This is a genomic window from Aeromonas sp. 600527 (genome assembly GCF_049175415.1).
Classification (GTDB): domain Bacteria; phylum Pseudomonadota; class Gammaproteobacteria; order Enterobacterales; family Aeromonadaceae; genus Aeromonas; species Aeromonas veronii_A.
In genome coordinates, this window is the sequence record NZ_JAAKVA010000014.1 from 1 (window position 1) to 57,671 (window position 57,671).

Annotated in this window: 51 protein-coding genes and 1 tRNA gene (1 of these 52 running past the window's edge); 23 read left to right on the forward strand and 29 right to left on the reverse strand. The window is 58.6% G+C overall.

The genetic code is table 11. The features are described 5' to 3' along the window. Positions 1–82: 82 nt before the first annotated feature. Positions 83–166 (forward strand) — tRNA-Leu (locus G5154_RS15845). A 207-nt stretch (positions 167–373) separates the two neighbouring features. On the opposite strand, the gene G5154_RS15850 is transcribed toward G5154_RS15845, so the two are convergent. Beyond that, positions 374–2,206 (reverse strand): SLC13 family permease, encoded by a 1,833-nt coding sequence (locus tag G5154_RS15850; protein WP_421251293.1) that lies wholly within the window; start codon positions 2,204–2,206, stop codon positions 374–376. Positions 2,207–2,469: 263 nt separating this feature from the next. Between G5154_RS15850 and pnuC the strand changes: the two genes are divergently transcribed. From pnuC to G5154_RS15880, 6 genes are all read left to right on the forward strand, one after another. Further along, a complete protein-coding gene (gene pnuC / locus G5154_RS15855) occupies positions 2,470–3,186 on the forward strand; it encodes a nicotinamide riboside transporter PnuC (RefSeq protein WP_421251294.1) in 717 nt (238 codons plus the stop codon). Between the two features lie 3 nt (positions 3,187–3,189). Beyond that, positions 3,190–3,915: a nucleoside phosphorylase gene (locus tag G5154_RS15860; RefSeq protein ID WP_421251295.1), complete on the forward strand. Its 726-nt coding sequence runs from the start codon at positions 3,190–3,192 to the stop codon at positions 3,913–3,915. A gap of 104 nt (positions 3,916–4,019) precedes the next feature. Then, the gene (locus tag G5154_RS15865) at positions 4,020–4,691 is read left to right on the forward strand and encodes a Crp/Fnr family transcriptional regulator (protein WP_421251296.1); all 672 of its coding nucleotides are present in this window, start codon (positions 4,020–4,022) and stop codon (positions 4,689–4,691) included. A 27-nt stretch (positions 4,692–4,718) separates the two neighbouring features. Beyond that, positions 4,719–5,042: a N(4)-acetylcytidine aminohydrolase gene (yqfB, locus tag G5154_RS15870; protein ID WP_421251297.1), complete on the forward strand. Its 324-nt coding sequence runs from the start codon at positions 4,719–4,721 to the stop codon at positions 5,040–5,042. Positions 5,043–5,109: 67 nt separating this feature from the next. Next, positions 5,110–5,511 carry a DUF1622 domain-containing protein gene (locus tag G5154_RS15875; protein WP_029299378.1) on the forward strand — a complete coding sequence of 134 codons (402 nt, stop codon included), beginning with the start codon at positions 5,110–5,112 and terminating at the stop codon, positions 5,509–5,511. 200 nt (positions 5,512–5,711) lie between these two features. Then, entirely contained in the window at positions 5,712–7,343 is a 1,632-nt protein-coding gene (locus tag G5154_RS15880; RefSeq protein ID WP_421251298.1) for an alpha-glucosidase, read from the forward strand. Here the strand turns inward: G5154_RS15880 and G5154_RS15885 are convergent, their stop codons facing one another. Further along, the gene (locus tag G5154_RS15885; RefSeq protein ID WP_421251299.1) at positions 7,344–8,720 is read right to left on the reverse strand and encodes an MDR family MFS transporter; all 1,377 of its coding nucleotides are present in this window, start codon (positions 8,718–8,720) and stop codon (positions 7,344–7,346) included. A 172-nt stretch (positions 8,721–8,892) separates the two neighbouring features. Between G5154_RS15885 and G5154_RS15890 the strand changes: the two genes are divergently transcribed. Continuing rightward, positions 8,893–9,495 (forward strand): HAD family hydrolase, encoded by a 603-nt coding sequence (locus G5154_RS15890; protein WP_421251300.1) that lies wholly within the window; start codon positions 8,893–8,895, stop codon positions 9,493–9,495. A 59-nt stretch (positions 9,496–9,554) separates the two neighbouring features. Here G5154_RS15890 and G5154_RS15895 read toward each other — a convergent pair whose 3' ends face one another. Next, entirely contained in the window at positions 9,555–9,830 is a 276-nt protein-coding gene (locus tag G5154_RS15895; RefSeq protein ID WP_005343832.1) for a hypothetical protein, read from the reverse strand. A gap of 940 nt (positions 9,831–10,770) precedes the next feature. On the opposite strand from G5154_RS15895, the gene G5154_RS15900 reads away from it, so the two are divergent. Then, positions 10,771–12,036, forward strand: coding sequence for a RidA family protein (locus tag G5154_RS15900; protein WP_421251301.1), 1,266 nt, complete (start codon positions 10,771–10,773; stop codon positions 12,034–12,036). A gap of 72 nt (positions 12,037–12,108) precedes the next feature. Here the strand turns inward: G5154_RS15900 and G5154_RS15905 are convergent, their stop codons facing one another. The 3 genes from G5154_RS15905 to G5154_RS15915 form a co-directional block, all read right to left on the reverse strand. Beyond that, on the reverse strand, positions 12,109–12,831 hold the full coding sequence (locus G5154_RS15905; protein ID WP_421251302.1) for a PA1136 family autoinducer-binding transcriptional regulator: 723 nt from the start codon (positions 12,829–12,831) through the stop codon (positions 12,109–12,111). Beyond that, complete coding sequence (gene hchA, locus G5154_RS15910) at positions 12,828–13,691, reverse strand: glyoxalase III HchA (protein ID WP_058057895.1); 864 nt, start codon at positions 13,689–13,691, stop codon at positions 12,828–12,830. The genes G5154_RS15905 and hchA overlap by 4 nt, the downstream gene beginning before the upstream one ends. 145 nt (positions 13,692–13,836) lie before the next feature. Beyond that, positions 13,837–14,709, reverse strand: coding sequence for a LysR family transcriptional regulator (locus tag G5154_RS15915; RefSeq protein ID WP_042055160.1), 873 nt, complete (start codon positions 14,707–14,709; stop codon positions 13,837–13,839). A 135-nt stretch (positions 14,710–14,844) separates the two neighbouring features. On the opposite strand from G5154_RS15915, the gene G5154_RS15920 reads away from it, so the two are divergent. After that, the gene (locus tag G5154_RS15920; RefSeq protein WP_216949509.1) at positions 14,845–15,873 is read left to right on the forward strand and encodes an NAD(P)H-quinone oxidoreductase; all 1,029 of its coding nucleotides are present in this window, start codon (positions 14,845–14,847) and stop codon (positions 15,871–15,873) included. A gap of 219 nt (positions 15,874–16,092) precedes the next feature. Here G5154_RS15920 and G5154_RS15925 read toward each other — a convergent pair whose 3' ends face one another. Both G5154_RS15925 and tkt read right to left on the reverse strand, forming a co-directional pair. After that, on the reverse strand, positions 16,093–16,719 hold the full coding sequence (locus tag G5154_RS15925) for a hypothetical protein (protein ID WP_216949510.1): 627 nt from the start codon (positions 16,717–16,719) through the stop codon (positions 16,093–16,095). Between the two features lie 179 nt (positions 16,720–16,898). Next, positions 16,899–18,890, reverse strand: a complete 1,992-nt coding sequence (gene tkt / locus G5154_RS15930; RefSeq protein ID WP_421251303.1) for a transketolase — start codon at positions 18,888–18,890, stop codon at positions 16,899–16,901. A gap of 349 nt (positions 18,891–19,239) precedes the next feature. Between tkt and metK the strand changes: the two genes are divergently transcribed. The 7 genes from metK to ruvX all read left to right on the forward strand — a co-directional run bounded on the left by metK (position 19,240) and on the right by ruvX (position 24,904). Then, positions 19,240–20,391, forward strand: a complete 1,152-nt coding sequence (gene metK, locus G5154_RS15935; protein ID WP_206900326.1) for a methionine adenosyltransferase — start codon at positions 19,240–19,242, stop codon at positions 20,389–20,391. Positions 20,392–20,459: 68 nt separating this feature from the next. Beyond that, entirely contained in the window at positions 20,460–20,987 is a 528-nt protein-coding gene (locus G5154_RS15940; RefSeq protein ID WP_421251304.1) for a SprT family zinc-dependent metalloprotease, read from the forward strand. 73 nt (positions 20,988–21,060) lie between these two features. After that, positions 21,061–21,765: an endonuclease gene (locus tag G5154_RS15945; RefSeq protein ID WP_421251305.1), complete on the forward strand. Its 705-nt coding sequence runs from the start codon at positions 21,061–21,063 to the stop codon at positions 21,763–21,765. Between the two features lie 119 nt (positions 21,766–21,884). Then, entirely contained in the window at positions 21,885–22,616 is a 732-nt protein-coding gene (rsmE, locus tag G5154_RS15950; RefSeq protein ID WP_421251306.1) for a 16S rRNA (uracil(1498)-N(3))-methyltransferase, read from the forward strand. Positions 22,617–22,730: 114 nt separating this feature from the next. After that, positions 22,731–23,681 (forward strand): glutathione synthase, encoded by a 951-nt coding sequence (gshB, locus tag G5154_RS15955; RefSeq protein WP_279489590.1) that lies wholly within the window; start codon positions 22,731–22,733, stop codon positions 23,679–23,681. A 202-nt stretch (positions 23,682–23,883) separates the two neighbouring features. Beyond that, positions 23,884–24,438 carry a YqgE/AlgH family protein gene (locus tag G5154_RS15960; protein WP_042010750.1) on the forward strand — a complete coding sequence of 185 codons (555 nt, stop codon included), beginning with the start codon at positions 23,884–23,886 and terminating at the stop codon, positions 24,436–24,438. A gap of 43 nt (positions 24,439–24,481) precedes the next feature. Further along, a complete protein-coding gene (gene ruvX, locus G5154_RS15965) occupies positions 24,482–24,904 on the forward strand; it encodes a Holliday junction resolvase RuvX (RefSeq protein WP_265062300.1) in 423 nt (140 codons plus the stop codon). Between the two features lie 62 nt (positions 24,905–24,966). Here ruvX and dtpB read toward each other — a convergent pair whose 3' ends face one another. The 3 genes from dtpB to G5154_RS15980 all read right to left on the reverse strand — a co-directional run bounded on the left by dtpB (position 24,967) and on the right by G5154_RS15980 (position 29,336). Further along, entirely contained in the window at positions 24,967–26,472 is a 1,506-nt protein-coding gene (gene dtpB, locus G5154_RS15970; protein WP_265062299.1) for a dipeptide/tripeptide permease DtpB, read from the reverse strand. Positions 26,473–27,182: 710 nt separating this feature from the next. Beyond that, positions 27,183–28,145 carry an HTH-type transcriptional regulator YidZ gene (gene yidZ, locus G5154_RS15975; protein ID WP_265062298.1) on the reverse strand — a complete coding sequence of 321 codons (963 nt, stop codon included), beginning with the start codon at positions 28,143–28,145 and terminating at the stop codon, positions 27,183–27,185. Between the two features lie 18 nt (positions 28,146–28,163). Further along, positions 28,164–29,336, reverse strand: coding sequence for an MFS transporter (locus G5154_RS15980; protein ID WP_421251307.1), 1,173 nt, complete (start codon positions 29,334–29,336; stop codon positions 28,164–28,166). A gap of 355 nt (positions 29,337–29,691) precedes the next feature. Between G5154_RS15980 and G5154_RS15985 the strand changes: the two genes are divergently transcribed. Genes G5154_RS15985 through G5154_RS15995 form a run of 3 tightly spaced genes read left to right on the forward strand, consistent with a single transcriptional unit; the run spans position 29,692 to position 33,618 of the window. Then, entirely contained in the window at positions 29,692–30,621 is a 930-nt protein-coding gene (locus tag G5154_RS15985) for an AAA family ATPase (RefSeq protein WP_421251308.1), read from the forward strand. Next, complete coding sequence (locus G5154_RS15990) at positions 30,621–31,616, forward strand: DUF58 domain-containing protein (protein WP_421251309.1); 996 nt, start codon at positions 30,621–30,623, stop codon at positions 31,614–31,616. The genes G5154_RS15985 and G5154_RS15990 overlap by 1 nt, the downstream gene beginning before the upstream one ends. Beyond that, entirely contained in the window at positions 31,603–33,618 is a 2,016-nt protein-coding gene (locus tag G5154_RS15995; RefSeq protein ID WP_421263952.1) for a transglutaminase TgpA family protein, read from the forward strand. Before G5154_RS15990 ends, G5154_RS15995 begins: the two co-directional genes overlap by 14 nt. A gap of 61 nt (positions 33,619–33,679) precedes the next feature. Here G5154_RS15995 and G5154_RS16000 read toward each other — a convergent pair whose 3' ends face one another. Further along, complete coding sequence (locus G5154_RS16000) at positions 33,680–35,110, reverse strand: alanine/glycine:cation symporter family protein (RefSeq protein WP_041234090.1); 1,431 nt, start codon at positions 35,108–35,110, stop codon at positions 33,680–33,682. A gap of 701 nt (positions 35,111–35,811) precedes the next feature. Between G5154_RS16000 and tal the strand changes: the two genes are divergently transcribed. Both tal and G5154_RS16010 read left to right on the forward strand, forming a co-directional pair. Further along, positions 35,812–36,762: a transaldolase gene (gene tal, locus G5154_RS16005; RefSeq protein WP_005343804.1), complete on the forward strand. Its 951-nt coding sequence runs from the start codon at positions 35,812–35,814 to the stop codon at positions 36,760–36,762. A 159-nt stretch (positions 36,763–36,921) separates the two neighbouring features. Beyond that, positions 36,922–37,104, forward strand: a complete 183-nt coding sequence (locus G5154_RS16010; RefSeq protein ID WP_005343802.1) for a DUF3545 family protein — start codon at positions 36,922–36,924, stop codon at positions 37,102–37,104. 288 nt (positions 37,105–37,392) lie between these two features. Here the strand turns inward: G5154_RS16010 and accA are convergent, their stop codons facing one another. From accA to rpsB, 17 genes are all read right to left on the reverse strand, one after another. Beyond that, positions 37,393–38,343 carry an acetyl-CoA carboxylase carboxyl transferase subunit alpha gene (gene accA, locus G5154_RS16015; protein WP_005343800.1) on the reverse strand — a complete coding sequence of 317 codons (951 nt, stop codon included), beginning with the start codon at positions 38,341–38,343 and terminating at the stop codon, positions 37,393–37,395. 15 nt (positions 38,344–38,358) lie between these two features. Next, a complete protein-coding gene (dnaE, locus tag G5154_RS16020) occupies positions 38,359–41,838 on the reverse strand; it encodes a DNA polymerase III subunit alpha (RefSeq protein ID WP_421251310.1) in 3,480 nt (1,159 codons plus the stop codon). A 38-nt stretch (positions 41,839–41,876) separates the two neighbouring features. Then, positions 41,877–42,467, reverse strand: coding sequence for a ribonuclease HII (gene rnhB, locus G5154_RS16025; protein ID WP_227341172.1), 591 nt, complete (start codon positions 42,465–42,467; stop codon positions 41,877–41,879). 119 nt (positions 42,468–42,586) lie between these two features. After that, positions 42,587–43,726, reverse strand: a complete 1,140-nt coding sequence (gene lpxB, locus G5154_RS16030; protein ID WP_216979322.1) for a lipid-A-disaccharide synthase — start codon at positions 43,724–43,726, stop codon at positions 42,587–42,589. Continuing rightward, positions 43,719–44,510, reverse strand: coding sequence for an acyl-ACP--UDP-N-acetylglucosamine O-acyltransferase (lpxA, locus tag G5154_RS16035; protein ID WP_216979323.1), 792 nt, complete (start codon positions 44,508–44,510; stop codon positions 43,719–43,721). Before lpxA ends, lpxB begins: the two co-directional genes overlap by 8 nt. Before the next feature lie 5 nt (positions 44,511–44,515). Next, complete coding sequence (gene fabZ / locus G5154_RS16040) at positions 44,516–44,977, reverse strand: 3-hydroxyacyl-ACP dehydratase FabZ (protein ID WP_005338559.1); 462 nt, start codon at positions 44,975–44,977, stop codon at positions 44,516–44,518. A 24-nt stretch (positions 44,978–45,001) separates the two neighbouring features. Beyond that, positions 45,002–46,021: a UDP-3-O-(3-hydroxymyristoyl)glucosamine N-acyltransferase gene (gene lpxD / locus G5154_RS16045; RefSeq protein ID WP_337072518.1), complete on the reverse strand. Its 1,020-nt coding sequence runs from the start codon at positions 46,019–46,021 to the stop codon at positions 45,002–45,004. Between the two features lie 3 nt (positions 46,022–46,024). Next, positions 46,025–46,537, reverse strand: coding sequence for an OmpH family outer membrane protein (locus G5154_RS16050; RefSeq protein ID WP_005338563.1), 513 nt, complete (start codon positions 46,535–46,537; stop codon positions 46,025–46,027). 149 nt (positions 46,538–46,686) lie between these two features. Beyond that, a complete protein-coding gene (bamA, locus tag G5154_RS16055; protein ID WP_337072516.1) occupies positions 46,687–49,218 on the reverse strand; it encodes an outer membrane protein assembly factor BamA in 2,532 nt (843 codons plus the stop codon). A gap of 34 nt (positions 49,219–49,252) precedes the next feature. Further along, positions 49,253–50,605 (reverse strand): sigma E protease regulator RseP, encoded by a 1,353-nt coding sequence (rseP, locus tag G5154_RS16060; RefSeq protein WP_005343787.1) that lies wholly within the window; start codon positions 50,603–50,605, stop codon positions 49,253–49,255. Then, positions 50,605–51,798: a 1-deoxy-D-xylulose-5-phosphate reductoisomerase gene (ispC, locus tag G5154_RS16065; protein ID WP_005343786.1), complete on the reverse strand. Its 1,194-nt coding sequence runs from the start codon at positions 51,796–51,798 to the stop codon at positions 50,605–50,607. The genes rseP and ispC overlap by 1 nt, the downstream gene beginning before the upstream one ends. Then, a complete protein-coding gene (locus tag G5154_RS16070) occupies positions 51,798–52,655 on the reverse strand; it encodes a phosphatidate cytidylyltransferase (RefSeq protein ID WP_041234088.1) in 858 nt (285 codons plus the stop codon). The genes ispC and G5154_RS16070 overlap by 1 nt, the downstream gene beginning before the upstream one ends. Before the next feature lie 27 nt (positions 52,656–52,682). Beyond that, complete coding sequence (gene uppS, locus G5154_RS16075; RefSeq protein ID WP_005343784.1) at positions 52,683–53,459, reverse strand: polyprenyl diphosphate synthase; 777 nt, start codon at positions 53,457–53,459, stop codon at positions 52,683–52,685. 72 nt (positions 53,460–53,531) lie between these two features. After that, positions 53,532–54,089 (reverse strand): ribosome recycling factor, encoded by a 558-nt coding sequence (gene frr, locus G5154_RS16080; RefSeq protein ID WP_005343783.1) that lies wholly within the window; start codon positions 54,087–54,089, stop codon positions 53,532–53,534. Positions 54,090–54,137: 48 nt separating this feature from the next. Next, entirely contained in the window at positions 54,138–54,872 is a 735-nt protein-coding gene (gene pyrH, locus G5154_RS16085; protein ID WP_005343782.1) for a UMP kinase, read from the reverse strand. A 71-nt stretch (positions 54,873–54,943) separates the two neighbouring features. Beyond that, a complete protein-coding gene (gene tsf, locus G5154_RS16090) occupies positions 54,944–55,825 on the reverse strand; it encodes a translation elongation factor Ts (RefSeq protein ID WP_005343781.1) in 882 nt (293 codons plus the stop codon). A gap of 104 nt (positions 55,826–55,929) precedes the next feature. Further along, positions 55,930–56,658 (reverse strand): 30S ribosomal protein S2, encoded by a 729-nt coding sequence (gene rpsB, locus G5154_RS16095; protein WP_005343780.1) that lies wholly within the window; start codon positions 56,656–56,658, stop codon positions 55,930–55,932. A 372-nt stretch (positions 56,659–57,030) separates the two neighbouring features. Between rpsB and map the strand changes: the two genes are divergently transcribed. After that, positions 57,031–57,671, forward strand: partial view of a type I methionyl aminopeptidase gene (map, locus tag G5154_RS16100; protein WP_005343779.1) — the 5' portion only. It continues 148 nt past the right edge of the window; the window shows 641 of its 789 coding nt (coding positions 1–641); its start codon is at positions 57,031–57,033; its stop codon lies off the right edge, out of view.

A 57,671-nucleotide genomic window follows, 5' to 3' on the forward strand; every position in this document is an offset into this window, starting at 1 on the left:
CTATGTAGCTCAGTTGGTTAGAGCATCGCACTCATAATGCGGGGGTCACAGGTTCGAATCCCGTCATAGCCACCATCAATTTGCGGAAGTGGCGAAATTGGTAGACGCACCAGATTTAGGTTCTGGCGCCCTAGGCGTGAGAGTTCGAGTCTCTCCTTCCGCACCATTGATAGCAGTACCAAACAGACCAGCTCACGCTGGTTTTTTTGTATCTGACATTTGCCTCTCTCCGGTTGTCTCTCATCGCTGTATCACCCCCTCTTCCCCTTAAGGCCCCCTTCCCGCTGATTCCGAGCACGCCTTGCCACTCTCGTCTCCCTGCAACAAAAAGCGGCCCGTAGGCCGCTGGTATGAACATCCATCAACACGGTAGTCAGAACGGGAAAAACCAGGGAATAGCCACCACACTCACCGCCATCACCAGCAGGGTGAAAGGCACCCCGATACGGATAAAGTCGGCGAACTTGTAGTTGCCCGGTCCCAGCACCAGGGTATTCACTGGTGAGGAGACGGGCGTCATAAAGGCGGCCGAGGCGGCGATGGCAATGGTCATGGCGAACGGATAGGGCGATACCCCCATCTGCTGCGCCGTGCCCAGCGCAATGGGCGCCATCAGTACCGCGGTGGCGGTATTGGAGATAAATAGCCCGATCACTGCGCAGAGCGCAAACAGGCTGGCCAGCATCACCCGCGGCCCCATCTCCCCCACCGCATTGATCAGGCCACCGACGATCAGATCCACCCCGCCGGTTTTTTGCAGCGCCAGTGCGAAGGGGAGCATGCCGACAATCAGGATCAGGGTCGGCCAGTGGATCGACTTGTAGGCGCTCTCCATGTCGATACAGCGAAACTTGCCCATCAGCAGACAGGCGATCAACGCGGCAATGACGTTGGGCACCGGATCGGTCACCATCAGCAGGATCATCACCCCAAGGCAAATCAGTGCATGGATCGACTGACTGCGGGCGGGGGCCATCTCGTCCACCTCGGCCGGCAGTCCCATCAACAAAAAGTCGCGGCTGTGAGTCTGCAGTTGCCGGATATGGCTCCAGTTACCCACCACCAGCAGGGTGTCCCCCATTTGCAGCGGCTCGTCCACCAGTTTGCCAGCAAGAGCCTCACCATCGCGGCGCAGCCCCACCACACTCAGGCCATAGCGGGAGCGGAAGGTCACCTCCCGCACACTCTTGCCCAGCAGCTTGGATTCGGGTATCAGCGACACCTCGGCCATCCCCACCTCCCGCGCCTGACCGGAGAAGTACTCGCCACGCAGGATCATGGGCTCGAGCCGCGCTTCGCTGCAAAAATCCCGCACGTCCACCTCGGGATCGGACATATCGATCAGCAGCACATCCCTGGCCTGAAATTCACTGATCCCCGACACCGGCACCATCACCCTGCGAAACTTGCGCCAGCGCTCCACCCCGATAATGTGGGCGCCATAACGGGCGCGCAGTTGCAGCTCGTCCAGGGTATGGCCAATCAGGGGAGAGTCGGGGTGCAGCGCCAGGCGGCGGGCCCGACCGGTCAGCCGATAATCACGGATAAGATCGCGAAAAGTACGGCGCCCGGTCTGCTTGCCCTTGCCCTCCTCCCCCTCGCCCACCAAAGAGCCGCGCACCAGCAGCATGTAGAGGATGCCCAGCCCCAGGATCAGCCCCCCCATGGGAGTGAAATCGAAGAAACCGAAGCCGTGTATGCCGTGGCGCATCAGCTCGCTGTTGACCACCATGTTGGGGGGCGTGGCCACCAGCGTCATCATACCGCTGATAAGCCCGGCAAAGCCGAGGGGCATCATCAGGCGACCGGCCGGGATCCCCATCCGATTCGCCACACTCAGCACCACCGGGATAAAGATGGCCACCACCCCGGTGCTGCTCATCACAGCCCCCAGCGTCGCCACCGCCACCATCAGCAGCACCAGCAGCTTGGTCTCGCTGCTGCCCGCCACCTTCACCAATGCATCCCCCACCTGATAGGCGATGCCGGTGCGCACCAACCCCTCTCCGACTACAAACAGGGCGGCTATCAGAATGACGTTGGGATCGCTAAAACCCGCCAGTGCCTCCGGCAGGGTGAGGGTGCCGCTCAGCACAAAGAGGATGATGATCAACAGGGCGACCACGTCCATCCGCACCTTGTTGGTCATAAAGAGATAGATGGCGCCAGCCAGCAGACAGAGCACCCAGACAAGCTCGGAATTCAATGCAACCTCCTTTTATCACGTGATTCTCCTCCCGGATAGTGGACTCTATCAGACCACAGCCACGGCGCTATCATCTTGCTACATATCAATAAAGTCCGGCCCATCGGGGCACCATAACCCATCGGTGCTGGAATAGCCGGGCACCAGAAGCCATTTCTTTGATATGGGCCAAGCCCGGGGCGGACAAAAGTCCTGCCCCTCCTCCCCCTCACCCCTTAGAATGGCGCCCTCGCATACTAACCCTCATTACCAAGGATCAGAAAATGAGCATATTCGAGCTGTTCAGCATCAATAACACGCTAGTGACCATACCGCTGGGTGGCGGCTATGCCATGTCATGGATTGAAGCCATCGGCACTCTGTTCGGCCTTGCCTGTATCTGGTTCGCCAGTCAGGAGAAGACCATCAACTACCTGTTTGGTCTGATCAACGTCACCCTGTTTGCCATCATCTTCTTCCAGATCCAGCTGTACGGGCTGTTGCTGCTGCAGCTGTTCTTCTTCTGCGCCAACGTCTACGGCTGGTACGCCTGGACCCGTCCCGCCAACGAGCAGGGGGATACCCTGCAGATCCGCTGGCTCAGCAAATCCAAGCTCATCGTCACTGCCGTGGTGAGCGTGCTGGCCATCGCCCTGCTGACCCGCTATATCGACCCGGTATTCGCAGCGCTGGCGCGTACCTCGGTCGCGTTTCTCAACCTGTTTGGTGCCAACCTTGCCACTCCCGAGCCCTCCCCCGATGCTTTCCCATTCTGGGATGCCACCATGACGGTGCTCTCGGTGGTCGCGCAGATCCTGATGACCCGCAAATATGTGGAGAACTGGATCCTCTGGGTGGTCATCAACATCATCAGCATCGGTGTCTATGCGGCGCAGGGCGTTTACGCCATGTCGCTGGAGTACCTGATCCTGCTGTTTATCGCCGCCAACGGCACTCGCCTCTGGGTGATTACCGCCAAGCGCCAGCCACAAGGTCTGTAAGCCATGAGTCTGTTACCCCATCTCCAGTGCCGCCCCGACCAGATTGCCGAGCGGGTGGTGCTGTGCGGCGACCCGGCCCGGGTCGACCGCATCGCCAGCCAGCTCGAGCGGTGTGAAGTGCTGGGGCAAAACCGGGAGTTTCGCCTCATCAATGGCCGTTATCAGGGAGTGCCGATCACGGTTTGCAGCACCGGCATCGGCGGCGCGTCGGCCATCATAGCGCTGGAGGAGCTGGTGCAAGCCGGTGCCCGCTCGCTTATTCGGGTCGGCTCCGCCGGTGCCCTGCAACACGACATCGGCCTTGGCGACCTTATCGTGGTGGAAGGGGCGGTACGCAATGAGGGGGCCTCACAGGCCTATCTGCCCGCCGAGTACCCCGCCTGCGCCGATATCTGGCTGCAGGCCGCCTTGCTCAACCATGTAGCAACCGGCAGCCAGCCTCATTGGCACGGGCTGGTACGCTCCCACGACAGCTTCTATCGAGATGATGAGCAGGAGGTGTGCCGCTACTGGCATGCCCGTGGCGTGCTCGGCGCTGACATGGAGACCGCAGCCCTGCTGACCGTGGGTCGCCTGCGCAAGGTGCGGGTTGCAGCCGTGCTCTGCAACGTAGTGCTGTTCGAGCAGGATGTGCAGGATGGGGTCAATGAGTACGCCAACGCCGAGCTGGCCATGATGAACGGCGAGCGAAACGCCATCGCCGCCGCCCTCCACGCCCTGGTGCAATAAACGGCAAACCGTTAATCACGGCACATTCGACAGGAGGCGGGCTGGTATCCGGCCCGCGCTCTTGCTAGCCTCATGGCCCTCGTCATCGGTGCGACAGGTACGTCATGCAGCAACAGCCCTATCCCCTCGGTCGTTTTCACGCCGAACTCGCCAAACTGGAACCCCGCTTTGCCGCGGCGCTGGAAGCGTGCACCCTGTTTCTGCGTCGCTACCTGCCGGGCGAATCCATCATGCGGCAGGGGGAGCTGAGCGAGCAGCTCTATCTGGTCGAACATGGCCGGGTCTCCCTCAACAGCACAGTGCACTCGGGCCGCCGCTTCCAACTCGGCGAGATTGAGTGTCACAGCCAGATCTTTGGCGAGATGGAGTTCTTCAGCGCCACCCCGGTGCAGTGGAACGTGGTGGCCGAGACCGAGCTGGATGCCCGGGTCATCTGCGCCCACAAACTGGCCCAGCGCCTGCTGGCCGAGCCCGAGTTGACCCTCTTTTTCGCCGCCGCACTCGCCAGCGACTATCTCGATACGCTGGAGATCACCACCAGCCGCCTGCTCCACCCCATCGCCTACAACATCGCCTACGAGTTGTGGCGAGAACGCCAGCGCACCCCCATGCTGGGGTCACGCAAGCGGGCCCATGAGGCGGCGCGCTTCGGCACCACCGAGCGGGTTTACCGCCGCGCCCTCAAGGAGCTGGTCGAACAGGGCATAGTTGCCGACGGCAGCAATGGCCCCGTTATCGCCGATCTGGCCAAGCTGCGCGCCTATCTCGACCTTTGATTTCCATTCACCCTGTCAGGAGTCACCATGTCTACTCACACCTATCCAGCGTTCACCTTCTTCAGCCGCTTCGTTGCCGACATTCAGGCGGGCCGCAAGACCATCACCATCCGCGACGAGAGCGAGGCCAACTGGCAGCCCGGCCAGCGGCTGGCCCTGTTCACCAACCCGGAGCACCAGCCCTTCGGCACCATAGAGGTGATCTCCGTCAATGCAGTGGCCTTCGATGAACTGAACGACGAGCACGCCCGTCAGGAGAACATGACCCTCCCCGAGCTCAAACAGGTGATCCGCGATATCTACCCCGCTCTGCCGCCGCTCTATGTGATTGAATTCAAACTGATTGCCTGAGCTGGATTTGGCCTTTGCCGAGTGATGTGTTAATAGTGTCCTCTTTTGAATCATGGAGGTGACCCGAGTGTTTGAGATAGCGAGCCTGAGAGAAGGGATGATGCACGGGGTCGAGCTGTTCCAGCTGCTGCTGGAGATCATCTCCATCGCCTGTGTGGTGATAGGGCTTGGCAAGACCCTCTGGCTGGCGGCGCGGATGGAGGATCACGAACCCGGCTTTCCGCGCATTCGCCTCTGTTTCGGCAGTTGGCTCATCTTGGCGCTGGAGTTCCAGCTCGCCGCCGACATCCTGGCCACCACGGTCGCGCCAAGCAAGGAGGAGCTGATCCGCCTCGCCATCATCGCGGTGATCCGCACCTTCCTGAACTACTTCCTCGGCAAGGAGCTGGAAGCCCAAGCAGAACGCCAGCAAGACAAGGCAGAGCGCCAGCAGGAACAACGCAGCGAGCAGGCCAAGGCTGCTCAATAACCTGTATTCCTGCAGAGTATCCGCGCCAAGTGCCGTGCCGTCCCGACCACAGCAGTGGCCCGGGATGGCACCTTTGTGACCCTTCCCGCACTTTTGGCAATCAGCCAACTATGGAACCCTTTTCAAGGTTTCCTCTGCCCTGTCGAGTAGCAGCTCATCTGCGTAAGATAGAAAATCTTCTCCCCCAACCGGCCACGCTGATGAATACGCACTCCCTTCACACGCCCGATATCGACCTCGATAGCTGCGTCATCTACCAGATCTACCCCATGAGTTTTCAGGACAGTGATGGCGACGGCATAGGCGATATCAACGGCATCCGTCAGCGCCTCGACTATCTGGCCACCCTCGGGGTCGATATGCTCTGGCTCACCCCCATCTATCGCTCCCCCAAACGGGACAACGGCTACGATGTGGCGGACTACCGTGCCATCGACCCCACCTTCGGCACCCTGACCGAGATGGAGCAGCTGATCGCCGAAGCGGCCGCTCACGGCATCGGCATCATGATGGATATCGTCGCCAACCACACCTCCACCGAGCACGAGTGGTTTATGCAGGCACTGGCTGGCGATCCCCGTTATCAGGGTTATTACGTATTCCGGGATCAAGCCTTTGTCGATGCTCACCCCATTACCTCGATTTTTGGCGGCAGCGGCTGGCAGTATGTGCCAGCGCTTGATCGCTACTACCTGCACAACTTCGATCCCAGTCAGGCCGATCTGGACTGGGACAACCCGGCGGTGCGGGCCGAGATGGCAGAGGTGATCAACTTCTGGCTGGGCAAAGGGATCAAGGGATTTCGCTTCGATGTGATCGATATGGTGAGCAAGGAGTGGGACCGACTGGCCATGAGCAATGGCCCGCGCCTGCACGACTATATCCGCGAGCTCAATGCCGCGAGCTTCGGCGGCAAAGGGATCATTACGGTGGGGGAGACCTGGGGGGCCGATCTCGCCCATATGCAACGCTACTCCAGCACGGATGGCAGCGAGTTCAGCATGGTGTTCAACTTCGAGCATCTGGGGCTCGGCAGTGACAAGTGGTCATCCCGCTTTGCTCCCCTCGCCTTCAAACGGGCCATGGCCCGCCACCAGCAAGGGCTGCATGGCCGAGGCTGGAACAGCCTGTTTCTCGGCAACCACGACCTGCCCCGCGCCGTCTCCCGCTTTGGCGATGACAGGCCCGAGTGGCGGGAAACCAGCGCCAAACTGTGGGCCATGGTGCTGCACATGATGCAGGGCACTCCCTTCATCTATCAGGGGGAGGAGCTCGCCATGACCAACCGCCACTGGCAGCCGGACGAGCTGCGCGATGTGGAGGCCATCAACTACTGCGCCAGCCAGTCAGGGCTGGATCCTGCCGAGCTGAGTCGGCGGCTCGATGCCATTGGCCGCGACAACGCCCGTACCCCGATGCAGTGGGACGCTGGCCCCCACGCCGGTTTCAGCACCACCACGCCCTGGATTGCCCTCAATGCCAACCACCTCGAGATAAATGCTGACGAGCAGCTGGCCCGCCCCGACTCGCCGTTTCACTGCTATCGCCAGCTCATCGCCCTGCGCAAGGCCCACCCGGTCGTTCGCCACGGCAATTTCGAACTGCTGGATGGGGATGATCCCAAGCGCATCGGCTATCGCCGCCACTGGCAGGATCCGGCCAGCGGAGAGCGGCACACCCTGCTGCTACTCGCCAATCTCACGGCGAACCCCCTGTCGATGCCCCACTTTGACAAGGTAACAGACGGCATGAGCTTGCTGATAGGCAACTACCCTGGCCAGCCTGCACCACTTTTTGCCCCTTATCAGTGTGCGGTATGGCTAGCCGATTGATCAGGCATTGATAGAGGCCAGCTCATGGCGCTTCAATGCCAGCAGAGTGATCAGCAGCGCCAGCGTGGCAATCAGCCCCATGCCGATATAAGTGGTGCTGAAACCTGCGGCCAGCAGATCGGGCCCAAGCCGACTCAGATCACTGCCACTACCGGCAGGCAGGCTGGAATGGAACAGCATGGCGCAGATGGCCACCCCGATGGCCCCCCCCAGCTCACGGCCAAAGTTGAACAGCGACATGCCGATGCCGCGATCTTCCCGTGGCAAGGCATTCTGTACCACCACCGAGAGGGCGGGCAACACCAGACCCAGGCCAATACCGGCAAAGCCGAGGGCCAGCTTGACCCAGGCATCAAAGTGGATCTGCCAAAGCGCCACTGCAGCCAGCCCGAAGCCTACCGCCACAAAACTCTTGTAGTGACCGGTACGCCCGATGAGTTTGCCGCCGACAAAAGCGCCGGCGGTAATGCAGATCATGAAGATCACCATACTCATCCCGCTCTCACTGGCGCTCAGCCCCTTTTGCCACTGCATCTGCAGGGGTAGATAAACCAACACCGCAAACATCAGCAACTGGGAAAACATCACCAGCAGCACACTCACCAGATAACCGGGCAGCCGCACCAGATGGGCTGGCAGTATGGGGTCATGAGCGCGCCGCTCAATCAGCACCAGCAACATCAGAGAGACCGCCAGAGCCCCCGCCAGCCAGATGGCAGGGAGGGCTGCCTCGGGTGAGAGCAACAACAGAGTCAGGGTGGTGACGGTAATGAGCAGTGCCGCCCCCTTCCAGTCGAAGCGACTGTGGCGACGCACATTGAGCTGTTTAAGATTGCGGTTGATCAGGTAGATCGCCAGTGCACCAAGCGGCAGGTTGATCCAGAAGATCCAGCGCCAGCTGAGTTGTTCGGTAAAGTAGCCACCCAGCAGGGGCCCGGCAATGCTGGATACCGCATAGACCGCCGAAATGTACCCCTGATACTTGCCCACTTCCCGCGGCGGAATCGTGTCGGCAATCACGGTAAAGGCAAGAGCAATCAGGCCGCCCCCTCCCAATCCTTGCAGCACTCGGGCCGCCAGCAGGGTCGGCAGATCCTGAGAGAGGGCGCAGGCGATAGAGCCTGCCAGAAAGAGACCAATGGCGATATTGAGCATCCGTACCCGGCCAAGGAGATCACTCAGTTTGCCATAGAGGGGCAGTACGGCGGTGGCCGCCAGCAGGTAGGCGGTGACCACCCAGGTGAGGGCGGCACCGGCGTGCAGCTCGGCACCGATCATCGGCAGCGGGGTGGTGACTATGCTCTTCTCCAGCGAACCGAGCGCGATCACCAGCGCCACACTGGAGAAGATGGTTTTAGGGGATATTTTCGAGGTCATAAGGGGACTCGCTGATCTGATATGCCAAAGGATCGGCAATTGAGCGAGTTATTGTCTCACAAATCAGCAAGAGATAGAAAAATCGGCGGCCACATCTGCCCGATCATGAGACAGATCCCATAATCGATGTCCCCAATCTGCTAGCCTGCCCTATTTGATTCGAGGAGTCCCCATGAGCGCGCCAGAACAGTACGGATTTGATCACTACGATGCCCTGATTTTCGATATGGATGGCACCCTGGTGGACTCCATGCCCCTTCATCTGGATGCCTGGGAGCTCACCTGCGCCGAATTCAGCATCCCCTTCGAGCGGGATCAGCTCTATCAATACGGCGGCATTCCCACCCGCAAGATCATCGCCATGCTGGCCGAGCAGCAGGGACTGACGGTAGATGTCGAGGCCTTTACCCGTCGCAAGATTGCCCTCTACATGACCCATATCGACAAGGTCAGCGTCTTTCCCAAGATGTGGGCGCTGGTCAGGCACTATCACGGCAAGGTGAAGATGGGAATTGGCACCGGCTCACCACGCAATCAGGCGGACGCCATCCTGAAGAGCACCGGTCTCGATGCCTATATTTCTGTGGTAGTGAGCGCAGATGATGTCACCAACCACAAACCCCATCCGGATACGTTTCTGAAAGTGGCCGAACAGCTGGGGGCCAATCCAGCTAACTGTCTGGTCTTTGAAGATACCCGGATCGGGCTTGAGGCAGGCAAGGCGGCAGGGATGGATGCCCTACTGGTAATGGAAGGCGAGCTGCAACAGAGGTAGGAGGCGAGCTGGCAGCGCAGCAACATGGCGCCTCCTCCCGGATGACGCACTGTTGCTGTTCAACTCCCGGATAAAGGCTGCTCCTGCAGACAGGAGATGAGCGTCGGCCCGGGGGAAACCGTCAAAGAGAGTGCATCGGCCATGGCTTTCTCCTGCCATGTCTGATGATGACGCAGCAGCGCCAGCGCCTCAGCCGGCGTATCTGCAAAGACGGGGGCTGCCATGGCGGAAAATCCCTGCTCAACCAGCTGACGACGCTCATCGCTATAACGGGGGGCATTGGCATCGAGATAGGTAAGCGCCTGGCCCAGCGTGAAGAAGTGATAGTTGGGCATCGAATGACCCTCAAAAATAAAGCGCCATTCTACTCCTTTTTGGTCAATTTCCAGCCTCAAACCCTTATCCGTCCGGTGATCTTGTTCACATTTTTGTTAACAATCTTGCAAATGATCATGTCACCGCACATAGCCTGTCCAGAGGACCCATCATCTCCGGCGTGCAATGGACAACCAACCACTGTAGAGACTCCCATCCATGGCCCCACGCCAGGTCGGCGTCATTCGATTGCCTGATGCCTTGACCATACTGCCCCCTGTCAGCCGATATATTGCCAACTGCGGTCGCTCCGGTAAGGGGCCACAACACTGGTTACGCATATTTCACCAGATATATAAAAAGATAAAAACGCTCCGGTTCTGGGCCAGCCGTCAGCCTATCGATAATGAACAGGCGTCGCCCATGCAAATATTTGAATTATATTCCAGCCACATCTTTAACCACTGTTACATTCATGTCTGCTAGCATATTTTTGCGCGGCAAGATAGATGACTAAAAAAACATAAAATACATATCCATGCATAATAAAATCGTTTGATGGCAGCTTGATGCATCGCATTAACCCTTTCTTTACACTCCGTTACTGCCAAGGCCTGTGCCCCAACACCCGTCCGGACTGGACTACTGCTCGATACTGGGCTATTGGCGAGCAAACAGGTGACTATTCAGCGTGAATTGAATAGCAATATGATTAAATTTGCACCCATTGAGCCATCTCATAGAAATGCAATCAGCGGTTTGCAACCCCTGATAGCCACTCATAGAATCGCAGCGTCTGAAATATCTACCCTGTCCTCTTCTCCCTTATTCCTCTCAGTAATTGAGTGGCTCACAAATAATAACCGGGGATGCCGCCGCTGGCGCAGTGGCCGTGGCGTACAACAAGATGGGGTAAACCTGTACCTGAATGAACAACAAATATTAAAAAGAGGCATATCTATGAGTGGCACCATCATCAAATCGGCAAGAAATACCCCCCATGCACCCCAGGATCTGGGCCCCTGCACCCAAACGGTGGCGTTTTCTCATTACAACAATATCTCCTCCCAACTGCCGGTCGATCCAGCCACCGGCAAGATGGTGAGCGGCGATGTCACCGCGCAGGCCAGACAGTGCCTGAGCAACCTCAAGGCGATCATCGAGAGCATCGGCCATGTGATGGACGATATGGTCAAAGCGACCATCTTCCTCAAAGAGATGGCCGATCTGGAGGCGGTCAACGCCGTCTATCGCGAATTCTTCCCGGGCTATCTGCCGACCCGCACCACCCTCGCCGTCGCCGCCCTGCCGCTGGGCGCACTGGTGCAGATCGATGCCATCATCTCCAACGGCGAAGGTACCTTCCCACAAGATCCTTGCCCGCTGGTTAAACTGGCCCGCAATAGCGACAAGGCGCCGCACAATCCGCTCTCCACCCATACCGTGGCCTTCTCCCACTACAACAATATCGGCGCCCAGCTGCCGGTCGATGCCGCCTCTGGCCAGCTGGTTGCCGGTGGCATCAAGGAGCAGGCGGGCCAGTGCCTGCGCAATATCAAGGCGGTGCTGGAGAGCATCGACGTGCCGTTTGACGATATCGTCAAGGTCACCGTCTATCTGACCGATCTGGCCGATCTGGAGGCCGTCAACGAGGTCTACACCACCTTCTTCCCCGACTCCGCCATCGCCCGCGCCGTCGCCTATCTGCCCGCCCGCTCTGTGGTCAGTGCCGCCGCCCTGCCCATGGGGGCACGGGTGCAAATGGATGCGGTCATCTCCCACGGTGACGGCACCCCGCCACAACTGGTGGAAGACCGTCACAATCTGGTGATCCGTGCCCGTAATACCGACAAGGCACCACGCAGCCCGCTCCATTGCCAGACTGTCTCCTTCTCTCACTACAACCATCTCTCTGCCCAACTGCCGATTGACCCCGCAACCGGCAAGATCCTGGCTGGCTGCATCAAGGAGCAGACCGCCCAGTGCCTGAGCAATATCAAGGCGATTGTGGAGAGCATCGGCCATGTGATGGACGATATCGTCAAGGTCAATATCCAGCTCGCCAATATCGCGGATCTGGATGCGGTCAACGCCGTCTACACCAAATACTTCCCGAGTTATCTGCCTGCCCGCACCGTGATTGGCGTGAGCGAGCTGCCCGCTGGCGCCCTGGTGCAAATGGATGCGGTGATGTCCAACGCGGAAAGCACCCCGCCGCAGGCGTAAAGGTTGCGGAAATAAAAAAGAGACCGGCTATATGCCGGTCTCTTTTTACATGCCAGACAAAGGGATGGCCCCTCAGCCCTCGATATCGCGGTTCCTGAGCGCCACTCTGACCGCCTCTGCCGTGGTGGCTACACCGAGTCGACGGCGGGCACTGCGCAGATGGTTCTCGACTGTGCGCACCGAGAGTTTCAGGGTGGTGGCGATATCGGCATGGCGCCAACCCCGGGAGACCCACTCCAGCACTTCGCGCTCGCGCCCAGTGAGGCCACGCTCGTGACCCGCTACCGGCATCTCCATCAGCCGACGGGCAGCATGAAAAGCCGCCACCGCGATCAGCGCAAGGCCAACCCGAGTGTGGGCACTGGCATCGATCTGATCGCCGCCAAAGCTCATCGCCCCTTCCAGTCCCAACGGCCCATAGACGGGTACCTGCAAGCCATGTCGGCCCGGCCCCTCAGGATGGCGAACGATACGGTACTGCTCGCCAGCAGCGCCAACCGTTTTGCTCCAGAAGAAGGGCTGGTCTCGCTCCCTGATATGCATCGCCATCGGGCACTCGCGCATATAGGCATGCAGGTCGACCGCCTCGCCGCTCTCCAGCCACTCCCCCTCCAGCCAGTAGAGATGCTCGACCACCCCCTCCTCGCTGGCACTGATGGAGAAGAGCGCAAAGCGGTGATACCCCAGCGGGGTGGCAAAGGCGCGCACCAGTTGCTGGATCTCCTCCAGCCGCTGGCACCCTTCCAGCGCCACCACGACCTGCAATGCATTCGCTGGCGATGACGACAACCTCATCGCTTGGCAACCGCCTCCAGCAAGGTGGTGGCGGCCAACTTGCCGAGGTTATTACCAGCCAGCGGGCTGTCACCGGTCAGCAGATTGCGATCCCGGCACACCTCTCCCGAGATGCCGTTGTTGACGATCTCAAAACCAATCTCTTTAAGCTTCTCGCCAAACTTCCAGGTGAGGTGGCCCGGCATATAGCCAATTGCCGGGGTCTGGGCATCCAGCTCGTCGGGGAAGGCGCAGATCTTGTAGCCCGCGAAGGTCTCTGGATTGGCCACCGCCAGCAGCGCAGCAGGCCCGTGACAGAGGGAGATGATGAAGCGATCGTTGGCCATCGCCCACTCCAGCAACGCTTTCACCTCGGCACTCTGCGGCAACCCCATCAGGGCGCCGTGGCCGCCGGGAATAAAGACGCCGATATAGTCCGAGTCGGCGGCCAGCGCCTCTTTCAGCAGATCGGCCAGCTTGGCCGGTTGGCGGAACTGCGCCTGATATTTGGCATAGAGCCCCAGCACCTCTTCGTCTTCGCCGGGCATGGCCCACCACTCGAACTTGACCGGATTGCCGGAAAGGGTGGCCACATCAAAGGCAAAGCCCGCCTTGTCGAGGTGATACATGGGCAGCAGGGTTTCGACCGGATGGTTACCGGTGGAAAACAGGGTGCCGTTGTCGGTGGGCAGATAGCGCTCATCGGCCCCGATCAGCAGGATCTTCCAGCGCCCCTCCCGATAGGGAGCGGGATAGTCTGCCCCGGCAAGGTCAGATTTGCGCGAGGTGAACTGGCTCAGGGAGTAGGGCGATGGGAAGAAGGCATTCTGCTCTGCCGGATCCGGGGTCGGTTGTTTATCGTCAACAAGCATATCGGTCATGGGTCAGGCTCCAGTAGTGGTGGACTCGGTCTCACAGTATTGACTGTCAGAGACCAAGTAAATGAGGGTTTTCCCTCAACCGCCATGACGATGGCAAGAGGTGTGACCGCGCTGCGACAAAACCTGAACAGAATCCCCGCCAGACTTAGGCCATCGCGGCAAATGCCCTGACGATGGCATCCATGACCGCCCTGACCCGCGCGGCATGCTGCACATCCTGATGGGTCACCAGCCACACATCGTAGGATTGCTGTAACTGCCGCTCGGGCCAGACCCGCACCAACCCGGCTTGCTCGGCGAGCGGAACCGCCACCTCGCCAAGCCCCAACCCCATCAACAGGGCCTGACGCAGCATCAGGCTGGTATTGACCCCCGCGGCGACCGTGGCCCCCTCGGCCGCCTCTTCGAGCATCATGGGCGAGCGCGCGCTCTGCCAGTGGGGCTCATACACTACCAGCGAATGGCCCGCAAAACCGGTGCCCGCTTCGGGAATGCCATGGCGAGCCAGATAGTCGGCGGAGGCATACAACCCGACCGGCCAGGAGGCCAGCTTGCGGATAATCAGGTCGGGATTGTCCGGCTTCACCGTCCGGATCGCGATATCCGCTTCCCGCAGGGACAGATTGACCACCTGGGTCGAGGTATTGAGGATGACCCTGATATCGGGATAACGCTGATGCAGCTCGGTCAGGGCCGGTATCAGAAAATCCATCCCCAGGGTGTCTGTGGTCGCCACGCTGACCTCACCGACCAGACGGTTGTCGACCCCTTGCGCCGCCCGCACGAAATCAATGGCAGCCAGCTCCATCTGCTGAGCGCTGGCCAGCACTATCTCCCCGACATGAGTCAGCACATACCCTTTGGATGTGCGGAGAAACAGCGTGGCCGCCAGACGATGCTCCAGTGCGGCAATCCGCCTGCCAATGGTGGCCTGATCGACCCCGACCACACGGGCGGCGCCCCTCAGGCTCCCTTCCCGATGCAACGCCAGAAAAATTTTCGCATCATCCCAGTTCATCACGACTCCCGGTTGAAATGCATTTTTGCATTACAGGTGAGGGATAATACTGCGTTTATTCATCAGCAATCTCCACTATCTTGGTGCTCATCCAACTCGGGGAACCTCATATCACCTCGTTACAAGGAGCCGCTGATGCATAACGCCTATTCCATTCCCGCCACCATGAGCGCGGTAGAAATTACCCAGCCAGGTGGCCCCGATGTCTTGCAACTGACCACCCGCGCCACACCGGCGCCCAAGCCCGATGAGGTTTTGATCCGGCACTATGCGACCGGCATCAATGGGCCGGATGTGATGCAGCGCAAAGGGCTCTACCCGCCTCCGGCAGGGGCATCGGATATTCCCGGGCTGGAGGTCGCCGGGGTCGTGGTCGCCAAGGGGGAGCAGGTGGAGCATCTCAAGGTTGGCGACAAAGTCGCAGCGCTGATTTCGGGTGGCGGCTATGCCGAGTACAGCGTCGCCCACCAGAGCAATGTCCTGCCCCTGCCGCCCGGATTAAGCTTTGTCGAAGCCGCGGCGCTGCCGGAAACCTTTATGACGGTCTGGTCAAATATGTTTGAACGGGGTCAGTTCAAAAAAGGCGACATTATCTTGATCCATGGCGGCGCCTCCGGCATCGGCACGACCGCCACCATGCTGGCCAAGGCATTTGGCGCCGCCAAAATCATCACCACGGTCGGCTCACCCGAACAGCAGGCCGCCAGCATCAAGCTGGGCGCGGATGTGGCCGTACTCTACAAGGAGGAGGATTTTGTCGAGGCCGTGCATGCAGCCACCGATGGCCATGGCGCCGACATCATTCTCGATATCATTGGCGGGGAGTATGTCGCGCGCAACTATGCGGCGGCCGCCATCAATGGCCGCATAGTCCAGATCGGCATTATTGCGGGCGCCGCCCCCAATCTCGATCTGTTTCCCATGCTGCAAAAGCGGCTGACCCATATCGGCTCTACCCTGCGCTCGCGGACACCGCAGGAAAAAGCCGATCTGATCGCCCAGCTGCAAACTCATGTCTGGCCATTTATCGAACGCGGCGAGGTCAAACCGCAGGTTTACCAGACCTTCCCGCTGGATGAGGCCGCCGCCGCCCACCATTTGCTGGATTCAGGCCGTCATATCGGCAAGCTGGTATTAACCATGGCGCCGTTGTCGTCAGATTGATAAAGCCCATCGTGGAGCAGGCCGAGATGGATGCGGTGATGTCCAGTGCTGAAAGCACCCCGCCGCAGGCGTAAGGGGTGCGATAAATAAAAATAGACCGGCTGATAGCCGGTCTATTTTTTGGTAACAGGGTGGGATATTATTTTTATGGCATCGTCTTAAAAACGCGAACGTCCGATTACGCTTCGCTAATCGAACCTACGAGCTATTTAGATAGCTCTACTGCAATTTTTGGTTAAAAATATATGTAAAACCGCTTTTCCCATCAGTACGACAAAAATGCAAATTATCCAAAGCCACACATATTTCAAAACTGAGTAATGCAACTAGTTTTTGATTTGAAGAGGCCAATGTCATTTTAAATAATGAGTCATCAACCGCAGATAGCCCTATTAATACAGGGTATATGGCTGCCCATATATCAAGTGCCTGTGGCATTACCCTATGAATATCAATGGCAATATTCTTCATATCCATTGAACATAGATGTTCAGGGCTACAAAACATAAACTTTTCGTGAAGTACAGCCCTCAACGGCACATTACCGACCAGTGATTCATCAAGAATATTAGATAACTGCGATGCATAAAACTCGATATCTTCTCGTGCTTGCTGCAAATAATACTGGTCATTCATCTGTTTCTGTAAAGAAAGCTGACGAATCAAAACTACTAACGTAATAAATCCGAGTATTGGTGCATAGATACCTCCAATTGCCGAGCCAAATTCGGCCCATCGAGAGTGGTCTTGTGACAAATCTCCGCCAAATGTATTTACATATAAAGCAACAGGGGAAAATAAAAATACAAAAACAACAACTATAATAACCCAACCTCTTATAACCATAGCTTAGCCTTTATTAAGACAATGAAGATCAATCATCAAGAAAAAGTACTATCAACTCTCAGGCATTGAAATATATTTTTAATTTACTATTTTCCTGTGCCAATAAAAACGCCCCCCATCTTGCGATGGAGGGCGTTTATTTTCCAGCTATTGGGTCAAGCTGGCCCAATCTTCAGGAATTACAGGGATTCAGCGGTCGCAACCACGTTTTCCACGGTAAAGCCGAATTCCTTGAACAGCAGCTCGGCCGGTGCGGACTCACCAAAGGTGGTCATACCGATGATCTTGCCGCCGAAACCGACGTACTTGTACCAGTAGTCGGCGATGCCGGCTTCGATGGCCACACGCTTGGTGACGGAAGATGGCAGGACAGATTCTTTGTACTCGGCAGATTGAGCGTCGAACACGTCGGTAGACGGCAGAGAGACCACGCGCACGGCACGGCCCTTGGCAGTCAGCTGCTCATAGGCGGCAACAGCCAGTTCCACTTCGGAACCGGTGGCGATCAGGATCAGCTCCGGAGTACCGGCGCAATCTTTCAGCACGTAGCCACCCTTGGCGGTGTCAGCCAACTGCTGGGCAGTACGGTCCATCTGGGCCAGGTTCTGACGAGAGAAGATCAGAGAGGTCGGGCCGTCGGTACGCTCGATGGCGTGTTTCCAGGCGATGGCAGATTCAACCTGGTCACACGGACGCCAGGTGCTCATGTTCGGAGTCAGACGCAGGGAGGCGATCTGCTCAACCGGCTGGTGAGTCGGGCCATCTTCACCCAGACCGATGGAGTCGTGGGTGTAAACGAAGATGGCGCGCTGCTTCATCAGGGCGGCCATGCGCAGGGCGTTGCGGGCGTACTCCATAAACATCAGGAAGGTAGCGCCGTAGGGGATGAAACCACCGTGCAGGGCGATACCGTTCATGATGGCGGACATGCCGAACTCGCGTACACCGTAGTGGATGTAGTTGCCGGAGGCATCGTCGTTGGTCAGGGACTTGGAGCCGGACCACATGGTCAGGTTGGACGGAGCCAGGTCAGCAGAGCCGCCCATGAACTCCGGCAGCAGCTTGCCGAAGGCTTCCAGAGAGTTCTGGGACGCTTTACGGGTCGCAATCTTGGCCGGGTTGGCTTGCAGGGTTTCGATGATCTTGGCGGATTCGGCAGCCCAGTTGGCCGGCAAGTCGCCTGCGGTGCGGCGCTTGAATTCGGCAGCCAGCGTCGGGTGAGCGGCTTCATAGGCAGCGAACTTGGCAGCCCAGTCGGCTTCCAGTTTGGCGCCCTTCTCCTGAGCGTTCCACTCGGCAGCGATATCGGCCGGGATAACGAACGGCGCGTGGTCCCACTTCAGGAAGGCGCGAGCAGCGGCGATCTCGTCGTTGCCCAGCGGTGAGCCGTGGCAGTCGTGAGAACCGGATTTGTTCGGGGAGCCGTAACCGATGATGGTGCGGCAGCAGATCAGGGTCGGCTTGCCGGTCTCGGCCTTGGCGGCTTCGATGGCGGCATTGATGGCTTCCGGGCTGTGGCCGTCAACAGCCGGGATAACGTGCCAGCCGTAGGCTTCGAAACGCTTGACGGTGTCGTCGGTGAACCAGCCTTCTACGTGACCGTCGATGGAGATACCGTTGTCATCCCAGAACGCGATCAGTTTGCCCAGTTGCAGGGTACCTGCCAGGGAGCACGCTTCGTGGGAGATACCTTCCATCAGGCAGCCGTCGCCCATAAAGGCGTAGGTGTAGTGGTCAACGATGTCGTGGCCCGGCTGGTTGAACTGCTCAGCCATGGCTTTTTCGGCGATCGCCATACCAACGGCGTTGGTGATGCCCTGACCCAGCGGGCCAGTGGTGGTTTCAACGCCCGGTGCATAGCCGTACTCCGGGTGACCCGGGGTGCGAGAGTGCAGTTGGCGGAAGTTTTTCAGATCGTCGATGGAGAGGTCATAACCGGAGAGGTGCAGCAGGGAGTACAGCAGCATGGAGCCGTGGCCGTTGGAGAGAATGAAACGGTCGCGGTCGGCCCACTTGGGGTTGTTCGGGTTATGTCTGAGGTGGCTACGCCACAGCACTTCGGCGATATCCGCCATTCCCATGGGGGCGCCCGGGTGACCGGAGTTGGCTTTTTGAACGGCATCCATACTCAATGCACGAATGGCATTGGCAAGCTCTTTACGAGAAGGCATCTGAATCTCCTGCGATTGCTTCATTTGATGGCCAAGATTAAGGCGCGTTATTGTCCCAGCAGGGCGCGCGGCGTGCAAATATTATCTGGATGAATAAAGTGGCTTTGGGAGGACAATCGCTTTTCTTGCCCTCTATTGACCCAAGCAACCAGAGAAAAACGTTTGATTTTCATCCCTTTCGGGATAGGAGAGCACCGCTTGTGACCCATTGGACACTGCGCGACAAAATAGTGCTGGCAATCGGGGGGGGCGCTAATTAAAATAGACGTCCAGATGTAGATACCTCTACACCATCCCATTCATCCGGTTATTGCTATGGCGATAACCCAGACAAGCTGAGACTCTTATCATGGCAAAGCTGTTTACTTCCGAGTCGGTCTCCGAAGGCCATCCCGACAAGATTGCGGACCAGATCTCCGATGCGGTACTGGACGCCATCCTCAAGCAAGATACCAAGGCACGCGTTGCCTGCGAGACCCTGGTCAAGACTGGTATGGTCATGGTGGCCGGTGAAGTAACCACCTCTGCCTGGGTAGACATCGAGCAGATCGTGCGTGATACCGTACGTGAAATCGGCTACACCCACTCCGACATGGGCTTCGACGCTGACTCCTGCGCCGTGCTAAACGCCATCGGCAAGCAGTCCCCGGACATCAACCAGGGTGTTGACCGCAGCGATCCGCTGGAGCAGGGCGCTGGCGATCAGGGCCTGATGTTCGGCTACGCCACCAACGAAACCGACGTGCTGATGCCGGCCCCCATCACCTACTCTCACCTGCTGGTGAAGCGTCAGGCTGAAGTGCGCAAGAACGGCACCCTGCCGTGGCTGCGTCCGGATGCCAAGAGCCAGCTGACCTTCGCCTACGACGACGCAGGCAAGATCATCGGTGTCGATGCAGTTGTTCTGTCTACCCAGCACGCCGAATCCATCAGCCACAAAGATCTGGTTGAGGCGGTACGCGAAGAGATCATCAAGCCGGTGCTGCCGGCCGAGTGGGTCAACAAGGACACCAAATACTTCATCAACCCGACCGGCCGTTTCGTTATCGGCGGCCCAATGGGTGACTGCGGTCTGACCGGTCGCAAAATCATCGTCGACACCTACGGCGGCATGGCCCGTCACGGTGGTGGCGCCTTCTCCGGTAAGGATCCGTCCAAGGTTGACCGCTCCGCTGCTTACGCCGCCCGTTACGTTGCCAAAAACATCGTTGCCGCCGGTCTGGCCGATCGCTGTGAAATCCAGATCTCCTACGCCATTGGCGTGGCCGAGCCGACCTCCATCAGCGTCGAGACCTTCGGTACCGCCAAAGTCGCCGAAGAGCTGCTGGTCAAGCTGGTGCGCGAGCACTTCGAACTGCGCCCGTATGGCCTGATCGAAATGCTGGATCTGAAGCGCCCGATCTACCAGGCTACCGCTGCCTACGGTCACTTCGGTCGTGACGAGTTCCCGTGGGAGCAGACCGACAAGGCCGAACTGCTGCGTTCTGCCGCTGGCCTGTAAGGCTCGCTGTTGTGATAAAAGGGGAGCCTGGCTCCCCTTTTGCTTATCCGCCATTTGACGAGATGTTGATGTCTGCCACCCCTTCCCAGCTTGTCGCCCTGCTGCAACAACGCGTAGAAGCCTGCTTTGTGCAGGCCGAGGCGCGCCTTGGCCGCACCTTCCCCCGCCCACGGATCTACTGCAATATGCGGGGCCGGGCGGCAGGATCAGCGCGGCTGCAAACCTGGGAGTTGCGCTTCAATCCTGCCCTCTATCAGGCCAACCAGCAGGCGTTTCTGGATGAGGTGGTGCCCCACGAGGTGGCCCATCTGCTGGTCTATGCACTCTGGGGAGAGGGGCGCGGCAAGAGCCGGGTACTGCCCCACGGCCGCCAGTGGCAATCGGTGATGCGGGAGGTGTTCGGCCTTGAGCCCAGAACTACCCACAGCTTCGATCTGGCAGTACTGGCCCAGCGCACCGTGCCCTATCGCTGTCACTGCCAGCAGTATCAACTGTCGATACGCCGCCACAACAAGGTGGTGCGCGGCGAGGCCCGCTACCACTGCCGCCGCTGCAAGCAGCCGCTGGAGCGGGAACGGCCGGAGCCAGAGCAGTAAGCCAGCTTGTGTCGCGCCCCTGTGGTAGGGTGCCCGCCATCGTTCGTCAATCACCCCGTTTGCAAGGAATCTCATGCGTTTCATCTCCTCCCTCGCCCTGACCCTGCTGGCCGGTTTGCCGCTGCTCAGCGCGCCTCTGCACGCCCAGACCTTTCGCGAAGCCAAGCAGGATCTGGTGAAGCTCTATCGCAGCCAGCCTGCGGTCACCACCTTCTACTGCGGCTGCGACATCGACTATCAGGGCAAGAAAATGAGCCCGGATCTCGCCAGTTGCGGCTATGAGCCGCGCAAGCAGGCCCAGCGCGCCGCCCGCATCGAGTGGGAACACGTGGTCCCGGCCTGGGAGTTCGGCCACCAGCTGCAGTGCTGGCAGGATGGCGGTCGCAAGAACTGCGAAAAAGCGAGCCCCGAGTTCAACAAGATGGAGGGGGACATGCACAACCTCTTCCCCGCCATTGGCGAGGTGAACGGCGATCGGGCCAACTACCGCTTCTCCGACTGGAACGGCAAGCCGGATCAGTACGGCCAGTGCCAGATGCTGGTGGATTTCAAGGATCGTCGGGTGCAGCCGCCCAAGGGGCCGGTACGGGGCCAGATTGCCCGCGCCTACCTCTACATGAGCCAGCAGTATGGGCTGCGTCTGGCAGCGCAACAGCGTAAACTGTTTGAAGCTTGGGATCGCCAGTACCCGGCAGAAGGCTGGGAGTGCGAGCGCAACCGCCGCATCGGCAAGCTGCAGGGCAATACCAATCCCTTTATTGAAAAACAGTGCCAATAACCCCATTTGACCAGGGAGGGGATCACCCCTCCTAATCATGAAGCCCTTCCCCACTGCCGCGTGAGCCTTGCTCGGCGCAGGATATGAAGGGTTTCCAAGCAAGAGACTGACAAGCAGCCATGCGCATTCCACGTATCTATGAACCGGCCACCCTGCAAGTTGGCCAGACCATCGCCCTGTCGGAAGACGGCGCCAACCATATCGGCCGGGTACTGCGCATGCAGCCGGGCCAGCAGCTCGAGCTGTTCAATGGCGATGGCAATCAATATCCCGCCACCATCGCCAACGTCGGCAAAAAGTCGGTGGAAGTGACCATCGACAGCTGCGACGTCCAATCGGTGGAGTCACCGCTGGCCATCCACTTGGGTCAGGTGATCAGCCGTGGCGACAAGATGGACTTCACCATCCAGAAATCGGTGGAGCTGGGCGTCACCTGCATCACCCCGCTCTTCTCCGAGCGCTGCGGCGTCAAGCTGCCGGCCGATCGGCTGGAGAAGAAACGCGAACAGTGGCAGAAGGTGGTGATCAGCGCCTGCGAACAGTGCGGCCGCAACGTGGTGCCCGAAGTGCGCATGCCGATGGAGCTGGACGCCTGGCTGGCGGAAGAGAGTAAAGAGCTCAAGCTCAACCTGCACCCGCGCGCCGAGTACAGCATCAACACCCTGCCCGTTCCCGAGCACGGCGTGCGCCTGCTGATTGGCCCGGAAGGGGGATTGTCGAGCGACGAGATCGCCCGTACCGTGCAGGAAGATTTCAAAGAGATGCTGCTGGGGCCGCGGGTGCTGCGCACCGAAACCGCCGCCCTGACTGCGATCACTGCGCTGCAGTGCCGCTTTGGCGATCTCGCTTGATACTATCGGCCGCATCAATCAGCCTCATGGCTGCATCGACGCAGCCGCAAGCGGCCGATTACGCTGCGCTAATCGACCCTATAACCCTATCGAGCCATTAAAAAGGAACAGCGGATGACCATTAAACTCGGCATCGTGATGGACCCCATCTCGGCCATCAACATCAAGAAAGATTCCAGCTTTGCCATGCTCGAAGAGGCGCAAAAGCGCGGCTATGAGCTCTTCTATCTGGAGATGAAGGATCTCTACATGGAAGCCGGTCGTGCCTTTGGTACCATGCGCCCGCTCACCGTCAAATATGACTATGCCGACTGGTACACCGTGGGCGAGGTGGTGGATCAGCCCCTCTCCAACCTCGATGTGATCCTGATGCGCAAGGATCCGCCGTTCGATACCGAATTTATCTACGCCACCTACATGCTGGAGCGGGCAGAGGATGAGGGTTGCCTTATCGTCAACAAGCCGCAGAGCCTGCGCGATGCCAACGAGAAGCTCTACACCGCCTGGTTTGCCGAGCACACTCCGACCACGCTGGTGACCCGCCGCGCCGACAAGCTGCGCGCCTTCCACGCGAAGCACAAAGACGTGATCCTCAAGCCGCTGGACGGCATGGGCGGCGCCTCCATCTTCCGCATGAAGGAAGATGACGCCAACGTCGGCGTGATTATCGAAACCCTGACCGCCCACGGCAGCCAGTACTGCATGGCGCAGACCTATCTGCCCGCTATCAAGGATGGCGACAAGCGGGTGCTGGTGGTGGACGGTGAACCGGTTCCCTACTGTCTGGCCCGTATTCCGGCGCAAGGCGAAACCCGTGGCAATCTGGCGGCCGGTGGCCGTGGTGAAGCGCGTCCCCTGAGCGAAGCCGACTGGGCCATCGCCCGCGCAGTGGGCCCGACGTTGAAAGAGAAAGGCCTCATCTTCGTCGGCCTCGACATCATCGGCGATCGCCTGACCGAGATTAACGTCACCAGCCCGACCTGCATTCGCGAGATTGAAGCGGCCTTCGATGTACACATCACCGGCATGCTGATGGATGCCATCGAGCGTCGGCTGGGCAAATAATCGCCAGGCAGGCTAAGCCGGCCTGTTCAGGGGTAACCCGCCCCTGACAAGCCCCAAAACAGAGAGGGTGGCCCGGCGCCACCCTCTCTGTTTCAAGACAATCCGGAAAGGGGCGGGATCTCGCCCAGCCCAAAAAGCGGTTTTTCCCATGGGGATCAACTGCCATAATTGACCTCAAATACCTTTGCACTATTTGGCCTCTATGCAAACACTGCAAAATCACTTCCTGCTTGCCATGCCAAGCCTGACGGATCCCTATTTCGAGCGCTCGCTGGTCTATCTGTGCGAGCACAACGAAGAGGGCGCCATGGGCTTGGTCGTCAACATTCCGGTCGAGATGTCGCTGGAAACCATGCTGACCCAGCTCAAGCTCAACCCGCCCAACAACCCGGAACTCAAGCAGCCGGTGCTGCAAGGGGGGCCGGTTCACGCCGATCGTGGCTTCGTGCTGCACAGCTTCCGCCCCGGCTTCAACTCCACCCTGCAGGTGGGGGATGAGATGATGGTGACCACCTCCAAGGATATTCTGGAAACCCTGGGTACGAGCGAGGCCCCTGCCCATTGGCTGGTGGCCCTTGGCTATGCCGGCTGGAGCGCCGGGCAGCTGGAGCAGGAGCTGGTGGATGGCGCCTGGCTGGTGATCCCCCCCAATCCGGCTCTGGTGTTCAAGACCCCCATTCACAAACGTTGGCAGCAAGCTGCCGCCAGCATAGGGGTGAACCCGGTTCACCTCTCCAGCGATATCGGCCACAGCTGATCGGCTGGCCCGCTCCGCTCTCTATTTAGAGGATTTATCAGTTATGTCATCACGCAGCATCATGGGCTTTGACTATGGCACCAAGAGCATTGGCGTCGCCATCGGTCAGGAGCTGACTGGCACAGCCCAGCCTCTGCGCGCCCTCAAGGCCAACGACGGCATCCCCAACTGGGACGAGATTGAGAAGCTGCTCAAGGAGTGGCAACCAGACCTGCTGGTGGTCGGCCTGCCGCTGAACATGGATGGCACCGATCAGGAGATCACGGTACGGGCCCGCAAATTCGGTAACCGGCTGCATGGCCGCTTCGGCAAGCCCGTAGATTTCAAGGATGAGCGGCTCACCACCACCGATGCCCGCGCCCGACTGTTTGAGCGAGGCGGCTATCGCGCACTGGAGAAAGGCAGTGTGGACGGGGTATCGGCGCAGCTGATCGTAGAAGCCTGGATGGAAGAGCAGTACAACTAAGCCATCAACAGCAAGGCAAGGGTCGCCTTGCCCTTGCCTTGTCTCGCACTATCCTCCCCTCATTACGCCTGTGATTGACCCGCGACCAGCCCTTCGGCTTCGGTCGGCGTCGCATTCATCATCCGGTTGAGCCAGGGCACCATCAGCCCCATCACTACCGCAATCAGCAGAGTCGCCATCCCGATCTTGCCAAATACGCCTGTGTAAATGGGCAAGGTTTGCAGCGGATCCGTCATCCCTTGCGGCACGGCGGTAAAGGTCGCCACATAGCCACCCAGCAGGGACGCCATCGCCTGAGTCAGGAACCACATTCCGAGAATGAAGCCCATCAGGCGTTGTGGCACCAGCGCGGCGACCATCGCCAGTCCCAGCGCACTGATCATCAGCTCTCCCAGACTCTGGAACAGGTAGATAAGCACCATAAACCAGGGGGAGGTCAGCCCCTGCTCATCGGCAAACCACCAGCCGGATGCCGCCGCCGTCAGAAATCCCAGCGAGCAGAAGAACATCCCGAGGGTGAACTTGAGCGGCATGGTGAGATCCCGCCCCTTGCTGCCCATCCGGGTATAAATCATCGCGAGTACCGGACTGCCCACCACCACCCAGAAGGGGTTGAGCGCCTGGAAGCTGACCGGGTTGACGCTCATGCCCAGCATCTCGTGATGCATGTTGTTGATGGCAAAGAAGTTCAGTGAAGTCGGCATCTGGGCGTAAAGCACATAGAAGAGCACCGCCTCCAGCATTAGCACGAAGGCCACATACATCTTGTTGCGACCCACGGTGTCGAGCTTGAACGCCTCGCGGAAAAAGAAAATCACCACGGCGATAGTCACCGTCATCAGCACCATGTTGGCGATCACCACGTGGTGCATCAACCAGGCACAAAAGAAGACCATGACCACCGAGCCAGCCAATACCATCAGCAACTTGCCGTAGTTGAGGGGCAGATGATCCGGCTCGGAGCCAATGTCTTTCACCATATTGCGGCAGGCAAAGAAGGTGAGCAGCGCAATCACCAGCCCGACACCGCAGAGGTTGTAGGTGACGGTATAGCCGTAGTGATCGGCGATGACCGGAGCCAGCGACAGGGAGATAAGCGAGCCGATATTGATCGACATATAGAACAGGGTAAAAGCCCCATCCAGCCTCGGATCTTTTGGCTGGTAGCATTTTGACAGCAGGCTGGCCGGATTGGCCTTGAACAGGCAGTTACCAACTGCAATGGTGCCCAGCGCATAGAAAATCAGGTCGGGATTATAGATAGAGAGGCCGGTCATGAAATAGCCGATAACCAGAACCACGGCCCCCAGCACCATGGTGCGCTTGGTACCGAGAATATGGTCGCCGACATAGCCACCGACCGAGATCAGGCCATATACCAGCGCCGAGAAGGCACCGAAGGTAATAAAGGATTGCTCTTGGGAAAATCCCAGTTGCTGTACAAAGAAAACCGCCAGGATCCCCTGCACGCCGTAATAACCGAAGCGCTCCCAGAGTTCGACGAAAAATATCATAAAGAAGGGTTTGGGCTGTTGTAACAACCCTGTGGGTGCTGTTGCTGGACTCATATCAACCTGCCTTTGCTGAGATTTATTTTTATTAATCTGGTGGTGGCTACCGCACTATTTTTTTGCCCGCCATTGCTATAACGGGGAGCACAGTCAGCCTGCCAATCTGGCTATTTTCGGGTGCACACGCCCCGTTCGATGAAAGGTGTTTTTCATCTAGCCGGTTTCAATTACGGGTTATCGGGGGATGGTGAGTGGCGTCTCCCAGTGCAGTTACCGGCTCCGGGTTCTACCTTTGCTGCATCCCTTCACTCAAGCCGGTTTATCAACCTTGATGCTTATTCCCCTCTGCTCCGTCACTCATGGCTGGTGGCTAGATGGACAGGGCATGACACGGCCACAGACGACCTGTGGGGCTGGCTCACGCCGCGCTCTACTGACAGTCACCTACGCAGGCGCGATCTAACCCCGCCATTCCAAGGGGTGTCATGCTATATCACTGCAAATACAGGAACTTAATGGTCGATCACACTTTAAAAGTGACCATTAGTGAAGTTTTCTAATGAAACCACATGAATTTTTTTCGTGAAAAGAGCTTCACTCGAGACGTGCAACCAAGGCCAATCTGTGCATAAAGAGAGTCGAATGGCACACAGCTGAACCCGAGCTCGGCACTTCAGTCGTACAAAAGCCCGCTCATCAGGGCGATCCAACAACAAAAAGCCGGAGCAGATGGCTCCGGCTGATCGATGGGCACCGTCACGCTCACATTAGCGTGGTGATTCGTCGTTGTAGAGCCGCCGGATCTCGTTGCGCAGCCACATCACCTTGGCATCCTGATTGTGCCGTTTGTGCCACAGCAGGATGAAGGCGATCTCCAGCTGGGCATAGAGCTTTTCGGGTAGCGGCAGCGGCATGGCGATCAGATTGCCGTGATGCCCACTGGCATAACCACTGCAGTAGGAAGGGGCCACCGCAATCAGCTCGTGACTCGACTGGGAGGCGATATGCAGCGCCTGCTCGAAGCTTGAGACCATGATGGGCACCTCCCGCTTCAGCCCCTCGTCCTCCAGCAGACTGTCGAGAGCCCAGGTATCGTTCGCTTCCCACACCATGCTGATCTGGGGGCAGGCCAGAAAGTTCTCCAGCGACCACTTCTGCTCGAGCAATGGGTGATCCTTGCGCAAAAAAACCACCGGGCGATCGGTGAACAGCACCTCGTGATCGATGTAATAAGGCAAGCGGTTGACCTTGGCCAGAGAGCGGCCATGGGTCTCGCGGGCACAAAAGCCGAGATCTGCATCGCCATTGACGATGTCGTTGAGGGAGTGGTGATCCCACCCCAGCATCCTGACCACCGAGTTGGGGTACTTCTGGTAGATGGTCATGGGCAGATCGCTCAGGAAGCTGATGTAGAAGGGGGACTCCATCACCAGGGTGAAGCGGGCACCATCGGGGATCGCCTCGCTATTGAGCGAGGTGATGCTGTCAGTGAGCTGGAACCAGACCTTCAGCTCCTCCTCCAGGGTCAGGGAGAGGTTGGTGGGCTGCAACCCCTGCCGTACCCGTACAAACAGGGGATCGTCAAACCACTCCCGCAATTTGGCCAAAGACTTGCTCACCGCCGACGGAGTGACACAGAGCTTTTTCGCCGCCCCTGCCACACTGCGCTCCTGCATCAGGTACTTGAATACCACCAGCAGGTTCAAATCGAGTTCACCCAGATTGCGCATATCCCCTCTCATCTTCCATCAGCCCTGCGACCGCGCTTCACGAAGCGCGATCCATGGTAACAGCCCTTTGACAGCCAGGTAACTGAGCAGTGCCAGCAGCAAGGCGCAGATCAGCATCTCGGACGGAGTAAAGCCGAGCTGGCCAAGCAACCAGATATAGAGGCCGGAGAGGCTGATCTGCATGATGCAGAGCACCGCGCTGGCGAACGCCACATTGTGTTGACAACCATCGAGCGCCTCCCCCATCGCCACCCCGAAGCCACAGGAGAAGCCGACACAGACCAGTGCAAATCCCGGCAGCAGCAGATGGATATCGCCCCCCGTCTGCCAACTGCCGAACAGTGAGCACGCCGCCAGCAGATAGCAGAGATGAGACACCGCCAGCACTTTCTGTTTGCCCAACCAGCGCAACAGCAGGGGCGTCAGGAAGGAGGTGGACATACTCACACCGGCCATCACCATCATCACGATGGAGTACTGCTCGGTAGTGAAGCCAAACTCCTTCATCAGGATCAGCGGCGAGACGCTGACATAGACCAAAATAGAGGTCACGCTGGCACTGGTCAGCAGGGATAGCAACATAAAGCGCGGGGAGCGCAGCAGGACAAAGGGCAGCGCAGCACCACTCCCCGGTTGCCGCGCCGGACGGGTCTCCTTGAGCAGAAGCAGGTTGACCAGACCGCTGACGGCCGCCACCAGCGCCATCGCCATGAAGATCCCGCGCCAGTCAAAATGGGACAGGATGAGGTAACCGAGCACCGGCGCCAGCACCGGGATCACGCAGATCACCCCGTTGATCATCGAGAGCGCCATCGCCAGCCGCTCCTGACTCAGCACATCCCGCAGCACGGTAAAGGTCATGATATAGAGCGCACCGGCCCCGACCCCCTGCCAGAAACGGCCGAGGTAGAACTGGGTGATCCCTTCGGCATGACCCGCCACCAGCGAGGCGAGGACAAAAATCAGGGTGCCCCCGAGCACCACCCAGCGCCGCCCGTAGCGATCGGCAATCATCCCCCCCAGCAGCACGGTGGCCGCCATACCGAACAGATAGATAGAGAAGGCGGTGTGGATCTGCGCCTCGCTCGCCTGCAGGGCATCGGCAATCTTGGGCACGGCGACCAGATAGAGATCGATCCCGACCGGATAGAGGATGATCATCAGAAAAGTGCACAACAGGAATACAGGCATGGATGCTCCATAACAGATTGGCGTGCCGATGCCTGCCAGATGACAGCGACAGGCGAACAATGGCGGGGCAAGGTGGTGACAATGCTAGCAACGCAGCGCGTCGCAATGGGGCAACTATATGGGTGCCCACCGCCCTCACCTAGTGAAGAGATGGCGATCGGTACATTCCAATCAGGAAATATCATATTAAGTTGCGTGCCTGAGCGGCCATATTTAATCGACCAGACACAGCAATAAACCGGGTCACCTCCCGCTCATTGCCATCTCATCGCCTCACTTTTACCGCCCACCAGTTATCCGCCTTCGGCTTTGCGGGCGTATAAGCTGTAGGGGCAACGCAATACAGGGAATGTGTATGACGGGTATGAAAAAAGAAGAACAGATTGCCGGGCTGCTGGCGGCACTGGAGCAAGTCATTCTGGGCAAGCCGCTGCAACTGAAAATCGCGCTGGTAACCCTGCTGGCGCGCGGTCATCTGCTGATCGAGGATCTGCCCGGCATGGGCAAGACCACCCTGGCCCACGCGCTGGCGCAGGTGCTGGGGCTGGCATGCAGGCGGTTGCAGTTCACCGCCGATCTGCTCCCCGCCGACCTGCTGGGGTTGCAGATCTTTGACCCCCAGCAGCAAACATTTCGCTTTCACCCCGGCCCCATCTTCACCCAGGTACTGCTGGCGGACGAGATCAACCGTGCCAGCCCCAAGGTGCAGAGCGCCCTGCTGGAGGCGATGGCCGAGGGCAAGGTGAGCATCGAGGGCCACACGCACCCACTCCCCGATCCATTTTTCGTCATCGCCACCCAGAATCCGGCGGATCAGGCGGGCACCTATCCGCTGCCGGAGTCCCAGCTCGACCGCTTCGCCGTGCGACTCTCGCTGGGTTTTCCGCCGCGAGAGGCGGAGCGCCAGTTGCTGCGGGGCAACCAGCCGAGCGGCCCACTACCCGCCATGCTGAATACCGCAGAGCTGGCTGCCCTGCAAGCGGAAGGTGATGCTATCCATGTTTCCGATGCCACCCTCGACTACCTGCTGGCGCTGGTGCACCAGAGCCGCTTTGATGGGGATCTGCCACAGCCCCTCTCCCCCCGTGCAGCCCAGACCTTGCTGGCGGTGAGCCGGGCCTGGGCGCTGGTTGCGGGACGGCGCTTTGTCACGGTGGAGGATGTGCAGGCAGTCTTTCCCTATGTGGCCGAGCATCGGCTGCGGGGCAGCTTTGGCGTGCAACACGGCGAAGCCTGTCCCCTTAGCCAGCGATTGCTGGCCCGGGTCGATCCGGACAATCCCTGATGAGCAAATTGCTAAACCGTTGGCAGCAGTGGCGAGCCCGCTGGCAGCGACGCTGGCTCGACCGCCGCATTCCCCCGGCCCGCCAGATCACGCTGGGTACCCGCAGCCTCTTTATCCTCCCCACCCGCATGGGGCTGCTTTATCTGTTGGTGCTGCTCGCCATCTATCTGCTCGGCACCAACTACCAGAACAATCTGGTACTGCTGCTGGCCTACTGCCTCGGCAGCCTGTTTATGGCCGCCATGTGGCTCACCCACCGCAACCTGCTGGGGCTGGAGCTGCTGGGTGGCCCGCTGGTGCTGGGGGAAGCGGGTAGCCAGCTGCCGATCCGTATCTTGGTGCAGAGCCCTCGCCCGGTGCAGGCGCTCCGGTTTAGCCTCAACGAAGGCACCCTCTGGCTGGCACAGGCCGACGCGGTGCCCAGCACAGTTATCCTACCCGTATCGGGCTCGCGCCGCGGGCCATTGCACCTTGGTCGATTGCGGGTTGAAAGCCGCTACCCTCTCGGCCTGTTTCGCTGCTGGTCCCTGCTGGACTTGCAACTGGAGGGCTGGCTCTCTCCCAAACCAGCATTCGGCGCGCTAAGAGGGGAACATGCGACCCAAAACGAGGGGCATCAGGGCCAACCCGCTCCGGCCACTCTCGGTGACTTTGATACCCTGCGAACACATCAGGCCGGTGAACCACTGAGCCGAGTCGCCTGGAAGCAACTTGCCCAGGGGCGCGGCCTGCTGACCAAACAGTTCCATGAGCCACAGCAGGATGACACTCACCTCACCTTGCTGCGGATCGCGGGTGGGGAGCTGGAGCAGCGGCTGGCAGTGCTGGCCTGGTGGTGCGCAGATTACGGCAAGCGGGGCATCCCCTTTACCCTGACACTGGCAAACCAGACGCTGGGACCCGATAGCGGCGCCGCCTTTGTGCAGCGCTGCCTGCTGGCACTGGCCCAATTCGATGCAACACCACCGAAGAGCGCGCCCGATGCTGCTCGATAACCGCCGCCTGTTACCACTCATCGCCCTGCAACAGCTGCTGCTGGTCGCGGCGCTCTGGCCACAGTTGCAGCTCTGGGTGATGGCAGTAGGCGCCATGACCCTCGGCGTCCGGGCCATGATGCTGTGGCGCGGCTGGCCGCCCCTGCCTGCCCGCTGGTTGGCGCTGCTGGCCATCACAACCGTGGTGTTGCTGGGGTTGCAGTGGCGCACATTGGGCACCCTGCCCGCCCTGATCAATCTGCTCTGGATCGGCTATAGCCTGAAGATGATCGAAGTGCGGCGCGAGCGGGATATCGAGCAGGTGCTACAGCTCGCCTTCTTCCTCATCGCGCTGGCGCTGGTACAACGCCAAAGCATCGGCTGGACGGCCGGAATGACAGTAGCACTCTGGCTGGCAGTAACCGCGCTGGTGGCCGCCGTCGCCCCCGAACAGAAACGGCCTTGGCGCAGTGCGGGTGGTACCCTGCTGCTGGCGCTTCCCCTGCTCATCACTCTGTTTCTGCTGCTGCCAAGGCTCCCGCCCCTCTGGCAGATGCCCACCACCAGCCGCGCCCTGTCGGGGCTCTCGGAAGAGCTGGCCCCCGGCGATATCAGCGAACTGGTCAACTCCTCGGAACTGGCCTTTCGGGTCACCTTTGCCGATGGCCCGCCCCCGGCCCGCGAGCGCTACTTTCCGGTGATGCGCCAAGAAATTTTCGATGGCCAGCGCTGGTTGCTGAGCCCCGAGGTCAGGGCATGGCAGCAGACAGTGCCGGTGCAAACCGGGCTCCCCCTTCTGGCATCCTCTTCTCAGACCAACTCTCAACTGGCAGATAGTCCGTTACCCGCCGGGAGCTACGAGGTGATCGCCGAGCCCCAGCGCCACCGCTGGGCCTTTGCTCTGAGCGAACCGCACCTGCTGGCGGGACCGGTAATGCTCACGCCTCTCAACACCCTCTATCGGCAGGGGAGCAGCGAGATGGCGATACGCTATCGCATTGGCCGCGGCGAAGCACAGATCGAGGATGATAGCCAAGCCGCCCAGCGCAACCTGCAACTGCCAGCCGGGGGCAACCCGAGAGCGCGAGCTCACGGCCAAGGGCTGGCTGTGCGCTATCCAGAACGCGCCAAGCTGGTCGCCGCCCTGCTCGCACAGTTTCGCAGCCAATCCTATTACTACACCCTGACCCCGCCACGACTTGGCAGTGACGGGGTGGATGCATTCCTGTTCGATACAAAGCAGGGCTTTTGCGGCCACTACGCCATGGCGACCGCTTTCGTGCTGCGCGCTGCCGGTATTCCTGCACGACTGGTCACCGGTTATCTCGGCGGCGAATGGAATCCCAGGGGCAACTATCTGGCGGTACACCAGTTCGATGCCCATGCCTGGGTGGAGTATCTCGATGAAGGGGGCTCATGGCGGCGAATCGACCCCACGGCGGCAGTGGCACCTGAGCGCATTGAAGACGGCGTGAGGGAGGCCCTGAGCGACGAGTTTACCGCCGCCGACCCCCTCGCTTTGCAACGTTATCGCAACTGGGCCCTGCTCAATCAGCTGCGCTGGTGGGGCAACAATATCGAATACCAGTGGAGTCGCTGGGTGATTGGTTACGATGCGGGCCAGCTCTGGCAGCAAATCGGTCTGCGCTGGCCTGCACTGGCAGCGCACACTCCCTGGTTGATCCTCGCGAGCCTGATGCTGGTCGCCCTGCTGGTGAGCCTGCCCCTGCTGTTGCCCGCGCGCCTGCCGCCAGCGCGGCGCATCTGGCAGCCCCTGCTCAAACGGGGCAAACGCAGCGGCTACTCACCCCAGCCCGCCGAGAGCATGGGGGCATGGTGCGAGCGACTGGCGCGGCTGCGTCCTGACCTTGCCCATCCTCTGCTAAAGAGTGCGTGGCTCTATCGCCGCTGGCGTTATGCCCCTTGCAGCGACCGACAACAAAGGCGCTGCTGGCGCCAGTTGCAACTGCGTATAAAACAACTCACCCTGCTCTGGGATCAACCGCAGAAGAGCAAGCCATAAAAAGGGGGGAGCCACTGGCTCCCCCCTCAGGTTTTAATCAAGAGGTTTGACTCACCGCTTGTTATTTTTTGGTCGGATTGTCCCAAATTCCCTCTTCCAGCTGGGAGCGGATCTCCGGGTACTTGTTGGCATCAAAGGTGGGCACCTTGCCCAGCTTGAGCTGGTCGTTGTAATCCTTCGCCAGCTTGATGGCGACGCCGGAGAGCAGCAGGATCGCCACCAGGTTGACGATGGCCATCAGTCCCATGGAAACATCCGCCATGGCCCAGACAGTGGGTAACTCGCCCACAGAGCCGAACATCACCATACCCAGCACAAACATCCGGAACAGCATCAGGCCGCCCTTGTGGTTGTGCTCGAGGAACACCAGATTGGTTTCGGCATAGGAGTAGTTGGCCACGATAGAGGTGAAGGCGAAGAAGAAGATGGCTGCCGCGATAAAGATGTTGCCCCCGCTGCCAATCTGGGAAGAGAGCGCACGCTGGGTCAGCTCGACACCGGTCACACCGGAGCCCGGCTCAAACTGACCTGACATCAGGATGATGGCGGCGGTACAGCTACAGATTACGATGGTGTCCATAAAGACCCCCAGCATCTGCACATAACCCTGGGAGGCCGGGTGCGGCGGATAGGGAGTGGCTGTCGCCGCGGCGTTGGGCGCAGAGCCCATGCCCGCCTCGTTGGAGAAGAGACCGCGCTTGATACCGTTGATCATCGCCTGGGAGATGGCATAACCCAGCGCACCCGAGCCTGCCTGCTCAATCCCGAAGGCAGACTTGATGATCAGCATGAAGACATGGGGCAACTCGGTGATGTTCATCGCCACGATCACCAGCGCCAGCAGGATGTAGGCCAGCGCCATAAAGGGCACCACCAGCTCGGCAAAACGGGCAATGCCACGAATGCCGCCGAAGATAATCAGGCCGGAGAGTGCCACCAGCGCCAGACCGCTGACCCAGTCAGGAATGCCAAACGCCACCTTCATCGCCAGACTGATGGAGTTGGCCTGCACCGCGTTGAACACCAGACCAAATGCCAGGATCAGGCAGAGCGAGAAGACCACCCCCATCCAGCGCATGCCAAGGCCTTTCTCCATGTAGTAGGCTGGGCCACCACGGTAGTTGCCATCCTCATCCTTGACCTTGTAGAGCTGGGCCAGGGTGCTTTCGACGAAGGCGGTCGCCATGCCGATAAAGGCAATCAGCCACATCCAGAAGATGGCACCGGGGCCACCCAGATAGATAGCGACAGCAACACCGGCCAGGTTGCCGGTGCCGACTCGGGCGGCAAGGCTGGTACAGAGGGCCTGGAAGGAGGAGATGCCTGCGTTGTCCGATTTACGGCTGTTTTTCAGCACGGAAAACATGTGGCCAAAGTGACGGATCTGGATAAAACCCAGGCGGAAGGTGAAAAAGATCCCGACCCCGATGAGCAGGTAGATGAGCACGGCTCCCCACATCAGGTCGTTTAGCATCGCAATCAAGGTGTCCATAATTCTCTCGTTGTTATTCACATCCATGGCCAGTCTGCGCTGACCGTTTTCTGTCTGTCGTTTAATTAGCGTTTCGCTAAAGGGGCGGAATCTAGCACAGCGGGAGAGCCCGGAATAGTGATCCCGGTCACGCGAGACACAAAAAACGAACGGTAAAAGCCCATAAAGCTCCATTTAAATCGCAAACTTTCAACAAACTCAATAATTCAATCAGACAGGCCACCATTAAGCCCCATAAGAGAACCATTTTGATATATCCCTGATGAGCTATCCGGAAACGCAAACGCTTGCATGAAATGGCTTTCAAACGGCGATATTTCGCCAAACGTTTTCGCTGTAATTAAATTTCAAGTGCGTAGCGAGATAATTTATGTGATCGACGACACAAATATCGATATTGGCTAAAAAAGTTCAGCTGAAAGCAAACCGGAGCGAGGTCGGAAGGAAATGTAAAAAACCTTACTAATCATATAGTTTCACGCCATAAAACGGGATGACTCAACAGCCTGAATGTTTAACAACCAAGCGCCCCTATTGCAGGATGCAGCACATCAGTATTAATTAGGCAGGCAATGACGATGGGGCGCCCCCATCGCGCTTTTCTGAGCCTGAGGCACCAAGATCCTGTAATTTTATTTCAGAACCACCGTCTCAAGCCCGCAACCCAGGGATTACTCCCTCATTAAGAGATGATATTCGCTATGGCCGATAAATTAACCCAGCTGAAAGCCCTGACCACTGTTGTTGCCGACACCGGTGATATCGAAGCCATCAAACGCTATCAGCCCATCGATGCCACCACCAACCCCTCTCTGGTTCTGAAGGCCTCCGAGATCCCCGAGTATGCTCCGCTGATCGAAGACGCCATCAAGTGGGCCAAAGCCCAGAGCCAGGACAAGGCACAGCAAATCATCGACGCGGGCGACAAGCTGGCCGTCAACATCGGTCTGGAAGTGCTGAAGATCGTTCCGGGCCGTATCTCTACCGAAGTGGATGCCCGTCTCTCCTTCGATACCGAGGCCAGCATCGCCAAGGCCCGCAAGCTGATCCGTCTTTACAACGAAGCGGGTATCAGTAACGACCGCATTCTGATCAAGCTGGCCTCCACCTGGGAAGGGATCCGTGCCGCTGAAGTACTGGAGAAAGAGGGTATCCAGTGCAACCTGACCCTGCTGTTCTCCTTCGCCCAGGCCCGTGCCTGTGCCGAAGCCGGTGCCTTCCTGATCTCCCCGTTTGTGGGCCGCATCCTCGACTGGTACAAAGCCAAAAATGGCCGTGACTACACCGCCAGCGAAGATCCGGGCGTGGTCTCCGTTACCTCCATCTACAACTACTACAAGCAGCACGACTACCCGACCGTGGTAATGGGCGCCAGCTTCCGCAACACCGGCGAGATCCTGGAACTGGCCGGTTGCGACCGCCTGACCATTGGTCCGGCCCTGCTGGAAGAGCTGAGCAAGAGCGAAGGCGCCGTGGTACGCAAACTGGACTACACCGGTGAGCGCAAGGCCAAACCGACCCCGATGACCGAGGCCGAATTCCGCTGGGAACTGAACCAGGACGCCATGGCTCACGAGAAGCTGGGCGAAGGTATCCGCATGTTTGCCATCGACCAGGGCAAGCTGGAAACCATGCTGGCAAGCCGCCTGTAATCGATTAATTTTTATGAAAAAAACCGGGCCCCTACCAAGGGGCCCGGTTTTTTTCATGGGCTTTTTTAGCGCTGTCATAGAGTCGTCACGAAAACGTTTTAATTTCAGATTCGTTATGTTATACGGGTGGTGAAAACGATAAAAGCCAAGGAGGGAGCCATGGAAATGTTCAACTTCGATTATGACGAGGTAGTTGAGCTCGGTTCACGTAGCCGCGGGACAACGGGAAAAAAACGTAAATGGCGCGAGATCGAAGCGCTGAAAGACAAGCACCGTTTGCAGAAGGAGCTGCAATCCATTGATATCGCCTACGAGGGTCTGACAGACGACATTGAGCTGTAAGACTGCCTAATACCTGTAAAAGCGCCCCGGATGTACGGGGCGCTTTTTTATGCCGCAATCGGATGATCAAGCGGCTTGTCATGCCATCGCCAGCGATGCCAAAGGATGCTGTAGGCTACTGGCAGCCATCACCAACAGCATGGCATACCAACCATGCACCTCACTCGCGAAGACTGAACTGCGCCATTCCAGGGCGCGTTGGGGCACTCATCTGAATGGCAGATCAACCGCAATAAAAAGCCCCCGTCGATGACGGGGGCCTGGATCTCGGGATTCACGATTGCGAGCTTAGCAGTAGCCGTAGCCCAGCAGACGCTGGTAGCGCTGCTCCAGCAGTTGTTCGGTATCAAGCGGACGCAGAGCGTCCAGATCCTGCTTGATGCGGGCCTTGAGGTTTTTAGCCATCTTTTCCACATCGCGGTGGGCACCGCCGAGCGGCTCTTCGACGATGTTGTCGATGAGTTTCAGCTCTTTCAAACGCTGGGCAGTGATACCCATCGCTTCAGCAGCCACAGAAGCCTTCTCGGCGCTCTTCCACAGGATGGAGGCACACCCTTCCGGCGAGATGACAGAGTAGGTGGAATACTGCAGCATGTTGACGCGGTCACCCACGCCGATAGCCAGCGCACCACCTGAGCCGCCTTCACCGATCACGGTGCAGACCACCGGCACAGTCAGGCCGGCCATGACTTTCAGGTTGCGGGCGATGGCTTCGGACTGGCCCCGCTCCTCTGCACCAACGCCTGGGTAGGCCCCCGGGGTGTCGATAAAGGTGATGATCGGCATCTTGAAACGCTCGGCCATCTCCATCAGACGCAGGGCCTTGCGGTACCCTTCCGGACGCGGCATGCCGAAGTTGCGCTTGATCTTCTCTTTGGTCTCGCGACCCTTCTGGTGACCAATCACCATCACCGGCTCGCCGTCGAGACGGGCAATACCGCCGACGATAGCCTTGTCGTCGGCATAGGCACGATCACCGGCCAGCTCGTCGAAATCGGTGAAGATCTGCTCGATATAATCGAGGGTGTAAGGGCGCTGGGGATGACGCGCCATCTGGGATACCTGCCAGGCCCCCAGATCACCGAAGATCTTCTTGGTCAGCTCTTCGTTTTTCTTCTCCAGCCGGCGGATCTCGTCTTTCAGATCCACGGCGTGATTGCCTTCACTCACATGTTTGAGCTCATCAATCTGCGCCTGCAACTCGGCAATCGGCTGTTCAAAATCCAGAAAAAGACTCATAGGGCCTTAGAACCTCTAATCAAAAACCAACTCGACCCGCTCTCGTCCAAGCAGGACGCGCAAGTCATCTAACAGTTGATCGGTGGGCGTCACCCGCCACTCGGTACCGAGCGTCAATCGCACCCGAGAACCGGGGCGACGATAGTTTACCTGAACCGGACAGACTCCGGCACGGGCGGGCTCCAAAATCTCGCACAAACGCGGAAAAAAGCGATCATCGATACGCTGTTCATCGAGGGAGATGCGGATTGCTCTGGCAAAACGCTCCCTCGCATCGTTGATATCCAGTAATTCCCGGGCCGACATTTTAAGGCCACCGGAGAAGTCATCAAAGCTGACCTGTCCAGAAACCACCAAAATGCGGTCTTTTTGCATCAATTCTTCATATTTTTCCAGCGCTTCACTGAACAGGGTCACATCGAGGCGACCGGAACGGTCGTCCAGGGTGAAGATCCCCATCTTGTTGCCACGCTTGGTCACCATGCTGCGGGCCGCAATCACCAGCCCTGCCGCCGTGGTCACGGTATCGCGGGAGGTGGGATGCAGATCGCACAAGCGACCCGAGGTATAACGACGCAACTCGCTGCTGTACTGGTTGATGGGGTGACCGGTGAGATAGAGCCCGAGGGTCTCGCGCTCCCCTTCCAGCCACACCTTGTCAGGCCAGTGCGGCACGTTGGCAAACGCCTTCTTGACGTCGTCAATCTCTTCGGTGAGCACGCCGAACATGTCGACCTGCCCCACCGCCTGCGCCTTGGCGTGCTGCTCGGCGGCACGCATCGCCTCCTCCAGCGTCGCGATCAGCGCCGCGCGGTGGGGGCCGAGCCGATCCATGGCGCCGGAGAGAATAAGCTTCTCCATCACCCGCTTGTTAAGCTTCTTGATGTCGACCCGGTTGCAGAAGTCGAACAGATCGCGGAACGGACCATCCTGATCCCGAGCGCTCAAGATCGCGTCGATGGGGCCTTCACCGACCCCTTTCACCGCCCCGATACCGTAGACGATATGACCATCTTCGTTGACCGAGAAGCGATAGCGACCGGTGTTCACATCCGGCGGGATCACCGTCAGCCCCATCCGCTGGCACTCGTCCACCAGGGTTACGATCTTGTCGGTGTTGTCCATATCGGCGGTCATCACCGCTGCCATGAACTCGGCCGGGAAGTGGGCCTTGAGCCAGAGGGTCTGGTAGGAGACCAGCGCATAGGCGGCGGAGTGGGATTTGTTGAAGCCGTAGCCGGCAAACTTCTCCACCAGATCGAAGATCTTCATCGCCAGCTCGCCGTCGACGCCATTCTTGATGGCGCCCTCCTCGAAACCGGCCCGCTGCTTGGCCATCTCCTCGGGCTTTTTCTTACCCATCGCCCGGCGCAACATGTCCGCGCCACCCAGCGTATAGCCTGCCAGGGTCTGGGCAATCTGCATCACCTGCTCCTGATAGAGGATGATGCCGTAGGTCGGTTCAAGAATCGGTTTCAGGCTCTCGTGCTGCCACTTCTCGTCCGGATAGGAGATCGCTTCATTACCGTGTTTGCGGTCGATGAAGTTATCCACCATGCCTGACTGGAGCGGGCCCGGTCGGAACAGGGCCACCAGTGCGATCATATCCTCGAAGCAGTCGGGGCGCAGCCGCTTGATGAGATCCTTCATGCCGCGGGATTCCAGCTGGAATACCGCTGTGGTCTCGTAGCGCTGCAGCAGGTCAAACGACTTCTTGTCATCGATGGGGATGGCGGCGATGTCCACCGGCGGCTTGCCCTCTTTGGCAAGACGCGGGTTTATCATGCCGAGCGCCCAGTCGATGATGGTGAGCGTTCGCAGACCGAGGAAGTCGAACTTCACCAGACCGGCGTATTCCACATCGTTCTTGTCGAACTGGGTGACCGGGTGATGGCCTTCGTCATCGCAGTAGAGCGGCGCAAAGTCGGTGATCTTGGTAGGCGCGATCACCACGCCACCGGCGTGTTTACCAGCGTTGCGCACCACCCCTTCAAGGCGGCGGGCCATGTCGATGAGGTCTTTGACCTCCTCATCCTGCTCGTAAAGCTCGGGTAGCTTGGGCTCGGCCTCGAACGCCTTGGCCAGCGTCATCCCCGGATCCGGCGGGATCAGCTTGGAGATGCGATCGACAAAGCCGTAAGCGTGGCCCAGCACCCGGCCAACGTCTCGCACCACCGCCTTGGCCGCCATGCTGCCGAAGGTGATGATCTGGGAGACCGCATCCCGGCCATACATCTCGGAGACGTGCTCGATCACTTCATCCCGTCGGTCCATGCAGAAGTCGACGTCGAAGTCGGGCATTGATACCCGCTCCGGGTTCAGGAAACGTTCGAACAGCAGGTCAAATTCCAGCGGATCGAGGTCGGTGATCTTGAGGGCGTACGCCACCAGAGAGCCCGCCCCCGAGCCCCGGCCCGGACCAACGGGAATGCCGTTGTCCTTGGACCACTGGATAAACTCCATCACGATGAGGAAGTAACCCGGGAAGCCCATCTGGTTGATCACTTTCAGCTCGATGTCGAGACGCTCGTCATACTCGGGACGACGCTCGGCCCGCACTGCCGGATCCGGGAACAGGAACTCGAGACGCTCCTCCAGACCCTCTTTCGACTTGGCCACCAGAAAATCTTCGGTAGTCATGTCGCCGGTCGGGAAGTTGGGCAGGAAGTATTCGCCGAGACGCACCGTCACGTTGCAGCGCTTGGCGATCTCCACCGTGTTTTCCAGCGCTTCGGGGATATCGGCAAACAGCTCCGCCATCTCCTCCTGACTGCGCAGGTACTGCTGGGGGCTGTAGCGACGGGGACGGCGTTTGTCCATCAGGGTATAGCCATCGTGGATGGCCACCCGGATCTCGTGGGCGTCGAAGTCATCGGCGTTAAGGAACACCACCTCGTTGGTGGCGACTACCGGCAGCTCGAACTCGGTAGCAATGGCCACTGCCATGTGCAGATAGACCTCTTCGTCGGGTCGACCGGTACGCAGCAGCTCGAGGTAGTAGGCATCGGGGAAATGGGTCTGGTAGAAGGCGAGGCACTGCTCGGTCATCTGCCGGTTACCCTTGAGCAGGAACTTGCCCACATCCCCTTCACGACCGCCGGAGAGGACGATCACCCCCTTGGCATGCTCGGCGAGCCAGCTTTTGTCGATAACCGGGCGCCCCTGCACGTGGCCGCGCTGGTAGCCGCGAGAGATAAGCAGGGTGATGTTCTGGTAGCCGTCGTTGTCCATAGCGAGCAGAGTGAGGCGGAACTGCTCGTCGCCAAGCTCGTCGCTCTGCACCCAGAAGTCGGCACCGACGATGGGTTTGATCCCCTTGCCGTGGGCAGCACCATAGAAGCGCACCAGACCGCACATGTTCATCTGATCGGTCAGCGCCAACGCCGGCATGTTGTTGGCCGCTGCAGCCCCGACGATGGGGTTGATCTTCTGCAGGCCATCGACCATGGAGAAGTCGGAGTGGACTCGCAGGTGGATAAAACGGGGTTCAGCCATCGTCATCTCCTCTCGCTGCTCAAACTAAATGGCATGGTCTACTCGATCCCCAGTGCGCGGCGCACCGGTTTGAAGCTCTTGCGATATTCGGGCAGCGGGCCACGCTCGGCCAGAATGGCGAGGTGCTCAGCAGTCGGATACCCCTTGTGGCGGGCAAAACCATACTCGGGATGACGGCTGTCCAGCTCGGTCATCTCCGCATCGCGGGTTACCTTGGCAAGGATCGAAGCGGCACTGATGGCGGCCACCAGGCTATCACCCTTGACCACGGCGCGCGATTCCATCGGCAATGCCGGGCAGCGGTTGCCATCGATAAAGACCAGCTCGGGCGTCACCTTCAGCCCTGCTACGGCGCGCTGCATCGCCAGCATGGTGGCATGCAGGATGTTGAGCTCGTCGATCTCTTCCGGAGTGGCGCGACCGATAGCCCAAGCGAGCGCTTTCTCTTTGATCTCGTCAAATAGCGCCAGCCGTTTCTTCTCGGAGAGCTTCTTGGAGTCAGCCAGTCCGACAATCGGGTTGGCGGGATCGAGAATGACCGCGGCGGTGACCACGTCACCCACCAGCGGGCCGCGACCCACTTCATCCACACCGGCAACCAGCTTGTCGTCAGGAATATCGATCATCATCTTGTAGCCTTGAATCAAAACAGGCCCCGTGGGGCCTGACAGGGGTCGACTGGCGCGACATCACCACTCGGAAAACGGATTAACGGGTAGCGCGGCGCAATCGACGGTCCGAAATAGCGTTATCTGCCGAGCAGATCCACCACCGCGTCGGCGGCCTGCGAGTCGGCATTACAGCGGATCAGCTGGTGCAGCTCGGTGAAGGTGTTGACCAGCACACTGTTGTCGTGCTCGAAGTACTTGCTCACCTCTTCCACCAGATTCTCCGGGGTGCACTCGTGCTGGATCAGTTCCGGCACCAGCATGCGACCCGCGAGCAGGTTGGGCAGAGAGACAAATTCAGTCTTCACCAGTCGCTGTGCCAGCCAGTAGCTGAAGGGCTTGAGCTTGTAGCCCACCACCATCGGCTTTTTCACCAGCATGGCTTCGAGCGCCGCGGTGCCAGAGGCCAGCATCACCACGTCGGCAGCGATCATCGCCTCGCGCCCCTGCCCTTCCAGCAGCACCATCTCGAGATCCGGCGCCAGCTCGGCCTTGATGGCCATGAATTGCTCGCGCCGTTTCTGGTTGACCAGCGGCACGATGAAACCGAGATCCGGATAGCGCACCGTCAGGTGCTTGCAGGCCTCGAGAAACAGGGGGGACATAAAGCCCACTTCTGCGGTGCGGCTGCCCGGCAGCACCGCCAGCCAGCGGCGATTGGCATCGATACCGAGATTGCGACGCACGGCGGCCTGATCCGGCACCAATGGAATATCGTCCGCCATGGTATGACCGACAAAACGGCAAGGGGCGTCGAAGCGGTCGTAGAAGGCTTTCTCGAAGGGCAGGAAGGCGAGCACCATGTCGGTAGCGGCCTTGATCTTGTGAATGCGGTTCTGGCGCCAGGCCCACACCGAGGGGCTGACATAGTGAACCGTCTTGATACCGGCGCGGCGCAGTTTCAGCTCCACTCCGATATTGAAATCCGGTGCATCCACGCCGATGAAGATATCGGGCGGATTGGCAATAAAGTGACGCAGCAGTTCGCGACGGACCTTGAGAATACGCGGCAGACGGCCAAGCACCTCGGTGATCCCCATGACGGAGAGCTCTTCCATCTCGAACAGCGCCTTGACGCCCAGCGCCTGCATGCGCGGCCCGGCGATCCCTTCAAACTGCGCGTCCGGGTAGCGGGCTTGCAGCTCCCGCACCAGGCCGGCAGCCAGAATGTCGCCGGATACTTCTCCGGCGACGATACCGATGCGAACCGGATCAGGCACGGATGATCCCGCGCTCGTTGTCTTTGAGGAAGTCCACATAGAGCTGGACGGCCGGTTCGGCTTGCGCCATATCGATCAGCACCGGCAGCACCTCTTCGATGGTCTTGCCAGAGCGGAAGATCTCTTTGTAGGCGCGCTTGACAGCAGAGATAGCCTCGGCGCTGAAACCACGGCGACGCAGCCCTTCGGAGTTGACCCCGAACGGCTTGGCGTAGTTGCCTGCGGCCATCACATAAGGCGGCACGTCCTTGTTGAGGGCGGCGCAGCCACCGACGAAGGCGTGGGAACCGACGCGGCCGAACTGGTGAATGGCGGAGAGCCCCCCAAAGATCACGAAGTCACCGATCACCACGTGACCCGCCAGGGTGGCGTTGTTGGCGAAGATGCAGTTGTCACCGATGATGCAGTCGTGGGCAACGTGGACGTTGACCATGAACAGGTTTCCGCTGCCCACCTTGGTCAGGGATTGATCCTGAATGGTGCCACGGTGGAAGGTGCAGTTCTCGCGAATGACGTTGTTGTCGCCAATTTCGAGGAAGGTGCGCTCACCGGCGTACTTCTTGTCCTGACAATCCTCACCGATGGAGGTGTGCTGGAAGATCTTGTTGCCACGACCAATCTTGGTCGGGCCCTTGATCACCACATGGGAACCTACCCAGGTGTTGTCACCGATTTCCACCTCGGCGCCGATGACAGAAAAGGGGCCGATTTCAACCCCTTTACCGATCACGGCAGACTCATGGACGATGGCAGTATCGTGAATGATGGCAGTCTGGTCGATCACGTGTGTTAAACCTCGCGTTTGGCGCACATCAGCTCGGCGGTACAGACCACTTCACCGTCGACGGTAGCGACTCCGGTGAATTTGGCAATACCGCGACGCTCTTTCAGGAACTCCACGTCGAGCACCAGCTGGTCACCGGGGCCGACTGGACGCTTGAAGCGAGCATTGTCGATTGAGGCAAAATAGTAGAGTTCGTTGGGAGACGGCTTGCCCACCATGGTAAAGGCCAGGATACCGGTGGCCTGTGCCATCGCTTCCAGGATCAGCACACCCGGGAACACCGGCTTGGCCGGGAAGTGCCCCTGGAAGATCGGCTCGTTGAACGAGACGTTCTTGATGGCACGCAGGGTTTTGCGCTCATCGCTGATCTCGTAGTCGTCTACACGATCCACCATCAGAAACGGATAACGGTGGGGCAGCAGATCCATGATTTCCTGGATACCCAGGCTCTTCTTTTCAGTAGTCAAAACAGTACCCTATACCAATCGTGATTATTCTTGATCCAGCTTCTTCTCAAGCTTGCTTAACCGCTTGTGCATCTCTTCGATACGCATCACCCGGGCGGCGGTCTTGCGCCACTCTTTATTGGTTTGCAGAGGGATGCCGGAAGAGTAGACACCGGGCTCGGTAATGGGTCGCATCACCATGGCCATACCGGTGACGGTGGCCTGGTCGCAGATCTCCATATGCCCGTTAAAGACGGAAGCGCCGCCAATGATACAGTATTTGCCGACCTTGAGACTACCAGCCATCACGGTGGAGCCCGCCACGGCGGTGCCGTAGCCGATCTCAACGTTGTGGGCGATCTGGCACTGGTTGTCGATGATGACGTTGTCAGCGATGCGGGTATCTTCCAGCGCACCGCGGTCAATGGTGGTACAGGCACCGATCTCGACCCGGTTGCCAATGGTCACGCCGCCGAGCTGGGGGATCTTGATCCACTCGCCACGTTCATTGGCATAACCGAAACCATCGGCCCCGATCACTGTGCCGGATTGAACCAGACAGTCGGTGCCCATGGTAACATTGTGATAGAGGGTGACGTTGGCCCACAGCCGGGAGCGCGCTCCCAGCTGGGTATTTTTGCCAACAAAACAGCCCGGGCCAATGCGTACATCATCACCCAGCACGACACCGGATTCGATCACCGCATTGGCGCCGATGGCCACTCTCTCGCCCAGTTGCACGTCAGCCGCGATGACGGCACTCGGATGGATATCCATGGCCGGCTGCGGGGTGGTGTCCAGCAGTTGGGCTACCCGGGCAAAACCCACGTAGGGATCCTTGAGCACCAGCGCATTGGTGGGACAGAAAGGGAGATCCGCCTCTGTGATGAGCACGGCAGTCGCCTTGCTCTGCTCCAGATAAGAGCGGTACTTCTTGTTGGACAGGAAGGTAATCTCACCCTCCCCGGCCTTTTCCAGTGTCGCTACCTTGCGGATTTCCAGGGTTCCGTCGCCATGGACCTGGGCCCCCAGTTGCTGGGCCAGCTGTGCGAGAGTGAATGCCATCAATTAGTTGCTCTTGCTTACCTGAGAAATAACCTGGCCGGAGATGTCCAGCTTGCTGGCGGCATACGGGGCGGCATTGCGCTCCAGCACCAGATCGTAACCATTGCTCTTGGCGATGGAATCGATGGCAGCCTGCACTTTGGTCAGGATCTTGTTGCGTTCTTCGGACTGACGGCGGCCGTTGTCCTGCTCAAAGGCTTGACGCTTCTGATTGAACTCCATCTGCAGCTTGGCCAGTTTCTCCTGGTTCTGCTTCTTCTGCTCGGCGCTCATGAAGGCTTCATCCTTACGGAACTTCTCGACCAGCTTCTGGCCTTCCTGTTCCAGCTTCTGCAGCTCACGCATGCGCGGCTCGAATTCGCCTTTCAGCTTGGCTGCAACGGCTTCACGCTGGGGCAGCTTTTGGAAGACTTCGCCCATATCAACCACGGCGATCTTGGTCTCAGCGAAGGCAGAACCCATGCCGGCAGCCATCAGTGCAAAGCTCAAACCAGCTACTTTCAACGCTTTATTCACACTTACTCCTTGTTCCCTCATGGCGAGGGCTACCTGATTTACCCGATTATGCAAGCGGCATTGACACCGTCTTGTTACCTGGTGAGGCACGCATACCGCGCGTCCCATCATTGAAGACCCCCACCGCATGGGTGGGGGCGATATTCTGCTTAGAAAGTACGACCGATGTTGAAGGAGAAGACTTCGGTACGATCCCCTTCGTATTTCTTGATTGGCTTGGCCAGGGCGAACACCAGCGGTCCCATCGGTGAGAGCCACTGCAAGGAGACACCTGCAGAGACACGGATATTACCCGGATTGGAGTAGTCCTGACTCAAATAGTTGCAATCCGAACCGGCAGCACAGGGGTAGGCACCATTGGCAAAATCGGTGCTCCAGACGGTACCCGCATCAACAAATGCCGTGGTCCGGATCTGCGGACGATAGGTCTCGGAGACGAACGGGGTCGGGAAGACCAGTTCGAACGAGGCCACCGCCAGTGCGTTACCACCCACCGAGGTGTCGGAACCTTCGTAATAACCGGTCTCGCATGGCTGATTGCCGGTACAGCTGCCAGAGCCCGGCTTGTTGTAAGTTTTGTAGATGGCCTTGGGACCAATGGTATTGCTCTTGAAGCCACGTACCGTATCGAAACCACCGGCATAGTAGTTCTCGAAAAACGGCAGCATGCTGTCATCACCATAACCATTGCCGTAGGAGACCCGCCCCTTGCCGATCACTACCCAGCTGTGATCTGCATCAAGCGGGAAGTAGTGGGCATCTTCGGCGGAGAGCTTGTAGTACTGCAACTCCATGCCCGGCACGGTCACCTTGGCGTTGATACGCTGACGATCACCAGAGGTCGGGAACATCCCCTTGTTCAGGGTGGAACGGGTCCAGCCTGCAGTCATATCGACGGTGACGAAGTCGAGGTTGGAGCCGTCCTGGGAGTAAATATTCCAGAACTGATCCATCTGCACCGACTGGCGATTATCGTTCCACTGATCCCAGCAGTAGGTGTTGCCATTGGTATCCGGGTTGTCTTTCAGACACTCCTGATAGTTCTGGGCATTGAACGACGGGCGGCTCAGTTTGGTACTCTCGATACCGGTACTGAAGTCAAGTCGATTGAACTCGTTGACCGGGAAGCCACTGGAGAGACGGAAACCGATGGTTTCGTTCTCGTAATCGACAATATCGGCGTCATCGGCACGGAACTGGTTGTAGTAGAGTCGCCCACCCAGGCTAACGCCGTCCACAGTGAAGTAGGGATCGTTGTAGCTCAGATCAACGTTCTTGGAGTAGTCGTTGGTACTGGCGTTGATGGAGACCGTCTTCCCGGTCCCCATAAAGTTATTCTGAGAGATCCCCGCCTGCAGGCTTAGACCCGATTCGGTACCGTAACCGATACCGGCGTTGATGGAACCTGCAGGCTGCTCCTTGACCTTGAAGTCGAGATCAACCAGGTCATCGTTGCCCGGCACCCGCTTGGTGTCCACTTCGACGCTCTCGAAGTAGCCAAGGCGATTGAGGCGGCTCTTGGACTGTTCGATGTTGTCGGAGGAGAGCCAGGTGCCCTCCATCTGGCGCATCTCGCGACGCAGCACCTGATCCTCAGTGGTGGCGTTACCGCTGAAGTTGATGTTGCGCACATAGACACGGGGGCCAGGCTCTACGTTGACGATCAGCTCAACTTCCTTGGTCTTGTCATTGACCTGCGGGAAGGTGACCACTTTCGGATAGGCGTAGCCGTAACGACCAAGGAACTTGGAGAGCACTTCTTCGGTGTGAGTCACCTGGCTGGCGGAGTAGGTGCTGCCAGCAGCGATCGGGATCAACCCCTTCATCTCGCCACCGCGATCAATCAGGTCGCCCTTGAGCTGGACACCGGAGACCTTGTACTGATCCCCTTCCTTGATGTTGAGGGTGACATAGACTCCCTTCTTGTCCGGGGTCATGGAGACCTGGGTGGACTCCTGCTGGAAGCGGATGTAGCCGCGATCCATGTAGTAGGAGCGCAGCGTTTCGATATCACCGGCCAGCTTCTGCTTCTGGTAACGCTGATCGGCGGTGAAGTTCCACCAGGGTACTTCGTCACGGAGGGAGAGTTGGGCCAGCAGCTTCTCTTCCGGGAAGACGCTATTGCCGACGATGTTGATCTGCTGGATTTTTGCAGCCTGACCTTCGACAAAGGTAAACTTCAGATCAACCCGGTTGCGCGGCAACGGGGTGACAATGGCCTTGACCTTGGCAGAGTATTTACCCACGCCATAGTAGAAATCTTCCAACCCCTTTTCGAGGGAGGTCAGTACGGTGCGATCCAGCGGGTCGCCGACACGGATACCGGAAGACTCCAGACTCTGGGTCAGTTGTTCTTCCTTGATATCCTTGTTGCCAGAAAATTCGATGCTGGAGATGGTCGGACGCTCCTTGACCATCACCTGCAGCACCTGGCCGTCACGGTAAACCTTCACATCCTCAAAGTTGCCCGAGGCGTAAAGCTTCTTGATGGCACTGGCCAGCGCCACGGAGTCGACAGTATCACCGACCCGGATCGGCAGGTTCAACAGTGCGGCCCCCAGGGTCACCCGTTGCAAACCGTCGACCTGGATATCTTGCACCACAAAAGAGGCAGGGGCCGCCTGGGCCAGGAAACTGGCACCCAGCAGGCAACTCAACACCAATGCTTTTTTAACAGCCATTTTGTTCTTATGTGTCCTTGTTGATGCTCTGGCCTCAGAGGCGAGCGAAATCGTTAAACAGCGCAATGCCCATCAATAACATCAGAATGGCGGCACCGATCCTGAAACCCACTTCCTGTATTTTCTCTGAGACCGGCTTGCCGGTGACTGCTTCGATAAGGAAATAGACCAGATGGCCACCGTCCAGCACCGGTAGGGGAAACAAATTGATGATCCCCAGGTTGACGCTGATCAGCGCCAGAAAACTCAAGAAATAGACCAGACCATAGTCGGCACTGCTACCAGCACCCTTGGCTATCGAGATAGGGCCGCTCAGGTTGTCTAGCGACACTATGCCAGCTACCAGCTTGCCGATCATGTCAAAGGTGAGCGTGATCAGGCTCCAGGTCTTGTCGGCCCCCTGCCACAGCGCTTGCAAAGGCCCATACTGTAACAGAATTCGATATTCATCCGGTAATGGAACCAGTTGCGGCGAGAGACCGACGAATCCAACCAGCTTACCCTGCACCTTGCGACTATCCGGGGTCAGAGTCACGTTGAGATCACTGTTGTTGCGCTCAACCACCACTTGCAGAGGTTCGCCCGGTGCCTGCTGCACCAGCTCGACAAACTGGGTCCAGGCGGTGATTGGCTGATCGCCGACCTGTTTGATACGGTCACCAACCTGCAGCCCCGCCTTTTCACTGGCACTCTTGGCCACCACGGCAGCCACGACTGGCAGCACTTTACCACTCAGGGGAACGATCCCCAGACTCCCGATGGGCGACTCTTTATCCGGATCGAAGGTCCAGCCGGTCAGCGACAAGGTTTTGTCAGTGGCATAGCTGGTATTGGGCGCTTGCACCTTGAGGGTGACTGCATCGTCACCCAAATGGCTGATAAGGGCGTAGGTGACGCTCTCCCAGTCACCAGTCTGTTCATCGCCGACCCCGACAATCTCCATCCCGGGCAGCACACCCGCCTCGGCCACGATGGATGCCGGACGCACTTCACCTATCACCGGCTTGACGCTTGGCACCCCGATGATAAACATCAACCAGAGGGCAACCAGAGCAAACACGAAGTTGGCCATGGGACCGGCAGCCACGATTGCCATCCGCGCCCAGACACTCTTGTGATTGAAAGCGTACTGCTCGTCACCGGGCTTGAGCTCGTCCACCCGGCCGTCCAGCATCTTGACGTAACCGCCGAGGGGGATCAGGGCCAGCACGTACTCGGTGCCATCCTTGCCCATCCGGCGCCAGATGGCCTTGCCAAAACCGATGGAGAAACGCTCAACCTTGACGCCACAACGACGGGCCACCCAGAAGTGGCCAAACTCGTGCACTGCGACCAGCAGGCCCAGCGCAACGACAAAGGCGCCGATATTCCACAACACACCACCCATCAGCCAAGCTCCTCAATCAAAGTGTGAGCACGGGCTCTTGCCGCACCGTCCAGGGCAAACAGATCATCGAGCGAGCCGACGGCGCTGCTCTCCAGCGCCAGCATCACAGCCTCGTTGATCCGGGCAATATCCATAAAGCCGATGCGCCCGGCCAGGAAGGCGGCAACCGCCTCCTCGTTGGCTGCATTGAGCGCAGTGGTCGCCGCTTGTCCCTTCTGGCAGGCATTGATGGCCAGCGCCAGACAGGGGTAGCGTTCGTAATCAGGCCGGATAAAGCTGAACTCTCCGACACTGAAGAAATCCAAAGGTTCCACACTGGAGGGGATGCGATTGGGATAAGCCAGCGCATGAGCGATGGGGGTACACATATCCGGATTGCCAAGCTGGGCCAGCACGGAGCCATCCTTATACTGCACCATGGAGTGGATCACAGACTGCGGGTGGATCACCACCTGGATCTGCTCGGGGGCCGCATTGAACAACCAGCGCGCCTCGATGTACTCCAGACCCTTATTGATCATGGTGGCGGAGTCGACCGAAATCTTGGCCCCCATCGACCAGTTGGGATGCGCGATGGCTTGCGCCGGCGTCACCTTGGCCAGCTCGCTGATCTCGGTGTAACGGAACGGGCCGCCGGAACCGGTAAGCAAAATCTTGCTGATCCCTGCCGCCGCCAGATCGCAAAAGCCGGGCTGACGCTGCACAGCGGTCGGCAAACACTGGAAGATGGCATTGTGCTCGCTGTCGATGGGCAGTAGCTCGGCGCCATGCTCGCGCACGGCCTCCATGAAGAAAGCACCGGACATTACCAGCGCCTCCTTGTTGGCCAACAGAATGCGCTTGCCGGCGCGCACCGCAGCCATGGTCGGGGCCAGGCCTGCCGCACCAACGATGGCAGCCATCACGCTATGGGCATCGGGATGAGCGGCTACTTCGCACAGTGCTTGAGCACCACAAAGCACTCGGGTGGCACTGCCGTGCGCTTTCAGGCGGACAGTCAGTTCACGGGCGGCATCCTCATCGACCATCACGGCAAAACGGGGAGAGAATTCGAGGCTGTCCCGCAACATGGCATTCACGTTGCGGGCAGCGGTCAACGCCAGCACTTGCCAACTGCCCGGATTGTGGCGCAGCACCTTCAGGGTACTCTGACCGATGGAGCCGGAAGCCCCCAGAATAACCAGGTTGCGCATCAAAACTCCTGACTGAGTAGCAGATAACTGAGGAGAAACACTGGCAGAGCAGCAGTCAGACTATCAATCCGATCTAGCACCCCACCATGACCTGGCAGCAGGGTGCCGGAGTCCTTGATTCCCGCTTCACGCTTGAACATACTCTCGGTCAGATCGCCGAGTACCGAAGCAAGCACCGCCAGCAAGGAGCAGAACAGCACGATAACCATCTTGGCAGGAACAAACCCCATCCACCAGGTGACGCCGATGGCCAGCAGGCTGGCGGTAAAGAGCCCACCGCACATCCCTTCAATGGTTTTGCCCGGACTGACGGCCGGTGCCAGCTTGTGTTTACCAAACGCCCTGCCAAAAAAATACGCGCCAGAATCTGCCGCCCAGACCAGCCCCATGACGAAGAGCAGGATCCAGGCTCCCATCATGGGGTCATGGTAAAAGTTGTAACCACGAATGGCGACCAGCGACCAGAAGAAGGGAACCAGGGTCACCAGACCAAACAGGGACTTGAGCCAGATTGACTCCTTCCACAGCTTGGCGCTCTGGGGATAGCGCAGCACCAGCAGCAGACCCAGCAGCCACCAGCTTACCGCGGTCCAGAGCACGCCCATCACCAGCGGATGCAGATGGGGAGTCCAGAGCTGCTCCACCGGCAACCAGAACAAGCTTGCCCCGAGCAGCAGGCAGAATACGATGGGTAACCATTGTTGCGGGGCGGCAGAGACAAAGCCGCTCCATTCACGGCTGGCCAGCAAAAAGACCAGCGCAGCCAACAGGGCAAAAAACTTCAATGGCAGAAAGAAAAGCGCCCCCAATACCAGGGGGATCAACATCAAAGCAGTAATAATTCGTTGTTTTAGCAAAAGAAACCTCTCTCTTGGGAGCGGGGTTTAGCCGGTCTGCTGCTCGGCGATCAATTCCCGGATCTGTTCACCCGTGCAGCCGAAGCGGCGTTCGCGGGCAACAAAGGAGGCAACGGCCTCACTGAACTCGGCCTCGTTGAAATCGGGCCACAACACCGGGGTAAAGTAGAGCTCGGCATAGGCGAGCTGCCATAATACAAAGTTGCTGATGCGATGGTCACCACCGGTGCGGATCAACAGGTCCACGGGTGGCAGATCGGCCATGCAAACCTCGCGGGTCAACATGGATTCATCAATGTCGTCAGCGGCCAGTTCACCGGCCGCCACTGCTTTAGCCAGCTTGCGGGCAGCCTGAGCGATATCCCACTGGCCACCATAGTTGGCCGCAATATTCAGGGTCAATCCCTTGTTATTGGCGGTCAAGGCTTCTGCCTTGGCAATTTTGGCCTGCAACCGCTCACTGAAGCGAGCAGTATCGCCAATTACCTTGAGCCGGATCCCGTGACTGTGAAGTTTGTTCACCTCACGGCCCAGCACGGTAACGAACAGTTCCATCAAAGCGCTGACCTCCCCTTCCGGGCGGCGCCAGTTCTCGCTGGAGAATGCAAACAGGGTCAATGCCTCGATTTTGGCGCGCGCAGCAAAGGTAACGGCCTCGCGCACTGACTTGACGCCAGCCTTATGACCATAAACCCGCATCTTGCCACGGTTCTGTGCCCAGCGACCATTGCCATCCATGATGATGGCGACGTGACGGGGTAAAGACGAGTTGGCACAATCACCCAACGCAGCCAAAAGCGACATGGTTTTCTCCCACAAAGACAAAAGCGCCGTGCAGGGGCACTACACGGCGCTCGTAATATACCTTTCAGGCGCTTAGATTTCCATTAGCTCCTTCTCCTTTGCAGCAAGGGCCTCATCGACCAGCTTGATGTAGGAGTCAGTCAGTTTCTGGATCTCTTCCTGGGCGCGACGGTCATCGTCTTCTGAGATCTCTTTCTCTTTCAGCAGCGCTTTCAGATCAGCGTTGGCATCGCGGCGAATGTTGCGCACGGCAACACGGGCATTTTCTGCTTCACCACGCACAACCTTGGTCAGGTCACGGCGACGCTCTTCAGTCAGCGGCGGCAGCGGCACCCGCAGGGACTGGCCATTGCTGGAGGGGTTCAGGCCCAGATCGGAGGTCAGGATCGCCTTCTCGACCGCCTGGATCATGGAACGGTCAAAGACGGAGATGGAGAGGGTGCGAGAATCTTCAGCCACGACGTTGGCCAACTGTTTCAGCGGAGTGGCCGCACCGTAGTACTCAACCTGGATGCCGTCGAGCAGGCTCGGGTGAGCACGGCCAGTACGGATCTTGGACATCTGGGTCTTGAGTGACTCGACACTCTTGCCCATGCGCTCCTTGGCGTCGTTTTTAATCTCGTTGATCACAGCGGTTTTCCTTTTGGCGAACGAGCCGCCATGCGGCTCGCATCTATTTTATTTGCTGACGTAATGGATCAGGGTACCTTCCGGCTCACCCATGATAACCCGGCGCAGGGCGCCCGGCTTGTTCATGTTGAACACGCGGATCGGCAGATCGTGGTCACGTGCCAGAGTAAAGGCAGCAAGATCCATCACCTTGAGCTCTTTTTCAAGAACTTCATCATAACTCAATTCGTGGTACAGGACGGCATCCGGATTTTTGACCGGATCCTCGTTGTATACACCATCTACCTTGGTGGCTTTCAGCACCACGTCGGCTTCGATCTCGATCCCGCGCAGGCAGGCTGCCGAGTCGGTAGTAAAGAAGGGATTGCCAGTACCGGCAGAGAAGATCACTACCTTGCCAGCACGCAGCTGGCTGATTGCCTCGGCCCAACTGTAGGAGTCACAGACCCCCTGGAGGGAGATGGCAGACATCAGACGGGCATTCACATAAGCACGATGCAGGGCATCACGCATGGCCAGACCGTTCATGACGGTTGCCAGCATACCCATGTGGTCGCCCACCACGCGGTTCATGCCCGCCTTGGCAAGACCGGCACCACGGAACAGGTTGCCGCCACCGATGACCAGACCGACCTGAACACCCAGCTCAACCAGCTCTTTGATCTCTTGGGCCATCCGCTCCAGCACTGCCGGATCAATGCCGAAACCCTCGGATCCTTGCAGGGCTTCACCACTCAACTTCAGAAGAACACGTCTGTATGCAGGTTTGGGATTGGTACTCATGTCACTGATTCCTGGTCATATAAAGACCGCGACATAAGTCGCGGTCTGGGGAAACGGAAAAACCGGTTCGATTAGGCCTTTTGAGCGGCCGCGATTTGAGCTGCAACTTCAGCAGCGAAATCGGTCTCTTGCTTCTCGATGCCCTCGCCCACTTCGAAACGGGTGAAGGAGACAACGTCAGCGCCTTCTTTCTTCAGCAGCTCGGCAACAGTCATGGAAGGATCTTTCACGAACGGCTGACCAGTCAGGGAAACCTCACCGGTAAACTTCTTCATGCGACCTTCAACCATCTTCTCGGCGATCTCTTTCGGCTTGCCGGAGTTGATGGCGATGTCGATCTGGATTTCGCGCTCTTTGGCAACGACTTCAGCAGATACGTCTTCAGGCTTGACGAATTGCGGGCTGTTGGCAGCAACGTGCATGGCCAGATCTTTAGCCAGTTCGTCGGAACCACCGGTCAGCTTGGTGATAACACCGATGCGGGAACCGTGAACGTAGGTGCCCAGGTTGTCACCTTCAACCAGCATCACGCGACGCAGGTTCATGTTCTCACCGATCTTGGCGATCAGGTTGGTGATGGTCAGCTCGACGGATTCGCCGTTGCCGAAATCAGCGGCTTTCAGCGCGTCAACATCAGCGATCTTCTGGGTAGCAGCGATCTCGACGATCTTCTGACCCATGGCCAGGAAACCGGCATCCTTGGAAACGAAGTCAGTCTCGCAGTTCAGCTCGATCATGACAGCAACGTTGCCTTCGGTACGGGCGAAGATCACACCTTCAGCAGCGATACGGCCAGCTTTCTTGGCAGCTTTGGCCTGACCGGATTTACGCATGTTCTCGATGGCCAGCTCGATATCGCCGTTGGCCTCTTCCAGTGCTTTTTTGCAATCCATCATGCCAGCGGCGGTGCGCTCGCGCAGTTCTTTTACCAGGGCGGCAGAAATGTTTGCCATGTCCAGTATCCTCGGTCTTGAATTGACAAGAAACAGGGGCCACAAGGGCCCCTGCTAACCAATTACATCAGCTTGGTTAATAAGGGCTTTGCAGACCTTATCAATTACTCAGCTTCAACGAAGCCATCTTGTTCGGCTTGAACAACGATGTCCTGCTCGCGAGCTTCCAGTACGGTGTCAGCAGCAGCATTCAGGTACAGCTGTACGGCACGGATAGCGTCGTCGTTACCCGGGATGACATAGTCAACGCCGTCCGGGTTGGAGTTGGTATCAACGATGGAAACTACCGGGATACCCAGGTTGTTGGCTTCTTTGATAGCGATGTGCTCGTGGTCTGCATCGACAACGAACAGAACATCAGGCAGGCCGCCCATGTTCTTGATACCACCCAGGCTCTTCTCCAGCTTTTCCATTTCGCGAGTACGCATCAGCGCCTCTTTCTTGGTCAGCTTGTCGAAGGTACCGTCCTGGCTCTGGGTTTCCAGATCTTTCAGGCGCTTGATGGACTGACGAACGGTTTTCCAGTTGGTCAGCATGCCGCCCAGCCAGCGGTGGTTAACATAGAACTGGTCGCAACGCTCAGCGGCTTCTTTTACGGCTTCAGACGCGGCACGCTTGGTACCTACGAACAGTACCTTGCCTTTCTTGGCAGCTACGGAGCTGATGAAGTTCATGGCATCGTCAAACATCGGAACGGTTTTTTCCAGGTTGATGATGTGAACTTTGCTGCGGGCACCGAAGATGTAGGATTTCATTTTCGGGTTCCAGTAACGAGTCTGGTGACCGAAGTGAACGCCGGCTTGCAGCATGTCGCGCATAGAAACTTTAGCCATTTTATACCTCTGTATTGGGGTTAGGCCTCCACACATCCCATATAACCGACCCGTTAAGGCACCCCGGCATATGTGTCGATGTGTGTGTGTTGTTTAAGTAAGGGTGATGAAATGGTGGACGCAAGTTCCCCATTCCGGCGCGCTTTATACCATAACTTTGTTCCGGACACCACCGGCCGACACTCTAAACAGGTGTAAATCTGGATCCCTCCAAAGGAGGTTGCGACTGCCATTTGACGCTGTGATGACAATCACACTGGAAGTACGCGGGGGTTGCGGATAAAATTTTGACCTGATTGCAAACGCATCTATTTTTCATTACCTGTCCTGTCCGCCCTCGCAGGCCCAGCGGCAGGCCGCAAGAGAGATCCCATGTCCATTAAAATCAAGACACCGGAAGAGATTGAAAAGATGCGCGTTGCCGGCCAATTGGCCGCCGATGTGCTGGTCATGATTGCGCCCCACGTCAAAGCTGGCGTCACCACTGACGAACTGAACACCCTTTGCCACAACTACATCGTCGATGTGCAGCAGGCAATCCCGGCTCCACTCAACTACCACGGTTTCCCGAAATCCATCTGCACCTCGGTGAACGATGTGATCTGCCACGGCATCCCGAACCACAAGAAGTTGCGTGATGGCGACATCATCAACCTCGACATCACCGTCATCAAGGATGGCTACCACGGCGACACCTCCGCCATGTTCATCGTGGGCGAGACCACCCCGCTGCGCCGTCAGCTCTGCAAGGTTGCGCAAGAGAGCCTCTACGCCGCCATCAAGAAGGTGCGTCCGGGCGCCTGTATTACCGAGATTGGCGCCGTAATCCAGCCCATCGTCGAGAAGGCAGGTTTCTCCGTGGTGCGTGACTACTGCGGTCACGGCATCGGAGCCGAGTTCCACGAAGAGCCGCAGATCCTCCACTACCGCAACAGCGGCAAGCAGGAGCTGAAAGCGGGCATGTGCTTCACTATCGAGCCGATGGTCAACAGCAAAAAGTACCACTGCAAGGT

What these genes read in the sequence shown, in the direction of transcription:
- tkt (WP_421251303.1), bottom strand. Translation starts at nt 18,890, where the DNA reads ATGCCTTCTCGTAAAGAGCTTGCCAATGCCATTCGTGCATTGAGTATG.
- bamA (WP_337072516.1), bottom strand. Translation starts at nt 49,218, where the DNA reads ATGGCTGTTAAAAAAGCATTGGTGTTGAGTTGCCTGCTGGGTGCCAGT.
- dnaE (WP_421251310.1), bottom strand. Translation starts at nt 41,838, where the DNA reads ATGGCTGAACCCCGTTTTATCCACCTGCGAGTCCACTCCGACTTCTCC.
- uppS (WP_005343784.1), bottom strand. Translation starts at nt 53,459, where the DNA reads ATGTCGCTTTTGGCTGCGTTGGGTGATTGTGCCAACTCGTCTTTACCC.
- tal (WP_005343804.1), top strand. Translation starts at nt 35,812, where the DNA reads ATGGCCGATAAATTAACCCAGCTGAAAGCCCTGACCACTGTTGTTGCC.
- dtpB (WP_265062299.1), bottom strand. Translation starts at nt 26,472, where the DNA reads ATGAGTCCAGCAACAGCACCCACAGGGTTGTTACAACAGCCCAAACCC.
- yidZ (WP_265062298.1), bottom strand. Translation starts at nt 28,145, where the DNA reads ATGCGCAATCTGGGTGAACTCGATTTGAACCTGCTGGTGGTATTCAAG.
- pyrH (WP_005343782.1), bottom strand. Translation starts at nt 54,872, where the DNA reads ATGAGTACCAATCCCAAACCTGCATACAGACGTGTTCTTCTGAAGTTG.
- lpxD (WP_337072518.1), bottom strand. Translation starts at nt 46,021, where the DNA reads ATGGCATTCACTCTCGCACAGCTGGCCCAGCAACTGGGGGCCCAGGTC.
- G5154_RS15960 (WP_042010750.1), top strand. Translation starts at nt 23,884, where the DNA reads ATGCAAACACTGCAAAATCACTTCCTGCTTGCCATGCCAAGCCTGACG.
- G5154_RS15980 (WP_421251307.1), bottom strand. Translation starts at nt 29,336, where the DNA reads ATGCCTGTATTCCTGTTGTGCACTTTTCTGATGATCATCCTCTATCCG.
- G5154_RS15860 (WP_421251295.1), top strand. Translation starts at nt 3,190, where the DNA reads ATGAGTCTGTTACCCCATCTCCAGTGCCGCCCCGACCAGATTGCCGAG.
- rnhB (WP_227341172.1), bottom strand. Translation starts at nt 42,467, where the DNA reads ATGATGATCGATATTCCTGACGACAAGCTGGTTGCCGGTGTGGATGAA.
- G5154_RS16000 (WP_041234090.1), bottom strand. Translation starts at nt 35,110, where the DNA reads ATGGACACCTTGATTGCGATGCTAAACGACCTGATGTGGGGAGCCGTG.
- G5154_RS15990 (WP_421251309.1), top strand. Translation starts at nt 30,621, where the DNA reads ATGAGCAAATTGCTAAACCGTTGGCAGCAGTGGCGAGCCCGCTGGCAG.
- G5154_RS15925 (WP_216949510.1), bottom strand. Translation starts at nt 16,719, where the DNA reads ATGGTTATAAGAGGTTGGGTTATTATAGTTGTTGTTTTTGTATTTTTA.
- G5154_RS15900 (WP_421251301.1), top strand. Translation starts at nt 10,771, where the DNA reads ATGAGTGGCACCATCATCAAATCGGCAAGAAATACCCCCCATGCACCC.
- tsf (WP_005343781.1), bottom strand. Translation starts at nt 55,825, where the DNA reads ATGGCAAACATTTCTGCCGCCCTGGTAAAAGAACTGCGCGAGCGCACC.
- rseP (WP_005343787.1), bottom strand. Translation starts at nt 50,605, where the DNA reads ATGGGTGGTGTGTTGTGGAATATCGGCGCCTTTGTCGTTGCGCTGGGC.
- G5154_RS15905 (WP_421251302.1), bottom strand. Translation starts at nt 12,831, where the DNA reads ATGAGGTTGTCGTCATCGCCAGCGAATGCATTGCAGGTCGTGGTGGCG.
- G5154_RS15945 (WP_421251305.1), top strand. Translation starts at nt 21,061, where the DNA reads ATGCGTTTCATCTCCTCCCTCGCCCTGACCCTGCTGGCCGGTTTGCCG.
- ispC (WP_005343786.1), bottom strand. Translation starts at nt 51,798, where the DNA reads ATGCGCAACCTGGTTATTCTGGGGGCTTCCGGCTCCATCGGTCAGAGT.
- ruvX (WP_265062300.1), top strand. Translation starts at nt 24,482, where the DNA reads ATGTCATCACGCAGCATCATGGGCTTTGACTATGGCACCAAGAGCATT.
- G5154_RS15890 (WP_421251300.1), top strand. Translation starts at nt 8,893, where the DNA reads ATGAGCGCGCCAGAACAGTACGGATTTGATCACTACGATGCCCTGATT.
- hchA (WP_058057895.1), bottom strand. Translation starts at nt 13,691, where the DNA reads ATGACCGATATGCTTGTTGACGATAAACAACCGACCCCGGATCCGGCA.
- rsmE (WP_421251306.1), top strand. Translation starts at nt 21,885, where the DNA reads ATGCGCATTCCACGTATCTATGAACCGGCCACCCTGCAAGTTGGCCAG.
- G5154_RS15880 (WP_421251298.1), top strand. Translation starts at nt 5,712, where the DNA reads ATGAATACGCACTCCCTTCACACGCCCGATATCGACCTCGATAGCTGC.
- metK (WP_206900326.1), top strand. Translation starts at nt 19,240, where the DNA reads ATGGCAAAGCTGTTTACTTCCGAGTCGGTCTCCGAAGGCCATCCCGAC.
- G5154_RS15940 (WP_421251304.1), top strand. Translation starts at nt 20,460, where the DNA reads ATGTCTGCCACCCCTTCCCAGCTTGTCGCCCTGCTGCAACAACGCGTA.
- G5154_RS15995 (WP_421263952.1), top strand. Translation starts at nt 31,603, where the DNA reads ATGCTGCTCGATAACCGCCGCCTGTTACCACTCATCGCCCTGCAACAG.
- G5154_RS15920 (WP_216949509.1), top strand. Translation starts at nt 14,845, where the DNA reads ATGCATAACGCCTATTCCATTCCCGCCACCATGAGCGCGGTAGAAATT.
- G5154_RS15985 (WP_421251308.1), top strand. Translation starts at nt 29,692, where the DNA reads ATGACGGGTATGAAAAAAGAAGAACAGATTGCCGGGCTGCTGGCGGCA.
- G5154_RS16010 (WP_005343802.1), top strand. Translation starts at nt 36,922, where the DNA reads ATGGAAATGTTCAACTTCGATTATGACGAGGTAGTTGAGCTCGGTTCA.
- pnuC (WP_421251294.1), top strand. Translation starts at nt 2,470, where the DNA reads ATGAGCATATTCGAGCTGTTCAGCATCAATAACACGCTAGTGACCATA.
- gshB (WP_279489590.1), top strand. Translation starts at nt 22,731, where the DNA reads ATGACCATTAAACTCGGCATCGTGATGGACCCCATCTCGGCCATCAAC.
- G5154_RS15895 (WP_005343832.1), bottom strand. Translation starts at nt 9,830, where the DNA reads ATGCCCAACTATCACTTCTTCACGCTGGGCCAGGCGCTTACCTATCTC.
- G5154_RS15885 (WP_421251299.1), bottom strand. Translation starts at nt 8,720, where the DNA reads ATGACCTCGAAAATATCCCCTAAAACCATCTTCTCCAGTGTGGCGCTG.
- accA (WP_005343800.1), bottom strand. Translation starts at nt 38,343, where the DNA reads ATGAGTCTTTTTCTGGATTTTGAACAGCCGATTGCCGAGTTGCAGGCG.
- G5154_RS15865 (WP_421251296.1), top strand. Translation starts at nt 4,020, where the DNA reads ATGCAGCAACAGCCCTATCCCCTCGGTCGTTTTCACGCCGAACTCGCC.
- rpsB (WP_005343780.1), bottom strand. Translation starts at nt 56,658, where the DNA reads ATGGCTAAAGTTTCTATGCGCGACATGCTGCAAGCCGGCGTTCACTTC.
- yqfB (WP_421251297.1), top strand. Translation starts at nt 4,719, where the DNA reads ATGTCTACTCACACCTATCCAGCGTTCACCTTCTTCAGCCGCTTCGTT.
- G5154_RS15915 (WP_042055160.1), bottom strand. Translation starts at nt 14,709, where the DNA reads ATGAACTGGGATGATGCGAAAATTTTTCTGGCGTTGCATCGGGAAGGG.